The following is a 57,671-nucleotide window of genomic DNA, read 5'->3' as shown; positions in this document are numbered from 1 at the left end:
ACACTAATTCCATTATCAACCACCACACTATTCCATGGCAGAGAATCTGCTACCGCTTTAGAACAACTTACCGCACTATCGTCAAGAAAACGACTAGCCTTATGAGCAGCCTTAGTGATGGGATGAAGACGATCGATGACATTATGTTCTGTATAGATCAAGCGGTATCTAAAGACTAACTTAAGAAGCCTGAAAATCACCGCAGGAACAGGAAGGTGAGCATGAACAACTGTTGGTTTTTTGTTAATTAAAAATTTTATCGCATTTGGAATTACAGAAAGCCACCAAACACCACCATCGAGACACAGACATTCAACATCATGCTTCGTCAAATCACCAACCAACTCGCTCTGGCTTCTAATAAAATATAAAACCGATACATCACACCCTCGTTTTTTTAAAGCGATAGCAAGATCGACTACGTGCTTTTCAGCGCCTCCAAGACCAAGACCTTTAACAACCAAAATAATATTCAATGAATTCACCAGATTGAAAAATTTTCTGCGCTTTTAAAATCTATCTTACTCGAAGCCATATCCAAATAGCTCAATATCTTTAGAATAGATCGTCTCAACGATATCGACCATAGAGGGCTTAACAAACTCACTTCGGAAGTCTGCCTTTAGCCCGTTGGTAGCATTTTCGTTTCGAATAAGGACTTCACGTCCGATTTTCTGTTGTAGCAATTTGGCGGTTCTATCCATTGCCTCTACGCGACCGAGGTGCTCAACCATGACCTCACCCTGGTCATCACAAACGAACATCCACTGAGGGCGAAAAATATAATCCAGTTCCTCAGCTTTCTGCTGGGGCAACCATTCACAAACGAAGCGCTCAAAAGACTCGAACTCCGGAATCTTGTATTGACCAGGATTACGAACGCCCATCGAATCCGTTCTGCCAACGCAGGCAAACCGGTATGCAGAAAGAACTCTGTCCCATGGGTTTCTGACCAGTGAAAACGTATAGGCTCTTTCGTAAAGCTCCGGGAACTTGCTCTGGATCTCCGCCGCACTGTAATGGCCCAATGTTCGACCATAGAGCGCCTTGTTCACACTCGTGCCTGCAGCTTTAGGAACATGCACAAAAATGCACTTTAGTTTTGACCAATGGGGATAACGTCGATAGATATTTATTCTTTCTTTCAGAACACGAATTGACATAAAAGGTCTCATCAAATAAAACTAGCGGCTCAAATCCAAAACCAAAGCTTTCAACGTAGATAAGAGATTAACAAAATAACGTCTTACAACTTCTCTTTTACTCAACAGTTCTTTATTCCACGCTTTCCGAAGGAAACTTCTACTACCAGACAGTGCTTTTCTTTTATTTGCTCTAGTGTGCGAACTAGGGCTAGTAGTACGAATAAACCCTGGCTGACTAACGCCATAAAATTTCCATCCGGCATCAATCATTCTTAGAAGAAGATCAATATCTTCATTAAAATCTAAAGCCTTGTCGAAACATCCCACTTCAACTAAGGCACTTTTCCTTAAAATATAGGATGGCACCCCACCGGGAACCAACCCAATGACTCCAACAGAATCGGTATTCGCAGGCTTACTTGAGACCACAAAGCTCTGAACTTCGCGCGTATGGGACCAGACAAAACCTCCGTAAATCCCACCAAGCAAAGATGAGTCTAAAGCTGAGACTTTGTTAACCTTAGCTTCCAACCCCTCACGAAGCAAAATATCATCAGCATCCAGGAATATTATCCAGTCCCCTACAGCGTTCTCTATTCCAAAGTTTCTTGCGGAAGACGGGCCACCGTTTTTTTTCTTAAGCAGCTTAAGAGGTATACGTGTAGACGACTCTAAGGACAAAGCAACGCGATCAGATACGTCAGTTTCTGAGCCATCATCGACGATTAGAATCTCGCTCAATATTGATGAACAATCTAATGCAGATCGGACAGACCTTGCAAGCACTTCATACGGCTCATTGAAAGTTGTGATAATACAGCTAACTCTATGTTCCAAAAACACCTCAACTTACTCTAGTCAGCATCAAAACTTTAGCAACCAGAAGTTTTTTATAAAAAATCAACCATTTAATGCTTCGCTAAGAAATTCAATAGATTTCAAACGCTGCTTTTCCAAGATAGCATTAATGTCACCATGCCCAACCAACTTGAACATCGGAGTTTTAAGATCGATAGCAAGTTGCTCGAGCTCAATGTCAAACATCCTAAACAGGCTATCCAGCCGCGTTCGCCCTCGTTTCTCATTAGGGCAGAAAATCACTTCCTTCCCGAACCGCAAGGCAAGACAGATGCAATGGAATGAATCAGTGATCACGACTTCGGCGTCAAGAATCATCGTTAACCAATCTGGTACTTCATTGAATGCTAGAACATTCGAATTCTTAAAATAAATATTAACAGCATCACTTCCAAAATCGGAGCTAATCACTTCCAAGTCTTGAACAAATTCGGGTGAGCTATCCAATTTGTAGTATATGAGGTTGGCGCTGGACTTTCTTGAGGACTTTCCAAGAATATTATGAAAAAACTGGCCATCAACCAGAAGCAATGGGTCGAGAACATGCGCAGCCTCAACGCCGAATACATCCTTGCATATCTCCACTCCGGAATCTTCGCGACAAGAGATTGCTTTGAACAGCTTCAGCTCTCTCCGCACCGCCTCTGTTAAAACAGTATTTTCTATCTGCTCCCAAGACGCTGTACCAAAACTAGCTGCATAAGCTATGCGATCTATGCCTTGAGGAACGTACCCAAGGAAAAAAGCAAGGGCGTCGATAGCGAATGCTGGTCTCCACACTTGATCGCTACCAACAATTGCCGCATCAAATTCGCTCGCTATGGCTGAGAATTCCCTCGGCGATTGGATGCGCTGGGTTCTTTTTATAAAGCCATTTCTGAAGCGCTCAAAGGTTTTTTTGTTGGCCACTCGCTGGGCTTTAGGTGTCCTTCTCAGCCCCAACTTACGAAGTAGCTGGCCTACCTCACTCTTTAGTGAGAATCTCGGTTTTCCAATATAGTCCAGATGCCATGCTTCGTGTCCCAGTTTTCGACAAGTATGCTCCAGTGCAGCGGCCTGCAGAACTGCGCCGTAATTTTTCGTTGTATACTGAAAATTCAGAATTGCGACTTTTTTCATATAGCGCCACTTCCGACATTGAAAATTGATCGATCTTGACAATGGATTATTCACAGAGATCACTATTAGAAACCCAATGAGCTCCCAGCTTTTCTACCGATACATTAAAACAAAAAGTGCACGACGTAACTTACTCGGAAAAAACCGAACAAAACATCTCAAATTAAATAGAGTTCGATTAAAAAAATTTAAATAGACAATGGAACCCTCAAACAACCTATCATTTTGACGGGAACTTAGTCGACCAGAGAGGATAAGATTTGAAACCCCTTTGTTCTTTAACTTCTTAAAAAGCGAGCTGTACTTGTAATCAGTCAACTGATTCGCTTTATCAAAGTTATTATTTATATCTAAAATCGAACATAATGCATACTCAGAATCTGACCTAGCCTTTAACGTATATGAAGCATCTGAAAGAACTCTATAAACAGACATAGGCATATCCGAAACATAAACAGCCCCTCCGCTCGTTGAAGACAAGAATTTAATAAAAAATGCAGAACCATAATCTCTTAAAAATCCGATTATCTCCTCACGCATTAAAAATTCAGTTCTAACTAGCAAAGAGCTTGTCGAGATAAACGAAATCCCTTTCTGGAGTACATCTTCCGCCTGAAAAATCGACTTGCCAGCACCAAGGTCACCCACCATTCTGCGAATCACTTTTCTATCTTTCGAATCGACGCTCAATGTCTCGTGAAAACACATGTCACACTCGGGAAACGAGGCAATATTCCGAACCTGCTTGTTCAACTTATTTGTGTCAATCCAAAAATCGTCCCCCTCGCACAACGCCACAAAATCGCCCGCAGCCCTTGGGAAATTAAACTCTGGATTGGGCCTTTTTCCCTTAGAAAACTGATTTTCAACTTGATATATTGCCTTAACAATATTTGGATATCTACGTTCATAGTCTCGAATTATACGGGGAGTTAAATCATTCGATGCGTCGTCGTGAATTAAAATCTCAAAAGGAAAATTAGTCTTTTGATTTAGAAAGCCGTTCAGGGCATCTTCGATATATTTCTCGTGATTAAAGGCGATACAACAAATACTAACAACAGGTTTATCCCAATCCCCCTTCCACCCCGCCATAATCTCCGCTTCCGACCTCGGCTCCGACGGCTTAGGTGCCAAATCACCCGTTTTCAAATGCTCAATCGACATAAAATTCCACTTTTTTCAAATACTTATGCACGCTGAAGCCTGCCAGACACTTTGCCCCACAGCATCAAGGCCCCTTCGGCGCGAATGATAAAGCTGGCGAGTATGTATATTCCCGCCCCTACAAGCCCGGAGAGCATCAACACAATCATCGGTTGAGCTGGTATCGCATGTGCAGTCCACCATGCACCTGCTCCGGCCAAAATCGCGGCACTAATGGGTTTGAATACGTCTTTCACTTGCTCAACGGTGGAGTAGCCAACCAGCGTGGCGGAGAAATATGTGTTTGGTATGAGCGCTAGGAAAGTGGCAATAACCTGAGACACAACAATTCCCAATATGCCGTAGGGTATAGCCAGGAACAGCATGGTGAGGTTGACGCCTTTTTTAAGCAGGCCGACCTTGAAAACCAGATCGGAGCGCCCTTTTACGTTGAGCAGGTTCATGTTCAGGGCGTGGAGAGGGTAAATCATCCCTACCACGCACAGCAGTTGCAGGTATGGCACTGCGCCTTGCCACTTTTCGTCAAATGCCAGGCTAACTAGCAGGGGCGCTAACGCCGCCAGCAGCATCATGATGGGCGCAATCAGAAACATCATCAACTGCATGATCTGGCGATATTTGTACTTCAGGGTTTCGTTGTCGTCTTGCAAGGTGGACAACGCGGGAAACGTTGCCTGCTGAATCGCACCGGTTAGCTGCTGCGAAATCAGGTTGCTGATTTTTTTTGCGAAAAAGTAAAGGCCGGTGAGTTCTGCACTGAAAAACCTGCCTATTACCAGTATATAGGAGTTCTGGTACGCCACGGAAAGCAGCCCTTCCGCCAGCAGGTTTCGCCCAAACGCGAACAGTCTTTTGAACGATTCAGTAGAAAACTGCCAGGTCGGCCGCCAGTTGCTGGTCATCCAGAGCATCAATGCAGAAACTAAAGCCTGGCTGAGCATTTGCACCACCAGGCTCCACACGCCCCACCCCTGGTAAGCCGCTGTCACGGCCAGAATGCCAGACACCACGGTGGCCATGGTGTTGGCCTTCATTTGGGTTTTGAAGTCCATCTTGCGACTTAGCACCGCTGACTGAACAATTTTTGCGGCATTGATGAACACCACAAGGCCCATCACCTGCACCAGTGCCGTCAGCTCCGGCTGACTATAAAAGGCTGCGATGTAAGGCGCCCCAGCGAAAATGGCGGCATACGCAGCGAAGCTTAGTCCGAGGTTGGTGTAAAACACAGTGTTCAGGTCGGCATCAGATACTTCTTTACTGCGGATCAATGCCGCGCCCAGGCCCGAGTTAATGAACGCATTGGCCAGTTCGAACACCACGGCTGCCATGGCCACCAAACCGAAGGCTTCCGGTGCCAGCATGCGGGCCAGAAACAGCATAAAAATGGTGCTGGCACCGCGGGTAAGGAACAAGCTTGCCAGGTTCCACAACACGCCGGCACCGATTTTTCGGTTCATGGCCTTCATTCAACGCAGCCCGGCATCAGGTTTTGTTTTCCCAAGGGAAGTCAGCGTGGGGCGATTCTACACCCAGAAACTCCACAAACTTCCGGTAAGCGCCCTTTTCCGCCACGTTGATCACTAAGAGGTCGTTCGGCCGATCCTTGAAGTATTCGATCACTTCCCGATTGTATCGCTCGTAGTGAGCAATCATTATTTCTTTGTTGTAAGGATCGTCGTCAGTCGTGCCATGCACACGCACAACGTTGTACATAAAACCGGGCCATACGTACTGAGCAGCTTTAAGGTCCGCCACAGTAGGAATCCTGCCATCCTTGCCAAAATTCTTAGCGTGGAAGCGAGTGATTGAGCGATACCATTGATCCGCGTCGTCTCTCACCGTCAGGATAAACTTGCTTCCCGGATAGACTTTGTCCAGATGCTTATAGGTTTCCGGATAGCTGAAGGGCACATCCTGGAACACCTGGGCAGACTTGCAGTAATCCATGATGGGCTGGAAGTTGCCTTCGAAGTAATGGCTACCGGTGAGTACTTCGGCTTTGCGCTGGTTACCAACGGGGTAACCGAGGGCCTCGAAAGCGGCTTTCAGTGAGGTGGTGCCTGTTTTGTTTCTGCCGATGCAAAAGTATTTCTCTTTTCCGGCCGCTTTAATTCGTTTGTTAAGGTCAGATGCGGCCTGCTTTGCTTTCCGCTTTACCTTGCTCATTACAGCTGCTGTCATTGATTTTGGTCCACGATTTTTTGATAAACCCGCTCCGCATCCCCCTGCGAATACTCCTCCAACCGCCAACGGTTAGTATTTGAGAACGCAGCTTCTCCTGAATAGTCAGGCACAGCATCAACGCCGCCCTGCTCGACGAGGCGTCGGGTAATCTCGTTGTAGTAGTGTTCGGGGCGCTGGCAGAAGTCTTCGTACTGCACCACCAGCTTTTGGCTGTCTGGCAGTTCAGCAATACCCTGCTCAACCGAACGGTTAATCGCAGCAATCTGCCCGGCTACGGATTCCAAAGGGTCCAGATTCTTCAATTCGGGGTATTCCTTGATTTTGAAGGAGTACCAGGTATTGATGTCACCATACTGGCGCTTGCGGGCTTCCAGTGCTGACTGAATGTTGAAGATTGGGTCGCGGCGAATCCAGATGAAAAGGGCTTTGTCGAATTGTTCGGCCAGTTCAGGAATGTTCTGGTTCATGATCATGGCTTTCATGGCGAATGGTTTTTCAAAGATATTCGCCAGCGCGTTTAGCTCATCACGGAACCCTGCCAGGTTACCTTTCTCGCGTATTTCCTCGCCGGGCAGGTAGTCAAGTTCATCGAAGGGCAAGAAACGGCGCCAGAAATACCAGAACTCGTTCGGGGCAAGCGCGCCCTTGGTTTTGCCGTTGTCGGAACTGAAATTGACATCGGAATTGAAATCCAGAATTTCGTTACGGAAGTTGTAACGCGGGTCCGTCAACAGTTGTTGAATTTTTGCCCCTACCAACGGCGCTCCGAAAAAGCGGGAGAGCATGTTGGTTGGGTAGGCGGCTAGGCCGGTGTTGGCTAGCCATTGCGTGAACAGGGTGGTGCCAGAACGAAGCGGACCCATCACAAAGATTTTCGAGTGTCGCTCCGATGCATCATGAAGATACTTTTCATTGGCGCCAGCGAGATTAGCATTCAGCTCCCCCAGCAGGGTCTCTAAATTCGATACCCGTGAAAATTTTTCAGTTCTCAGTTCATGTTCTGCCATAAATTACTCTTTAGCGTTAAACCGAATTATGAGCAGTAGTTACTTCGACAATTCATAGCGGGCCAGCAAACCCCGAACCTCTTTGGGAGAACAATGCATCAGCACATCAATAATCGAGAGGTGCGGAACATACTCTCCTGTTCCCTGCTGGTAATGGAGTGGCAAGGTATCAATAAATTTAAGGCTGACACCACTCTTCTCGAAATCATCCTTAATATAAAGAGAGCGTCCACCAGGTGCATTAATGTAGCAATCGGCTTCAAACTTATGACTCAATGCAATCAGTCGGTCTTTAGCGGATGCTGTTCGGTCATAATCAAGCTCGCTTGTTTTTCTGAACCGCTTCTGAATACCAAGATACGTAAAAATCTCTTGGTAACTTTTCATGCATACCGAGGCAATGGATCGGTCTTCGTGCTGAAGAATCCTTTCAACCAGAGGAAAAACGTCTGCAAAATTCGACGCTTTGGAGTAGCTTTGCTCAATCGTCCTTAACACCTTGGTCACATCATTCGAAAAAGATAGCTCTTTTATCAACTTGTTCGAAGAGGCGCCCGGCACTGGAATAGTAAAACGCGCTACACCATTTGGCGACGATATCGTGTTTCGGTTGATGTAACCCTGTTTGATATAGGCGACATCATCATAGAGCAGGAACAAATCTGAAGCATAAATCAGCTGAAAATAGCCAATATACGGAAACAGATAAGGCTGCATTACCGCCAGCTTCATACCTTTAACTCCGCCTCAATCAGATGGATTACGTGATTCTGGGCTTCAGGTGCGAGCTCCGCGTAGAGCGGCAGGCAAAGTATCCTGCTGGCTATGTCCTGAGACACCCGCTGCGGCACCTGCGCATCCAGGCACTCCACCGATTCCAGCGATGGATAAAAATACCGTCTTGCCAGCACACCGTTTTCCTTGAGTGTGGCGGCCACACGCACTGTCTGTTCTTCGCTTTCAAACACTACGGGGAAGTAGGCGTAGTTGTAACCGAGGGCTTCGTGTCGGGCCTGCAGTTGCAGGTTTGCCGGCAGTGCTTTCTGGTAGCGCAGCCAAACTTGTTCGCGGGCTTGCAGGTTTTCTTGCATTTCGTCCAGCACGCACAGGCCCATGGCAGCCTGGATTTCGTTCATCTTGGCGTTGATGCCCAGCTCTTCAATGCTATCCGGCCCGGTGATGCCGAAGTTGATCATTTTCTTTGCCCGCTCTAGGTCTTCCTTGCGTTTGAAGATAATCGCCCCGCCCTCGCCGGTGTGGAACAGTTTGGTGGCGTGGAAGCTCAGGGTGGCTGCGTCGCCGTGTTTAAGCAGGCTTTCGCCTTTGTAGGTTACGCCAAAGGCGTGGGCGGCATCGTAGATGACTTTCAGGTTGTGCTTCTGGGCAATTTCGCCAATGGCTTCTACGTTGCAAGCGTTGCCGAATACGTGCACGGGGACGATGGCACGGCTGTTAGGGGTGATGACAGCTTCAATATTTTCCGGGGCCAGGCACCAGGTGGTTGGGTCTATGTCTGCAAATACCGGTTGCACGCCTTCCCATTTCAGGGAACTGGCGGTGGCCACGAAGCTAAACGGCGTGGTGATCGCTTCAGGTTTCTGGTTACGGTCTGCATCGCTCACGCCCAATGTGCGGTAGGCAATTTGCAGGGCCAGGGTGCCGTTGGATACCAGCAGCAGGTTTTCAACGCCCAGGTAGGCTTCCAGCCGTTGGGTGAGCTCTTGCACCAGTTGGCCGTTGTTGGTTAGCCATTGGCGGTCGTAGATGCCGTCTATATAGGCTTTAAGCTTGTCCCGATTGGGGAGATAGGGCTTGGTTACCGGTATCATTAAGCGTCTCTCGCGATGTCCATCAGGTATTCGCCGTAGCCGTTCTTTTTGAGCTGTTCGGCCTGGGCCAGTAGTTGCTCTTTGCTGAGCCAGTGCTGGTTAAATGCAATTTCTTCCAGACAGGCGATTTTGTAACCCTGGCGTTTTTCGATGGTTTCTACAAACTGCGCTGCTTCCAGCAGGCTTTCGTGGGTGCCGGTGTCAAGCCAGGCAAAGCCACGGCCCAGAAGTTCTACGTTCAGGTTGCCTTGCTCCAGATAGGCGCGGTTTACGCAGGTGATTTCCAGTTCGCCCCGGTGGCTAGGTTCTACCTGTTTGGCGATCTCTACCACGCTGTTGTCGTAGAAGTAGAGACCGGTTACTGCATAATGCGATTTTGGGTGTTCGGGCTTTTCTTCGATGGAGATGGCGCATTTGTTCTCGTCGAATTCCACTACACCGAAGCGTTCCGGGTCTTTTACCTGATAGCCGAATACCGTGGCGCCTTCGGTGCGTTGGGCTGCTTGTTTCAGTTTGGGGGTGAACCCCTGCCCGTAAAAAATATTGTCACCCAGTACCAGGCACACGCTGTCGTTGCCGATAAATTCCTCACCGATGATAAAGGCTTGCGCCAGGCCGTCCGGGCTGGGCTGGATTTCATAACTCAGATTAACCCCAAACTGTTCGCCGGTGCCCAAGGCACGTTTGAAACCGGCCTGATCCTCCGGGGTGGTGATGATAAGGATGTCCCGGATACCCGCCAGCATGAGTACTGAGAGTGGGTAGTAGATCATGGGTTTGTCGTACACCGGCAGGAGTTGTTTGGAGGTGCCGAGTGTTATGGGGTAAAGGCGGGTGCCGGAGCCGCCTGCTAGGATTATTCCTTTCAATTTATATCCTTTAAGTTTGCTGCAGGGGGGCTATCCTCGTAGGGACAGACCCCAATTATCGCTTGTCTATGCCGAGTCGTTCGCGCTGGTAGCTGCCGTCTTGGACTCGTTGGCACCACTCTTGGTTATCTAGGTACCACTGGACGGTTTTTCGGATGCCGGTTTCGAAAGTTTCTTCTGGCACCCAGCCCAGCTCTGTCTCGATTTTGCTCGCGTCTATGGCGTAGCGCATGTCGTGGCCGGGGCGGTCTTTTACGGTGGTGATCAGGTCGCGGTAGTTGGTTTCCTGTGGACGAAGCTTCTGGAGGATGTCGCACAGGGTATGAACCACTTCGATGTTCTGCTTTTCGTTGTGGCCGCCGATGTTGTAGGTTTCGCCTACTTTGCCTTCTTTAACCACTTTATAGAGTGCGCGGGCGTGGTCTTCTACGTAGAGCCAGTCACGGATTTGGTCGCCTTTGCCGTATACCGGGAGGGGCTTGCTTTCCAGGGCGTTCAGGATCATCAGCGGGATGAGCTTTTCCGGGAAGTGGTAGGGGCCGTAGTTGTTGCTGCAGTTGGTGATTAGCGTTGGCAGGCCGTAGGTTCGCAACCAGGCTCGCACTAAGTGGTCTGAGCTGGCTTTGCTGGCGCTGTAGGGGCTGCTTGGGGCGTACGCAGTTTGCTCGGTAAACATATGCTCTTCCGCATCGGCCACTTCGCTTGGATGCGGCAGGTCGCCGTAGACTTCGTCTGTGCTGATGTGGTGGAAGCGAAAGTTGGCTTTTCTATTGGGCTCCAGAGCCTGCCAGTAATGGCGGGTGGCTTCCAGCAGGGTGTAGGTGCCTACGATGTTGGTTTCGATGAACTCGGCCGGGCCGTCTATGGAGCGGTCTACGTGACTTTCTGCAGCCAGGTGCATAATGGCGTCTGGTTGGTGTTGGGCTAGTACGCGGTCTAGCTCGGCGCGGTTGCAAATGTCTACTTGTTCGAAGGTGTAGCGCTCGTTATCGCTGACTTCCGCCAGGCTTTCAAGGTTGCCGGCGTAGGTAAGTTTATCGAGGTTGACCACTTCATCGTTGGTGTTTTTGATGATGTGGCGGATCACGGCGGAGCCAATGAAGCCGGCGCCGCCGGTTACTAAGAGTTTCATTTTGGTGCTTTGCTCAGGTTTTGAGTTTGTCGCTGGCTTTGGTGGGGTCTGACCTCGTAGGGTCAGACCCCTTTGTAGATTGCTAGCTCGGTGTTTGGAGATTGTCGTAGACGCGTGGTGGGATCTGGCCTCGTGGGGTCAGACCTCTTTGTAGATTGCCGGGTTGGTGGTGCTGGCTTTACTCGGATTTGTAGGCGTAGTTGTAGTAGCCGTAATAGCCGTAACTGGTGGCTGCTTTCTTTTCCATGGCGTTTAGAATCACGCCTTTGATAGGCACACCACCGTTCGCTAAGCGGGTATCGGCTATTTGGACTTCTTTGGGCGTGGTTACCCCAAAACGGACGACCATCAGTGTGGTGCCGCACTGTTTGCCGATGATGGCGGCATCTGTTACGGCAAGAATCGGTGGCGTGTCTATGATCACCAAATCAAATTCGCTACTCAGATAATCCATAAACTCAGTAAAACGTGCCTGCATCAGTAGCTCTGACGGATTGGGAGGAGCGCTGCCCCGGCTTACCCAACTGAGGCCGTCCAATTCTGAGGCTCGCACGGCTTGATCGAATTCCAACTTCCCAGAGAGCACATCTGATAAGCCATCTTTTGAATCTTGGCCTAGTTCTTGATGTACATGGCCTTTGCGCATATCGCCGTCTACCACTACCACTCTCTGGCCGGCTTGCGCGCAGATCGCGGCGAGGTTGGTGGACGTGAAACTTTTACCGATACTCGGGCTCGGGCCCGTAATCATCAAGCGGTTGTCTGAACTCTCCATCATGGCGAAGTGCAAGGAGGTACGCAGGCTTCGAATGGCTTCAATGGAAAGATCCGCGGGGTTGCGCACCGCTAACAACCCTCGGTTTGTCCGCTTACCTCGGGAATTCTTCGCTTTCTCGTTGCGGCGTTTTTCTTCTTCAGAAAGCGGCACGGTTGCGTAGACCGGGAGATCCAGCTCCTCCAATTGTTCGGGGGAGACGAGTCCACGGTTAAAGGCGGCGCGGAGCAACACGATGATCATAGCCAGCAGCAGCCCACTCATGCCTGCCACGGCGACAATCAAGTTGCGTTTGGGGGCTACCTGGCCTTGTACTACGGCGTCGTCCAGTATGCGTACATTACCCACGGTACCGGCACGGGCCAGTCTCAACTCTTGCATACGGTTGAGCAGTTGCACGTAGATTTCTTGAGTGACTTTCACATCGCGGCTCAGGCGCAGGATTTGCTGCTGGGTTTCTGGCAGGTTACCCGTGCGCTCTTCCAGGCGCTCTTTTTCCCGCATCAGCTGTTCTTTCTTTTCAAGTAGTGAACGGTAAACAGGATGATTTGGCGTAAAACGGCGAGCCAGTTCAGATTCCTGTAACTGGAGTTCGTTCAGGCTAGCTTCTATAGCAACCAAGCTATTCAAGGCATTCTGGGTTTCAAAACTTAGGTCTATGCTGTCGCTTTGCAGTCGGTATTCGTTTAAGCGGTTTTCCGCTTCGTTTAGTTGCTCTCGAACCTTAGGGGCCTGCTCTTCAAGGAATTCCAGACTTTTATCAGCCTCGGCAGCTTGACGGGCGATGTTTTGAGTCAAGAACACTTCGGTGGTGGCGTTGAGGCTGGTCACCAGTTCACGCTGGTCAGGGCCAGTCAATTCCAATCGAAGCATGCCGGTGTCTTTACCCAAGGTGAGCGTTTCCAAACGATTCAACAAACCTCGAATAGCCGCAAGCCGACTTTTCTTCACAACGGTAAAGGTTGCGCCGGAAGGGGCGCTTAACTCACTGACAGTGAGTTCAATCCAGGGCTGATCTACGGTCAGCTTCTGGCCCACTATGCCCTGCCCCAAGGCATCCCCCTCGTTGGTTAACAAGGTATAGCGGCCATTTCCTTCCGACCGCAGGGTAAATTGCAAAGTTTGGCTATTGTGGCTTGTAACCCATTCACCTATGCGTAGCGTATCACCTGCCCATACATCTGCACTGCCCTCAGAAAAATCGGGCCGTCTGACCCCCTTACGTAATAGCCAATCACCGATGACCGGCCAGGTGTTGGGAATAATAGCGACATCCAGGTCGGTTTGATCGACCACCTGGCCAAGAATCAACCGGGAACGAAGGATTTCCACCTCTGTACTGGTGCTGGATCCCTGTTCTCCAAGCAAGCTACCAACATCCGCTCCGCCAATGGTGCCTGATTTTTTTTCAATCTGCACCAGCGCATCCGCTTTGTATTCAGGCGTTGCCAAAGTGGCGTAGACAAAACCGGCCAGTGCGAGAACAACCGTCAGAATGACGATGAATATTTTATGATCCCACAGGCTGCCCAGTAGAAAACCAATATCAATTTCATCGTTATCTTGTGCGGTTTCGCGGGTACGCGCTGAAGCATTATTTGCTTGAGTCATTCGTCACTCTTGCTGTTATTTCAATCGGGGAAGCCAGGCGTGTACGGCTTCTTCGAGTAGTTGATGTACGTGCACGAAAGCTTCGCGGCTTTTTTTATAGGGGTCAGGAACGTCCGGCTTTCCAGGCAGCCAGTGGCTAAGCAGCATGGTTTTACCAGCGGCCGTTGGGTCCAGCGTGCGAACCTGGGCCCGCTGCCCTTCACTCATAACCAAAATAAGATCGGCCCGCCGCAGGTGATCAGTCGTCACTTGCCTTGCACGGTGCTGGCTGACATCCAGGCCTGCCTGTTCTGCCAGGCCAGCCGCCGTTGCGTCTGCGCCATGATCAACGAGCGCACCCAATCCTGCAGATTCAACGGTTTTTTCTGGCAGGTTCTTTTTTAACAATGCCTCTGCAACCGGGCTACGGCAAATGTTGCCCACGCAAAGTACCAATATATGATTAAACATGACGCGTAGGCTCAGTTACCGAGATTAAGGGCTCGGTCACCCAGAAACAGGGCCGAGAACGATGGCACCAACAACGATACTACACGGTTCCAGCGCGCCAGGGGGGCGGCAGTAACATAGACCATGTCGCGATTTTGCAGATTAAAACTATCGGCCAACACCAAGGCTGTCGCGTCTTTCAAGTTCAACTGATACATGTCGATCAAGTATTCGCTCTCTGGTGAGGCGTTTGCTGAACGTCTTACTACGAACACTCCCGTTGCATCCGACTGGCGCTGATCCAGGCCACCCACATTCGAAATCGCTTCGGCCAGGGTTAGGCCATTTCGCCCCATCGGCAGGGTTTTCGTGGTGCCCACTTCGCCCAACACAAACACTTTCTGATCGTCACCCAGTGGAACGTTGATCACGTCGCCACTTTGTAGCAACACGTTATGCAGCTTATTACCCTGCTCGTACACGGCTTTCAAAGAGAGGCGATAATCCATGCCATCACGGGTAAGGGTTACGTTGCGCCAGTCTGCACCTTCTGACATATCCAACCCGCCCGCCTGGCTGATAGCATCGACGATGCGCGTAGGTACATTAGTGAGAGGGTAAACCCCCGGTTTCTCAACCGCTCCACTAACATAAACCCGCTGGCTGCGAAAACCGGCCACCGACACATCTACCTGGGGCGATTCAATGTAGGTGGATAGGCGATTGGCGATTTCTTCACGGATCTCCAGCGTCGTGAGCCCTGCCACATCCACATAGCCAATGTACGGGTAGTAGATAGTGCCGTTCTCATTCACCACGTTGCCCGATTCTTGTGAGCTACGGTTGGAGCCGGCGGGTATGGTGAGTTCCGGATGGTCCCATACCGTTACCTGCAGAACGTCTCCAATGCCGATGCGGTATTCGTAGTCGCTGTCTTCGCGGATAAGTTCGGCGCGAGGTGCGGGCACTTCAGCCACGATGGCGTGGCGCAGGGTATCGGGGCCAATACGGCTGACGTTCACCAAGCTCGTAAAGTCTTCTTCGGGCGGGCTTTCGTAATCGGCATTCCAGCCACCGGTATTTATGTGTGAGCCAGGCGCGAAGGCACAGCCTTGCAAAGCCAATAAAGCGAAAGGGAGCAAAATCCTTAAAAACATAGTCGTGGTGCCGGGGCAATTTTGATTGTTTGGGAGCCGATAATAACCGGAACTTTACTTTGTTGCATGCCTAGGGTGCTAGAAAGCAAACCCTAGAAGCGATAACGCCAACTCGCGCCGGCAGACCACTGATCAAGTTCGCCCGAAGCCAACTCGATTTTCTTATCGGTGCCACGCAGGTTGAGTTCCAGCCGGCCCCTGAGGAAATCGGTGCTATAACCAAGATTGAGAATGCCGACTTTCTGGTTGTTTGCGGGAATAAAGTACTGCACGTTGGGGTCTGGCGTCACAGTGCGTACAACGCCGTCGCCGTTCAGCTCTGCGTAGCTGATTGTCGCAGAGAGGTTGTCGCCGTTATCGAAAAACTGGAACGCGCCAAGGGAGATAGCTTCGGCGTCGCCTTCGAAAGTGCTAGCAAAGTTTCGGCCGTGGTATCGGTAGCCGGTATTGTAGTTAAAGTGGTTGTACGTAACATTGGGCATGGCGTCGCCAAAGAGGTCGTCCGCCGTGGTGTTGGCATATTCCAAGAACCATTGCTGGTCTGTGTTGAGGAAACCCGTCGTCCAATCCAACCCCAACAACCAAGACTTCCGTGCGGGGAAAGCCCCTGCTTCGTCTTCACCCATCATTTGGGTGTACAGCCCCATACTCTGGTTGCCCACGGAAAAACCGTAGCGTATGTCGATACTGGCAAGCTGGTTGCCCGGGTCGTTTTCGCCACCGTCTTGGCTGTTGTCTCGCCCCGTTAGGGCATTCCACAAAGCGGAGCCGTTCTCAGGCCGACCTTCGCCACCGAACATAATGGCCCGCGAGAGGCCGACATCAAGGCCTTGTATGGGGCGGAATGTAACGCGCATGCCGATGAGCTTTGGATCGTCAATCACTCGCTCATCCTGAAACTGACCGGCAAAGAGGGTGACATTCCAAGGGCCAATCCAGCTCAGCCATGAGGATGCAGGTGCGATGTCTCGCTTTCGATTTAGCCATACAGCCGGAATGGGCCGCGCGTTGATCGAAAGAATCAAGCTAGATTGCCAACCCGGCCCCCACCAACGGTCGATCGCGCCCGCGCCAAACACCCAGTTGCCAAGGGTTGCAGCGAGGTAGCTGCCATCGTAACGGTATTCTTCATCGTCTGTCGGGTTAGCGACAACCGAAGGGGATAGGCCAAGCGCCCAGTATTCGCCCTGCCATTGCAGATCTAGTGTTGCTTGCCCTTCTTCCTGGCGGGTACCCCCAAAGCCCTGTACCAGCGGCTGCTCGGAACTGCCCGCCAGTGTGACCTCGGCGCGTGTACCGCTGGAAAATTGCGCTTGTTGTTCGGCGTTCAAATACGCCATGGCACCGGCTGTTGCGGTGGCATCGGAGGTGACACTGCTGTTGATGCCTTTCGCTACACTGCTCCACATCACCGGCCAGGTAGAAACGGTTCGATCAAAATGACCGCGGTCCGCCAGCTTTTGCAGAGCAAAACGGGCACGAGCATCGCCGGGTTCGATCCAAGGTGAGGCATAGGTGGCCGTGGTGGTAACAAGGCCGATCAGGCACGCTACCGCCCCACCGACCCGAGTCCAGTGCGTTAAGGGCATACGATTTACTTTTTTAGTGCAGGGAAAAAAGCCAAGAAAGGAAGGCCCTAACGTGATCCCTGTCAGGTTTTTGAAAAAATTACTATTCCGAAGCGGTGGGGAATTCTACTAGAAGCTGCGTGACAAACAAGTGACAATTACTTTTGCATGCAAATAATCAACAAGTTACCAACGTAAACTTTTGTAAAAGGCCAATAATGGGGTCAGACCCCAGATACATTTGAGAGATCGAAATGTACCTCGGGCCACGTTTCGCTTACGCCCTGATCGCTGAAACTGGCACACTCACCCGCTGCTGTTTCTGCATGAAGCTGATCAGCACAATAGCGCGCTCTTCGCCATCGTATGCTTGGAAAATGGCACCCAGGCCTTTGAACGGGCCTTCGTCTAGCTCTATTGCCTGCCCCGCTTTAATACCGCCCTGCTCCGCCACCTTGCCCATGCTGGCTTTGATGTGTTCGATTACGTCATCGGCAATGGCTGCAGGCTTATTGGCAAAGCTGACAATGCGCAATACACCACGGGTGGACCGAAGTTTCGCCCACATCGGGTCGGTTTGCTCCAGCTTTACGAAAATATACCCGGGGAACAGCGGCTCAAGCCTCTTGCTCCGCTTACCCGCCTTGATCTTCTCCACCTCGATTTTCGGGCAAAAACAGGCAATCTCCTGATTCTGCAAATGCTGAACCGCCCGATCACCCTGTGCCGGCTTATGCTGAAGCGCGTACCAAGTCATAAATATTCCAATGTGGGGTCTGACCCCGATGCATTTCGTTCAACCAAATGTATTGGGGGTCTGACCTCAATCTTTAAAAGTACCAGTTGCCTGCCGCGATGAAGTGCGGGTTGAGGATATCTTCTTTGCCGTATTGCAGCGGGGTGTTATCCAAGGTTTGCACCTTGCCGCCAGCGGCCAGCAGAACAGCATGGGCTGCAGCGGTATCCCATTCGCAGGTTAAGCCCATGCGGGGGTAGACGTCGGCATGGCCTTCGGCGATGCGGCAGAATTTCAGGGAACTGCCGGCCTGGATGGTTTCGTGATCACCAAGGGTTTCAATGAAGGCGCGGGTGTCGTCGTTTAGGTGGTTTTTGCTGGCGACCACGCGCTTGGTTTCTCTCGGCTCGGCCACACTGATTCGGTGGGTGCGGCCGTTGCGATCACGCTTGAACGCACCTTCGCCCTTGATACCCCAGAAGGCTTCTTTCAACGCCGGGGCGGTGACCACGCCCATGATGGGTTGACCATCCTCAATCAGCGCGATGTTAACCGTGAATTCGCCGGTGCGCTGGGTGAAGTCTTTTGTGCCGTCGATGGGGTCGATCAACCAGAAGCGCCGCCAATGCTTGCGCTCTTCCCAGGGCACCTGCTCGCCCTCTTCCGAGAGAATCGGGATATCCCGGCTTATGCCTCGTAGCCCCTTCACAATAACTTCATGGCTGGCCATATCGGCCGCCGTGATGGGCGAGTGATCTTCTTTGTACTGCACTTTGAAGTCGGATTGGTAGATGTGCAGCACCCGCTCGCTGGCTTCATCTGCCACTTTAATGACATCCGGTAATATTGAACTGTAGTGCATGATCACTCGCTCCCTGCTTGGCCTTTGCGCCATGGTAACAAATTTGAGCCGCGCCACGCGGATTTAGCTAATTGAAATGCATGCGGTTAAATGTCGACTTCTTGGAAAAGCTCCGGCACTTCGGCGGGCCAGCCGAATTTTTCGGTGATGCGTTTGCGCATGATGTCGCTGGCTAAGGCTTCGCCGTGAGTGACATAGACCCTATCCGGCTTTAGGCTGCCCTGCTCCAGCCAGGTGAGGATTTCGTTGTAGTCGCCGTGGGCAGACATGGAGTGCAGGTTGTGAACTTCCGCTTTCACCGGCCAGTATTGGCCGTGGATTTTGACCGATTCGGCACCGTTGACGAGTGAATCCCCGCGAGTACCCGGGGCTTGGAAACCCGCAAATACGATGCTGTTGCGTGGATTAGGTAGCAAGGTTTTCAGGTGATGAAGTACGCGCCCGCCGGAAGCCATGCCGCTGGCTGACACAATTACGCACGGATAGCGTTTGGCATCCAGCTCTATGGACTCGTCGACGGTGCGAACGAATAGGGTTTTATGATCGACCAACGCGCACTCTTCTCGGTTTAACTTGTGTTCTTTGTGGTACTTACAAAAAATTTCGGTAGCCTTGATGGCCATTGGGCTATTCAGATACACCGGCATTTCCGGAATGCGGCCCGCCTCCATCAATTTGTGTATGACGTAGAGCAACATTTGTGCGCGGCCAACGGCACAGGCGGGCAAGAGGGTTATCCCGCCACGGCCGGCAGTTTTGGAGATAATTTCCTGAAGATCACCTTCGGGATCGGAATCAGCGTGGGTACGGTCGCCGTACGTAGACTCGCACACCAACACATCCGCATGTTTTAGCGGCTCCGGCGGGTGCATGATGATGTCGTTCTGCCGCCCAACGTCACCACTGAACACAACCGTGCGATCAGCCCCTTTGTGATGCACATGTACACACGCCGAACCCAAAATGTGGCCGGCGGGCGTAAAAAACACTTCAAAGCCTTTTACGGGCTCGAATGTCTCGTGGTAATCCAGCGATTCGAAGTGTTTCAGTGCTTCGTAAGCGTCTTTCTCTGTGAACAACGGCTCGGGTTTTTCGTGCTTGGAGAATTTCTTTTTGAATGCATAACGCGCATCTTCCTCTTGCAGGAAGCCCGCATCTGGCAGCAGAACCTTGCAGAGCTCGTGGGTGGCTTCGGTGCAGTAGATCTTGCCCTTAAAGCCGTTTTTCACCAGCGCAGGGAGATAACCTGAGTGGTCGATATGGGCGTGAGTGAGCACTACCGCATTGATAGTAGATGGATCGACTGGAAACGGTGCCCAGTTGCGCCGGCGCAGCGTTTTCACGCCTTGGTACATGCCGCAATCCACCAGCAACCGATGATTGTCATCTGAAAGCAGGTAACGAGAGCCCGTTACTGTGCCTGTGCCACCTAGGAAGCGAAGTTTCATAGCATGCCCACCTATCATTAGCCGTCTACTTCAGCTTAGCTCAAGAATCTGCATAAGGTCGTCAACCCCTACATCTTTGACTGGCTGGAATACTCAGGGATATAACCCTTGTTTGCTTTTTATTGATCTTTCTCAATACCGGGCGTTGGAAGCGGAGCTAGGCTTTGCGTTTGTTTGAATCGCGGGGTGCATTATGGTTTTCGGTCATTGGACGAAATGTTTGGTTTTAGCTCTGGGCACTAGCTGCTCTTCGTTCGTTCAGGCGGATATCGACAATGCTATGACCAAACTCAATGCCATAATGGCTGTTGACGAGATTCGCCACGCCGCTTACAAAGCGGGCCACGAACGGATCCGGTTTTGCGGTTATTGCCACGGGGAAGACGGCAACAGCAAACGGGACTACATCCCCAACCTAGCGGCACAACATCCGCAGTACCTATTCAACCAATTTGACAAGTTCGGCAACGGCACTCGCGAGGACTATGTGATGTCCACGCTCGCAAAAACTTTATCGGTCGAAGAGCAGATTAATATTGCCGTTTATTTTAGTCAGCAGACGGCAAAGGCTCGTTCAAGCTCAAACCCCGCACTCATTGAGGCTGGCGAATCGCTATTCAAAACACGTTGCGCTAGCTGCCATGGGCAGGAGGCTCAGGGCTTTCAGAATATGCCGCGACTGGCAGGGCAACCTGCGGAGTATTTGACGATTGCGCTTCGGCGGTTTAAGACGATGGACCCAGCGAAGTACAACTCGCCGATGATCGGGGTTGCTGGTGGGTTGTCTGAGAGGGAGATTGAGGCTTTGGCGGAATATTTAACAGGGAGAGAATAACGGCCAAACTCGGCAATCACGCTAAGTAAATTTTGATCCTCTGCCCTCAAGTTTTGTCGTATATTACGCGCGCCACCTATCAGGAGTAACAGCAATGCTAAACGTAAACGAATATTTCGAAGGAAAAGTGAAGTCCATCGCCTTTCAAACTTCAACCCTCCCTGCCACCGTTGGCGTAATCAGCCCTGGTGAATACGAATTCGGCGCCAGCAAAAAAGAAGTCATGACCGTTGTTAGTGGTGCACTGACTGTTCAGCTGCTGGGCAGTAACAGCTGGGTTCGTTATGGGGCTGGCGATGCCTTTGAAGTGGAAGCGAATACCAGCTTTAAGGTTAAGGCTGAGGTTGATACTGCGTACTTCTGCACCTACGAATAACGTTGCTCGGGGACTGGGGGTTAGTCCCGTGAGGTCTGCCCCCTGCCTGAACAGCGACAAGCGGGATTACCCCCCAATCTGGCAGCACGACACCCGCCATACTTATTCAATTAATTTGAAACGTTTGGCAGCGGCACTTCCGAGGACTCTGTGATGTCTAAGCTCGCGAAAACCCTATCCGCGGAAGAGCAGATCAATATTGCTATCGATTTTAACCAGTAGACGGCAAAGGCTCCCACGGCGGCTAGCGTTGTTACCCGGGAATCAGCCAAACACGATCATGCCCCCGTCGACTACAAAGGCTAAGTCAAGAATCGACAGCAAGCTGATGGGTCTGAGGAACAAATTCGCTGCACTTAAGCACCATGTGTTCAAAATCAATCACATCAACCGGCAGCTCTGCGCCTGTATAGAGCCTCCCTAAGCACTCCGCCACCAACTCCCCTTCCCGGTTCTCCCATTCAGTCAGATAGGTCGAGCTGTAGCAACGCACCGCGTCAGCATTCGGTCTGTGATTATCGCGGGTATTTTCGATTAGCTGTAAAACCTCAGCAACCGATGCAGCTGGCTCACTTAGCCCGCGCTTTACATACCCGTAATAATCCGGGCGGCCTGTAGGTTCGATTTCGTAGTAAATCGGCATAACACCAGCCAAGCCCGCTTCCAGGTGGATACTGCTGTTGCCTGCGATTAGCCACCCTATTTGCTCCATGAAGTCCGAAATGGGTTCCTTGCGAGGGTAGCTCAACATCACTTGCTCGCTGTTGACAAAGGCTCTGCGGTATTGCTCGGTGTCTCGTGGCGCCTGGCCAGGATGCCACCGTAAGCGTACCATTAGCCCGTTGTCAGCTAAGGCATTTACGAATGCGATTCCGGCTTCGGCATTGTCCAAGGCATTAAAAGCCACTCCAACCACTTTTTTATGCGGGCGGTTGGTTCGTCTCAGGTGCTTTTTCTGGCCAGAAAGAATCACCTTTGGAATGGGGACTTCTCGTGCGGTATCCGGTTGATTGAGTTCACACTCCCGATAGGTGTCTAGCGCACACTGTCCATCCAGAAATGCATAATTAACCCTCAGCGCCGGGAATAAAGGGCTGACAGACGCATGCTGCATATACACCGTATTAATGCCCAGATGGTGAGCAACACCGAGCATGCAACGGTTTGGCACATTGTGGTCGTTTGCCGTAATTACAAATTCCGGCTGAACCTGCGAAAGCACACGATAAAAGTACGACAGATACCTATAAACCTGACAAAAATTCGCAAAATACCAACCTACAGAAACAGGATGACTGGCTTTTAACCCACGGTATAAACCAAGACCTCGGGTAGCCAGCAAAAAGAGTGTGCGGGCTATATCGGTGACAGACAATTGGCACGGAGCGTAATTTTTTCCTTTATCCTTATCGCTGAGTAATCGTGGGTCCCCGATACAAACCAGCTCTTCTCCTCTCTCTTTTAGTGACTCGATTGTCTGATCCAACGAATCCATTTGGTTAGCTGTGCCTGCAAATACCAAAAATTTTGCAGATCGGTTAAGCTCCGGAGGTTGCTTTAAGCAAAGATCCCACAACAGGAATACAATAAACTTTGAGACTTGAAGGAAAAAACCACTGTAGCGAGGCTTCTTGCTGGTTAGCAACGGCAAATTATCTATTTGCTGGCCGTGAAGATACGCTAACCAAGTTTCCGGTTCACCCGACAGCACTGCTTTCAAATCACGATACCATCCCATCAGGAAAGGACACTCTCGATAACCGGCGTATTGGCATCAGAGACTACAACGTTTTCCCCAACCACCTCGCCTAAGTGCTTCGGAGTCAAACCAAACCTGGGCCCCACAATTCGAATACAACCTTTAGTAATCATCTCGCTCCGCTTTCATAGCCTTCACAAAATAAAGCGACCGATGAAAGTGACCATTTCCTCGCTCACTTGATTTTCGCCCATAATCTGCTTGGCCCACGACCACCCAAGCCGTTTTACTATCCCGGCACAAAGCAGCCAGATTTCCCGGTTCCAGTAAGAAGCTGTCGTCCGGGTAGCCGCTTACATATTAGAGAACGACAAACTTTTAGCGGCAAACTTCTCGCGCAATGGCGATAGTTTCCTAGATTTCCTTGATGTCTAACGTGCCGGCTGCTAATACTCTTCGCTTCTACCGAAACAAAGTTAAAACAACATCTAAGCAACAATAAACCGAATATCACCAACTAGACGACCATCCAAAACAATCCGGTTACGGCTGAAACGATCTTTAATGTTTTGATAGTTTTCGATCTGTATCTGCCCACTGCACTCAGGCAAACGCTCATTAAGAATAATCTGGCCGAAAACCCATTTACCCTCGGTAAGAGGAAGCTTCTCACTATGAAGCCTCTTAGTAAGTGCCACGATATTCTCAATCATTGAGAACTTTGAATCGAATGGCCGAAGAATCGTGTCTTCGCTAATCTCAGCGCCAGAACAAAGCACCCCTTCATCAAACTCATAACGATCAGACACCGAGGCCCCTTGTTCCACCACCCAAAACTTTACGTCTGAGCCCTCCTCACTGCCGTGCCAACGCCCTTGGCAAATGACCCGGGCATCCGGACTGTCAGGAGCCGAGAACAGGATAGCGCATTGCCTGTCGCCAAAAAGGCGGAACGACATTTCCTTCAAATAGCCACTCTTTCTGGTTTCCAGAAACTGAGTTACCGACTGAAACAGGTCTGTGCCATGAATATAGGTTCGTCCACCTTTGAATCTGAAATCCGGTAACATTGTTAATTCAGACAACTTATACATCCCCGCATCAGAATTTATTCAAAGTCTTCAGGCCGAGCCGGTGTTCCAGCCGATATATCTAATTTTGCGCGCTTACCAATAAACCGACTGATAGAATCAGGCTCTGCGCCATGGCCAGGCCGAACGGAGCGAAGGTCATCCTCGGTCACTGCCTGCCCTTTCGTAAACGACACGCTGGTAAAAAGCGAGCGTCTTCGGAGCTTGTCTTCATCTGCAACGTGGTACGAAACCTCTCCCAAAGTCTCCTCGGCGGCGCGAACCTGACGCACCATTTCCGAGAACTCTGAGGGGTCGAGAGAAAACGCAGCATCCAGCGTTTCCTGCTTTTTATCCAGCACCACATGTTTTTCAATGAGGCTGGCACCCAGTACCACAGAAGCCACGGGCACGATGAAACCGAGGGTATGGTCCGAAACACCAACCGAAACACCAAATCGCTGAACCATATCTGGAATAGTTCTCAGGTTCGCAGCGTTAAGAGGGGCTGGGTAACTGGACGTACATTTCAGGAGAGTCACGTCTGTGTTACCCACTTCAAAGCATGCATCCACAGCCTTCTGGATATCCGAGATGTCACCAAGCCCGGTTGAGATAATGATCGGCTTACCTTGCGAGGCAGCTTTTCTGATCAAAGGTAGGTCATTAATCTCCATAGAGGCGATTTTATACCTGCTCACATTCATGGAGCTCAGAAAATCAACGGCCTCAAGATCGAACGGGGAAGAAAAAAACTCAATTCCTCGTTTTTGGCAGACCTCTTGTATCTTCCAATGCCAATCGTAGGGAAGAGAACCTTCACTGTAGATATCCCAAAGAGTTTTACCTTTCCAGAGCCCGGATTTTCTGGGGCCAAAGTAGTCATTGTCTATGTTCATACACAGGGACTCTGGACGGAATGTCTGCACCTTAATCGCGTCGGCACCCGCCGATGCGAATGCATCGACGGTTTCCAGAGCCAGCCCAAGGTCATTTCCGTGATTGGCGGAAAGTTCCGCCACAATCAGAGCATTTCGCTGCGTCATTTTGCTATCAGCCTGCATAGAACTGGATGATTGCCTCAATAGTGTTCATCTTATCGATATCTTCATCCGGAATTTTCTTTCCACCCACATCCTCGAGCTCAAGGAACAGGTTGAAAAAGTCTAGACTATCAATACCATGATCACCCAAGTTATCTTGGGGCCCGATTGTGCTGACATCCACGTCAATTCCCGCGGCAATGATGGCGTCTTTTACTTGTTGCTCAGTAATCATTGCAATCCTCACTTCAATGAATCAATTTTAGTTTCTGGTAAGCAATCCTGTTCCCCAGGAGAACCCAACTCCAAACCCACTGATGACAATGGTCTTACATTCTGATTTCAGTACGTGCTTTTCTATCAGTAATGGAATGCTGGAAGAAACCGTGTTGCCAGTGTTTTCAATATCCCGAACGAATCTATGCTGGTTTTCCTTAAATCGCCGGGAGATCACATCGACAATGGCATAGCTACCCTGGTGAATGCAGAACGCATCAACCTGGCTTTCATCCATTTCGGCTTTGGCCAGTAGTGCTTTGATATTCGGGGCAACGTTTTTCGCTGCGAAGTCGAAAACCTGCCGACCGTTCATGGTCAGACAGGCCCCACTTGTTTTGAGTGCGTCCTCTCCCTCTCCATCGGTACCGAAGAGGGCGGGGCCTATCAGCCACGAAGGCGACTCTCCTAACCAAGTGGCGGTCGCTGCATCCCCAAAAAGTAGCGAGGTGTTCTTGTCGGCAGGATCAACAATTTTTGAGTAAGGGTCTGCAGTTACCAGTACACCATTCTTTAATCCTGCGGATTCCATGAATCCTTTAAGTACATGCAAACCATAAACGTAACCGGAGCACCCAAGAGACACATCGAAGGCGGCGACGCTTTTAGGCAGCCCCATCTTGGCCTGAACGATAGCGGAAGTGTGTGGCAAGCCTTCACCATCACCGTTCTGCGTCACAACTACCAATGCGTCAATTGAAGACGATGCGAGCCCATCCGAACTCTTAAGCAGCTGCTCGATCGCTTTGACTGCCAAATCAGACGTTTCTTCCGCTTCGCCTTTCCGAGGTAGTTTTAAGGCACCGATTTTCTTTACGATGAAATCTGATGATTCACCGAACTCCTCCACTCTCTGAAGGTTATCCAACGCATCTTCTGGAATAAAGGACGCTACATTCTTGATTCCGATCATTTTACCTATCCTGTCTGATGCAAGAAATTTTTAGAGGTTACTTAACTCTTCTAGCTGGATTTCCCATCCAGACAGTTCTCGGCTCGATATTCTTAAGCGCGACACTCCCAGCACTCAAAACTCCGAACTCGCCCACTGATACGCTATCCCGCACAACAGAATTCGGAGCCAAATGCGCGCCTTTCGCCACGTCGGAGTATCCGCAAAGCGTGCAGTTCGGGCCGATATCAACAAAATCAGCCACCTTGGCGTCATGGCCCAGATTCGCTCCCGCTCTGACAATCGAGTTGTTGCCAATGGAGCTACCAGGCTGACAAGTAACATAGGAACAGATAACGGACCCTTTACCGACCGATACCCCAGAGCCCACCAACGCGGTTGGGTGAACTAGCGTCTCAAGCCTGTCTTCTGGCACCAAAAGCGCCGAGAGCAGGTCACTGCGCTCTTCCATTTTCCCGACACTCAGCAAGGCGAAAACAATCTGCGTGTCTGACTCAAGGTTTTTCCATTCTCTGGGACGACCGATTACTTCGTACTCACCAATGCGACTGCCTATCGGCTCGTGATCGTTAAGAAAACCCGCCACCGCAATGTTATGGCCAACACTAGCCATATCTTCAATGACCTGAGCAACGACAAGGCCATTACCTTTGCCGCCAACAATTGCGATTTTTTTCATCTCACTCATTTTTACAGCCTTTCATTACATTCAGCCAATCATCTGTTTGAGGCCAGTCTGACATGACTTCAAACGCCGCGCTTGACATAGTGCATAAAGCCTCAGGATTCTGGGAAATGTGTCTCAAGGCCTTCTCAACTCCGGATTCATAAACCTCGTCGGGCGACCCAACTGAAATCACAGCTCCCCTTGCTTCAAGCCGTTCTATTGGTTTTTCCTGATTCTCAGCCAGCGGCACGACGATTGCTGGCAACCCTAACAAGCATCGCTCCCACAGCATGATCCCACCACCTCCAATGGCCAGATCTGCCGACAGCATCAAGGACGAGAGATCGTTCAAGCCAACGTGCGTACGACAACGGGAATAGCCCACAACCAGTTCTTCCAACCTCTTAAGAGACGGAAGATCCGATGGCACAGCAATATCGATCTCAACGACGGAAGACCGCGTCTGGTCAGCTCGGGCGACTAGGGTCTGCACCGCCCTGTAAACGAGGTCCTGAATGTCGGTGCCTCCAAAACACACCAGAACCCTTTTAACAGGCCCTGACCGGATTGAAGCTCTTTCCCGCGCTGATTCAAAAGCTTGTGACAACGGCAGGCAGGATGGTCCGCTATAAAAAACACAAGTATCGGGCAACAGGCCAGCCCACTTTTCCGCCGGGTTTTCAGAAATCTGCGGATCAACCAAAACATCTGCGTGGTGGGGCGCATTAGCCTGGCCGTCTATCGCCAGAACCATACACCCCGTTTTAGCAGCAAATCGCGCTTGCCAGGGTTCTCTGATCATCATGTGATCGGATACAACCCATGCTATTTTCACCCCCGGATACTGCCTTGCAAACGCATCTGCGCTCTGCTCGGCGTCCTGCACCATGTTCTCGAAATCGGCTGCGGAAAACGTGGAGCTAAATACGCTGAAAGCAAAACGTTCGTCGTCGGGTAACAGAGCTAGTTCGAAACCGGCTTGTTCAATTATATGAGTGTTCGCTCCAGGGATATCCCGACAGATAAAGACAGGGCTAAAGCCGTTTCTCTTAAGGAAAGCGGCCAGAGACAAACAGCGGCGCACATGGCCAGAACCAATCTTGTGGCCGCTATCTACGCGGATGGCAACCGTAGGTAGACACGTTCTCTCTGAAGGGGCTTGTCTCATCGCTGCTCTAGAGCCCTGAACAAGAGCTCGGCGACAGCCCAGTCTTCCTGGGTATCAATATCGTGGACACGGGTTCCCGGAAGCACGTATGCAACCCCTGCCTCAGACATCGGGTCTCCAAGGTTCAGGAAGGCATTGGTTTTTCCCCAATAGAACTGCCCTGCATCATGATAGGTTTCTTCCAGATCCTGAGACCTTGTATATCGATGCTCTGGCCAGAGCCGTTCAACCCGGCCTGCGCCATTAACCCGAAAGCCCCGCTTTATCGGATACGGAAACCGACCGGCGGAAAAGACAAAATCGGCGTTGCTGTCTCTGAGTTTGGTAAAGGCCTGTTTCAGGTCCTCAGCCAGCATGAATGGTGATGTTGCATAGAGACAACATACGTATTCAGGCATTCCCCAAAGCAGGGAGACTTCCTGAACGGCATGGTTGATCACTGGCCGTGTTGCAGTGTGATCATCGGCCAGTTCCGGAGGCCTGGTAAACGGGACTTTGGCTCCATACTCCTCAGCAACTGCCGCAATCTCCGGGTCATCCGTCGAGACAATGATATGATCAAAACACCCCGACTCGCGGGCAGCTTCAATCGACCAGGCAATCATGGGCTTGCCGCAGAACTCTTTAATATTCTTACGCGGTATGCGTTTACTGCCACCGCGGGCGGGAATAACTGCAAGCCGCATCATACCTTACCTCCAGCGTCCAGCGCCGACGTCAAAGCACTCAGTATTTCATCTTGCTGCTCATCCGTCATGCCCTGAAACATCGGTAAGCTGATAGCCTCACCGTAATAAGCCATCGACTCCGGGAAATCTTCCGCCTTGAAGCCCATCGCCTTGTAATACGGCTGTGTATGCACCGGAATATAATGCAGATTCACTCCAATTCCCTGTTCCCTCAGAATTTCAAAAACCTGCCGGTGACTGACCATAATTTTGTCTAGTTGGAGGCGGATCACGTACAGGTGCAGGCCTGAATAACTATCGGGATGCTGCGAGGGTGTGGTCACGGGCAGATCCTTCAACAACCGGTTGTAACGCCTTGCCAACTCGTGCCGGCGCGCCACGAAAGCGTCCAGTCGATCCATTTGGCTGATACCAAGTGCCGCTTGCAGCTCTGTCATCCGGTAATTAAAGCCCAGATCCACCTGCTGATAGTACCAGGGTCCATCCGGTTCGTGAGTCATCAAGCTCTGATCCCGGGTTACCCCGTGGCTACGCAGGAGGTTCATGCAGCTAGCCAGCTCATCGCTGTTCGTGACAGCCATGCCCCCTTCCGCCGTGGTGACAATTTTCACGGGGTGGAAGCTAAACACCGTTATGTCGCTGTAGCGGCCGCTGCCTACAAACTCATCCTGATACTTGCCGCCGATGGCGTGGGAAGCATCCTCAATGATGCGAAAGCCGTATTGTAGGCTTAGCTTGTGGATGGCTTGCATATCGCAGGGCTGGCCACACAGATGAACCGCCACCAGCACTTTTGGCAGGCGGCCTTCACGCTTAGCCGCTTTAAGCTTTGCCTCTAGCGCTTTGGGGCACAGGTTGTAAGTACGTGGGTCTATATCGACAAAATCTACTTGAGCCCCGCAATACAAGCCGCAGTTAGCAGAGGCCACGAAGGTAATCGGTGTGGTCCACAACCAATCTCCCTTGCCCAACCCTAAAGACAAACACGCAATATGCAATGCAGAGGTGGCGCTATTTACCGCCAGTGCATGCTTTGCACCCACGTAACCGGCAACCTTGGCCTCGAAGGCTGGGACCTGCGGCCCTTGCGTGAGGAAGTCAGACTGCAGCACATCAAGCACTGCATCAATGTCTGCTTGGTTGATGTCCTGCTTACCATAGGGAATCATTGTCAGATCTTACCGATTTCACTGTAATTGCGGTTAATCCAATCTTGTAGCTCTTCTTCTTTCATCCACTCAGCATTGTTGTCGCTGGCGTAAACAAAACCTTCCTGGACCTTCTGGCCGTCTTTAATCCGCTCTTTGCAGGTGCTCCAGCCGTTGATGTTAGGCAAAATCTTATAATGTTCCGGGTATTCGTAGGTAAAGTAGGAATCTTCCGCGCCAATCATCTGCTCGTGAAGCTTCTCGCCTGGGCGAATACCCACCACTTCATGTTTCGCATTGGGCGCAACCACACGGGCCAGATCGGTCACCTTCATGGACGGGATTTTCTTCACATAAATCTCCCCCCCAACCATGTCTTCAAACGCATGCCAAACTAACTCTACGCCTTGCTCCAAACTAATCATGAAGCGGGTCATACGAGGATCGGTGATGGGTAGAACACCTTTATCTTTGATGGACATGAAGAACGGAATAACGGAGCCTCGGGAACCCATCACATTGCCGTAACGCACCACGGAAAACTTAGTGTCATGACCGCCTACGTATGAGTTTCCGGCTACAAACACTTTGTCCGAAGCAAGTTTTGTGGCGCCGTACAAGTTAATAGGGCTGCTGGCCTTATCAGTTGAGAGCGCCACTACGCCTTTAACCTTCTTGTCAATGCAGGCATCAATCAGGTTCATAGCCCCGATGATGTTGGTTTTGATGCACTCAAACGGATTGTACTCCGCGGTAGGTACAATCTTCGTGGCTGCAGCATGGACTACGTAATCGACACCATCCATTGCGCGATAGAGACGTTCTTTGTCGCGGACGTCTCCAATGAAAAACCGCAAGCGGTCATCATTTTGGTACAGCTTGGCCATTTCCCACTGTTTCATCTCGTCCCGAGAGAGAATAATGATTTTCTTGGGGTTGTACTTTTCCAGCGTCATGGGAATGAATTTGTGGCCGAACGAGCCAGTGCCGCCGGTGATGAGGATGGTAGAATTAGAAAGCATGATTTGATCCTGAACTATATTATTTTAGATTCATGACTGATATGACTCTTTTATGTCCAGGGCTCTGTGGAAACCCTCGATGAAAACCACTCTGGTCAGAAATCACAAGCGTTCCCTTCCTGCCGAGGACCGGCACAACATTATCTCTATCTAATATGGGAGTTTCTGTTTTGTTAGGAAGATTAGCACAAAGTTCTTTATTTAACCGGCGGTAAGCACTATCAACATGACTTCCTTTTACATAGGTGTAAGGACCGTCATCCAAGGTCAAGCAATCCGTCAAATAGATAAACGCTTTTAATTGAGGGCTGAAGGAGTCAGCGTGAAAACCACGTGTTTTGGTGATACCTTTATTCAAATAAAGGTTAAGATTCCTAAACTCTACATCTCTGCTGCCATTGTACAGGATTTTTTTTACGATTTCTGACTCGTAACGGGACCGCAAACCGGCAAGTTGAGGAAAAGCTATGTTTACATTAAAAACATCCACCATCCCGTTATCTTGCCCCTCTCGGATCTGCACTACTGTCTTTGAATAGGCAGAGAGCTCAGTGAAACTCGATAGCTTTTCGCTTCCCTTCTGGAAAAGAATTTTGTCAGTTTCTCTCAGCCTAGTTTCGGAGTCGGAAAAATCTGACACCTGCTTTTTTAGCGATGAGATCACAACAGCACATTTGTCAACCATAGTTGAGCTCAAAAACTGTGGCACTATCACAATCCCTTCTTTTTTAAGAATTCCCCTAGCAAGCTCAAGTCCTCCAATTAGGTCATTTACGACTAACCCCTCGAGATTCTTTTGTAATTCTTGAGCTGAGGAGCGTTTTATAAACGATACATGGCTATCATTTATAAAATCGACATCTGCCAATAATGATTTTTTTTGATCTCTTCCTGTTTTTTTTGATAAATTGAATGAGAAAAATCCTAAATCAATCCGCACATTCACGCTCCCCACAGAAAACTAACTCATCACTGAAGAGTAGACACTCGAAAGCACCTCAACATCGAAAGCTCACCCATACTTTCTATAAAGCCCCGAAAATATTCTTTGTTTTATACTTTCCATCTCACCCAACCCCCCATTCACCTCACCAAAACACGCTTAAAATTCACGGTGATTTTCCAAAGCATATATAATCGACTTGCGAGCATTATCGTAATCATCAAATATCACTAAATTTTTTAGAATTGAGAAAGCAATAAACCCGCCCAGCATATCGCACTGCACCACAACCGAGAGACCACGCACCTGAGCTTCTTTGTAGCGCAACACTCACCTGCCTGAATACTTTCGACTGACTGTATAGATAAAAAATAAATTTATAAAAACCCTTGAACCCCTGTATAGGGATGCGCCTTTAATATGGCAAACCTCTAACGTTAATCCGCCGAAAAACCCTCAAAGTAATCACGAAATTTCCGAGTAAAAAGACTCAGTTAGCTCAACTTTTTCAACGTCACAACGACAACAACCTTATACTTACAATCCACATCGAGCACCTTCTTTATTGAAATTATAAAATACAGCATTTTTCTTGTTATCATTACTGGCCACGAAATAATATCAAAACACCTCTCGACGACTTCTCGCCTCATAACCTCGGGAATAAATTGAACCGATGATAGCGGTATTGCAAACGGATCTCATTTAAACTTTATGTACCTAGTTCGCGAAGATGAAAACCATCCAATCTGGAGTGACGACACCCTTCGAAGCCCCCCGCAACATCGACCTATAAAGCACTTATTTACTTTAATAACAGCAACTCTTGGAACCGGAATAAGCCCAAGTGCTTTAAAAAAGACTAACCGAAGTCAAAAATCTAATTTGCTAGAAAAAAAACAAAACAAGCTAGGCTTCTAAAAAACCATTAAACGTTCGGTCATGAATGTTCTACCATTCGTTTAAATATAACATTTCGTGATGCAAGTTCTCCATAGGTTCCCTGATCGGTTACTTCGCCTTTTTCGAGCAAATAAATAGCATCGCACTGACGAACCGTTGCAAGACGATGGGCGATCATGATAATGGTTTTACTTCCAGAGAAGTCATGAATAGCGTCCATAATGAGCTTCTCAGTTATACCATCCAAAGCGCTGGTGGCTTCATCCAGAACCAGCACATCGGCATCGTGGTAAAGAGCTCGGGCAATACCTATACGCTGCCTCTGACCGCCGGAAAGTTGCACGCCTCGCTCACCAACTCTCGTATCCAGACCATTTGGAAGTTCTGCCAGTATCTCGTCCAGATGAGCCATGCTGGCAGCACGGATCACTTTTTCCTCATCTACGGCTTCCGGTGGTAGGCCAAACGCAATATTTTCACGGATGGAACTGTCAGCGAGAAAAATAGACTGAGGCACAAAACCTATACTGTTCTGCCAAGCTCTTACGTTCTTTAGGGTGAGAGGTTGGCCGTCTATCAAAAGATTACCCTCCTGCGGCTCTATAAGACCGAGCAGCAGGTCGATTACAGTAGATTTACCAGAGCCGGATGCACCCACCAAACCCACAACGCCATTTACAGGAATTGTAATATTTAGGTTTTTGAGTGCCGGCTCTTCTTGGCCAGGGTAGCTAAAAACGAGACTCTTTAGCTGAATGCATTTTTGGGGGGCCAGACGCCCGCTAACCGGAACGCCGGATCTCACCTTTTGAACACTACTCGCTCGCATGTCGTCCCGTACTGCATCAAAAGAAGCAAGGTTACCCCTGATCTGGCTCAGTCCTGTGTATATCTGCTGAAAGGCCGGTAACAACTTTAACCCAGCTAAGGCATAAACTGAAAGCACCGGAAGAATGCTACCCAGATCGCCTTTATGGGCTGCAAGTAGGTAAAGCACCAGAAAAATTACGCTGCCAAAGGCAATCAACTCAATGGCATGGCGAGGCACCTGACTTAGAACTTGGGTAGTACCTTGTGCAGTGGCAAACTTTTCACTCGCTGCCTGAAAACGGTCAATGAAATCTTGTTGCCTGCCTAGTAGGAGAACATCTTTAATACCCCCAAAACCTTCACCCATTAGCTTGAAACGTATTTGCTGGGCTTCGCTGATATGGCGACCGTTTAGTACCAGTCGACGACGGATAATTCTGTAGAGCAAAAAATAAGTGCTGGAGAATATTGTCAAGCCAACCAAGGCCACCATTGGATCGTAGACAATCACGGCCATCGCCATAAAGATGGCCATCACTAGCTTGGCGTTCATTTGCATTAAGGGATTAATGATTTGACCAGTTATCCGACCGGATTCCTGCACAATCCGATTGGTCAACTGGCTACTACTACCAGTGACGTGAAACAGCCAGGGCTGGTGCATGTAGTGTTTGAACAGTCGGTTGCCCAGCTCCGAACCAACCCTAGTGCCGTACATGGAAAGTCGCCAGCTAGTGAACATGGAGATGCAGGCTGCAACTCCGAGGACTAGCAGAACACCAATTCCTAGCCAGAACAGAAAATCTCGCGGGCCTTCTAGGCCGGACGCACTGTAAACATCTGCTAGAATGCCTTTACCCTCTAACTGGGAGATGTCTCCTACCAAGGCCATAAAAGGACCGATGGAAACTACAGAGGCGATTTCTGCGAACGACATGAGCACTACTAGAGCTTGCAGGCGCACGAGTTTTTTGCGTTGTTCTTTCGTGAGTAAGGAGTAAAGTTCTTTCAGTTGGCTGAACATAAAGGCCTTATAGAATTTTAAATTTTGGTATGGGACGCAGCGACGGTTAGTCAGCCTTCTGTTTTATCACCCGAACGCAAAAATGCAATCACAATTACCGCCTCCCAAACCATCGCAGATTAGCGCTGGTTTCGACATTGCCCCTCGCCAGCTTCTGATAAAGCGCGTACCAAGTCATAAATATTCCAATATGGGGGGGGGGGGTTACAACTCATAGCATGACCTTGATAACGTCCAGCTTTGAAAATCTGGACGGCCTGCGGATTATTTAGAGGTTGTCCTTCGACGATTTATAGGGATAAGCTTGGCGAAAACAGCTGCCCCTAGGATCGTGCTGGCGGGAAAACTAACGGAGGAAGAGTTGAAGAATTCTGTTGCATTTAACGGTCAATTTACAATAAGAACAAACCCAGAACGCCCCAAATACATTCAAAAGACATAAAACCTTTGACACCAATACCCTACATTCGCTGGAACTACACCTTATCTACGCTCAAACTCCCCACCCAGCCTAATGCGTATCCGCTCGAGATCGTGGACTGCTCGAATAAGTATGGCCACACCAAAAATCATAAAACGACGTATTAGAGGCATCCCTTGTGCAAATAGGATAACCTTAGATTTTTCTAGCACCCCCTTCTTCGGTTGAATTTTATCGACGCCGATGGCCTGCACAATTTCGGCATTTTTTTCTAGGCCCATCCGCCCACCTGAAACTCTTCGCGCTTGAATCAGAGCGCCCCTCAGGGTCTTTCGGGGCTCTGTCCAAACAATAGCATCCTCTGAAAAATCAAGTGACACCCCCAAGCTCCTCGCTCTCCATGACCACTCCCTATCACCACCAGACAGGAGATTCTCATCAAACGGGCCCACCTTCTCAAACACTTCCCGAGTAACGAATATGTTAGCTGTAGCAGAAAACCCTAGTTTTTTAATAGCATGATTTTGCCCAAATCCCATTAAAAGCTGGTAAGACTCAACAACGGTTGGCCGCGGTGATTGTTCGAATAAAACTTCACCACCAAAAATACTATTTCGACCGCTTTTGGATAAAGCTTTTAGCCCAGCTTGAATCCAATATTTATCGGGCCAACAGTCTGCATCCAGGAACGCAAGAACCTTAGCATTCGCTGCCCCCACTCCTGCATTGCGAGCAGCGTAAGCACCCTTTTTTGCACAAGCTAGCAAGTTAGCCGTATACGGGAGCTCTTTCGGCAAAGTCAGCGGAGGTTCAGAGCCATTATCAACCACGATTACCTCAAGTCCATCCACAAGAACACCACTCTGCCTTGAAATCGCCATAAGACATCGCTCCAAGCCAGCTTGATCTTGAAAAACTGGGATAATGATGCTCACTTCAGGATCCATTGACACCTCCAAGCTTCGATTCACAGTGACGCAATTCATCGCCGTACTTCCAGAGATGTGCCGTAAAAAAATGCCAGCCCGGAACTTAATTTAATGAGTGGCTTCCAAGCACGGTAAGGCAAGGCTCTCTTCTCCATCAACGTTTTGACGGCAAACACATTTTTATCAACCAGAAACCACAGAATAGCTAGAGGAATGTTATAGAGGGCAGAGTGTTCCTGGGCATCAAGATACCAGTAACCTGTTTTTCGATAACTGTCTGGAAATCGCCGAGAAAACACCCTAGCACTGAACGCCCCTGATTCCGAAGCCTTTTTCAACACGGATTCTACACTCGTCGGGGCAGAGTGAACTGCATATACATCTGCTAAAAACAGAGGATTAATTTCTACTGAATTAATAAGATTTTGTACTAAGTCTCGATCTTCAAATCCGTATCGTGAATATTCCTCGCTGAACCCCCCTACATGGTTTAGAAGCTCCCGACGGAACATACAAAACGGGGTACCAAAGTCTAAGGACCCTTTCAGATAGGATCTGGCTTTCTTCGCATATAGCTCGTTGAGATACCGAGACCAGTATGATTGCCCCTCAGCCCTCAGGTTGCCAAAAACACAATTTGCGCCTGAATGCACACCCAGAAAAAAACTATCTAACCAGTCGTCTTGGGGTATGCAATCTACATCAAGGAAGATGACGAACTCTGAGCCTCCCGCCCGAATGCCAGTATTGCAAGCAGCGGCTCTCCCACGGTTCTTTGGATGCCTGATTAATGTGGCACGAGCGTGGCTAGAAAAGACTGAAGGTTGCGCATCCACCTGTTCAAATGAGCCATCATCAACAACAAACACTTTTACCAGCGGGTATTTATTTAACCAGCTTTGAATCTCACAAGATAACGCAGACAGCGCAGGCCAATTATTGTAAAAAGGAATAACAATGTCGGCGCTGCAGTTTGCAAATTCCATAGGAGCTCTCAATTCCGTGTCATTGCCCCGCGAAGTATTGCAGCGTAACCTTCCGACACTACATTCCATCCAAATTTAGCGCTCAGCCTAGAATGGGAGCGTCTTGCACCGTTTAACTCTTCATCAAAATTCGAAAACACTTCGGTAACCGCACTTATAATAGCTTTTCTGCTCCTAGCGGGTACCAAGTGAACTTTCCCCGAGTGCTCTATAATATCCGCAAGCGCGGGTATGTCCGAAGCAACTACAGGGCATCCACACCCTAGAGCCTCAATACAAACCAATCCCAACCCTTCCTGTAAGAAGGGAGCAACGAAGACTGAGCTGGAACGGTACAAATCCGGAAGCTCCTTATTTGAGATTTTACCTAAGAACTCACAATGATCTGTCACCCCGAGTTGGACGGCGAGTCGTTCCAACCGGATTCTATCAGGGCCATCCCCCACGATTACGGCTGTTGCGGCAGGAAACCTATGCACTAACTCAGGCATAGCCCCAATCAGATACTCCACCCCTTTACTTTCAACGAGGCGGCCTACGGTTATAATCTGGTAAGTGCAAGGCCTCCCGTTAAACGCGGGGCGGAAACGCTTTTCCAAATCAACGCCCATCGGAGCAATAACAACGTTGTTGATCTGGCCGACCTGATTAGCCAATTCGTCTTCCATGACCTTACTAACAACAGCCATCACGGAAGCTTCGCGCGCGGCCCATCGCTTGATAGGCTCCCAAATACGCCCCCTAAAAGACCAAAGGTCTGTTCCGTGGCAGGTAACGACAAATGGAACCTTTCTTCGCAAGCATAGTGACAAAAATGCAGCCACAAGACCTTGAGGGACCAGCCAGTGTGCATGCATTACATCTGGCCGAGAGCGCAAACACAGCCAAAGCGCCGTAAAAAGCTGAGACAACAAGAATGTGGGTAGAAGAGCTACCTTCCACGGTTTCGACGCAAGATTACCGACGATGCCTCCGTTATGCACCAGTGTTTCCAATGCATTCGGGGCATATCGATATCTAACAACCTTTACGCCGTCCATTCTCTCAAGCCGCTGCGCACCTTTAGCGCTAGGACACAAAACGGTGACATCCATGTCATCGGCAAGCCGTTTGGACAACTCGTGCACAAATGACGGCTCCGAATCATCACTCCAGCGAGGGTAAGTTGAGCTCAGTACGAGAAGCTTGGTGCGTGCAGCTGTCATTTCAAACTTTGAACTAGTCACGATCTTTGTATATCAGGGCCGTTATCTGCTCAGATACAAGCCCCATCAGAAATATCTGCACAGACGCGATCAGCAGAAGCGCGGACATATTGGTGAACGTCCCGTCCAACCAATACGTATAAGCATATCTCGACAATCCAAGCACGAAAGAAACTGCGGCCAAGGGAACAAAAACTTTTAATGGCGAGTATAGCGTCGCAACCTTGAAAATAATTAGCAGAAAACGGATTCCATCTTTTATAGGGCGAATGTGACTCTTACCGTCCCTTTTCTCGACTTCAATCGGCACGAATTTCACTACATAGCCACTTCTAAGAAACGCCATTGTACTGGTTGTGGGGTACGAAAACCCGTTCGGCAATAGATTAAGAAACTGCCTGAACTTTGATGCTTTCACAGCCCTAAAACCGGAGGTCAAGTCCTGAATTTTGAATCCTGTGACAAGTGACCCGAACCAATTGTAGAAATTATTGGCCAACTGCCTTCCTATGCTTGCTTGCCCCTTGGAGTTGCGGGCACCGACAACTAGATCCGCTCCACGATCAATTTGATCGAGCAGAAGTTTTACTTGGGCAGGATCATGTTGGCCATCACCATCCATGAACACAAGCACTTCTCCTTTCGCCGCTCGGGCACCTGTTTTAACTGCAGACCCATTTCCCATACTGTATTCATGATGAATACAAGACACATTAAAACGTTCAACCACATCTGCCGTATCATCCTCTGAGCCGTCATTGACAACAAGCAGCTCTGCATCAGGCAACGCAGCCTTGAGCCGAGGCAATAATTTTTCGAGATTGCGCGCTTCATTCTTTGCAGGAATAACAACCGAAATGCTTAACCTAGTCATTGCGTAGATACTCCAGGGTAAACTTTACCTTCCTTACCGGTGATGGTTGCTCTTACCTTCTCAATTTGTGCCGCATGAACCACCTTGCTTAAAGGTCCGGAACTAAGCGACTCAGCCTCGGACAAAAGAGCCATAGCCTTTTGGTGCTCACCTGCCTGACTATAAAAACGGGCCCCCAACACAAGTTCCTCTACCGTCAATCGATCTCTGCTTATTTGATCAACAGCTTCAGCTGCCTTAATCCATTCGCCCTGATCTGCTAGAACCAAGGATTTCAAAACATGTAAGTCATTCCTATTCCTATACGCTGGATTGCTTAACAGCGCTTCAATTACAGACAGCAAAGTTGCAACACTTACATTTTGACAGGCATCCCGTTTAAATCGCTTCATTCGCCAAATATCTTGTAGGGCGGGCTCTGTACCACGGTCGAATGCAGCTCCCTCAAGAATTGATCGCAATCTTGACTGACTAGGAACCGGAACATCTGCTTCATAACATTTCAGCATTAATAGCTGTGCATACGTGCCAGCAAAAATACCGAATCTAGAATCAATACTATAAAGAACGTTGGCCGCCCCCATATAATCTCCAACACCCATGAGGAATGTTCCAAATTCTTGCCTCGCCCGAAGCGAGTTCGGCCGCTCAGTTAAAGCAGCAACGGCAAATGCTCTCGGATCCCCCCATACTCTGGACTCAATCGCACTGACCACCGCAATCCACCCAATCCACAAGATCACCAACAACAATGCAAACGTGCCTTTCAATCGACTGGACTGCCGCAACCGAAGCAGCCACTCTCCTAGACCTATGGTCAAAGCAATAATCAACCCGACGGCAGGCAGGTAGTTCCGGTGTTCAAAATACAATTCAAGCGGGATTACCGTCGACTCGAGCAAATGCGCCGTCAGAAAAAAAAGAACCCCAAAAGATAGCATCCTCTTCTTTCGCGTCATCGCTATGATAAAAAGCACTATCCAAACTAGGATCGTAAAAAATACAAGCAGATGGTTGCCGGAAACACTCTCAAAGGGATACCCGTCGTTGTATAGATTGATCCGGGCATTCGTAGGAAAGAGTATCTTTCCGAGATAATCGAGAACAATGACGGACTCAGACAAAATTCTCTGAGAAAAAGTAAATGGTCGATAACTGTATTCGCCAAAAATCCTACCAGCCAGCAACAGGTAACCAAAGACTATGCCCAAAGGAAGAACCAAAAAAATCAGTTTCCACGTCTTACTGAGCTGAGCCCTGACTTTGGAGAAGACAGCGTAGTCGATGGCGAGAACCAACAAACCTGTTAGAACCGCGGTCTCTTTGGCGAACACTCCCAAGTACCCAACACCTAATATGAAGGTGGCAATTAGATACTCGCGTCTTGCCCATTTATCATACCGCCCCCTTAGGTAACAAAAACCAATAAGTGCTATAAGAATCATTGACGTCGATAACAATGTCATTCTTTGAACAACATAAAAAACCGTACTCAGACTCATCGGCAAAATAAGCCAGATAAAACCTGCCAACAAACTAATAATAACAAGCTTTGTTGACTTAGCTTCGCCGAAGAACGTAACGCGCCCAATCAAGTATGCCAAAACAGATACAAGCGCGCCGTTCACCAAATGAATGTATAGATTCACCAATTTGAAGGGGTAAGGTTGCGTGGGCCAACTATCCGACTGCAACATAAACGATATATAAGCTATTGGGCGCCCACTACCACCCACGGGAGGGTTCAGAAGATAATTCAGCCAAGATAGACTTACGTCACCTGACCTCGGAAGCCCAGCCAAGTTTGGGTAATCGTCCAGATAAAAACTACCGTGCAAGCCCGGCCATAGTACCAAAAGTGAAATTGCGGAAAGCAATGCAGCAAACAGCAATATTTTGAACAGTTCTAGAGGAGTGATTTTCAAGCAAACACCATTAGAAGACCGCTCTTGGTCGCAAGAGCGGTCTAGTTTAGCTCAGAGTCTAAACTCGCGGTCTATATTAGCAGTTCTTCGGCGCGATTTCAGAGGGCATTGAGCAGCTCCACGTGAACGAACTGTTTGTTGTAACGAATGTCAGTGCCATAGTCTGTGTCGCAAGTTTCGCAGAAACACTACCAGCACCTTTAAATGTCGCTGTGTATGTATCTGTCCCATCGAAACCAATGCTCGCGACATACTCCCCAGTCTCGGTAATAGATCCAAGCTGCGCTTTCGTTGGAACGGCGCCGTTACTCAGATAATATTCTGAAATTGGCGTTTTAAGCCCACCAAGCAGAGTTGCCGCCTCTGTCGCTTGAGAGCGCGCAATGTAATCTTGATAAGCAGGGATGGCCACCGCTGCCAAAATACCGATAATCGCAACAACGATCATCAATTCAATCAGAGTAAAACCGTTCTGCCCTTTCTTCGCTTGAATCTTTTGCATAATTCGACCTCTTTTGTCGTTTTTGGTTCTTAGTAACTCTGGGACGGTGGAGCATTGCCCCATGACCGCGTTGAGCATGTGGTAAGTTAAGCATCGCGCATGCCAAATGCAAGATAACATTTAAAAACAGCGTCGACTCAACAGGTTAAAGTATCCGTGTGACACGCATCACACAAAAAAATCGAGCATTTCTTGAGTCGCAAAGCGACCGGGAGTGACACTTTTTGTCACTTGACCACCACACTGACCTTGGGCAACCTCGACACACTCGCATACAAGCCAAACCAAAAACCAAACCTGAGACCTAGCGACCTTTCCAAATCCGGCCACTACATCTAAACTCTGTGCTCATAAATACGTGATTCAGCCACTTACAAGACTTTCCTCAGAGCACTTATGGCTAGCAGCAAGCAAAACGTAACGCTAACGGGCCTAGCCCGTCGATTTGTCGATGACGGGCTTCTGGACGAAGACATCGCGAAAGATGCATTCATTCAAGCGTCCGAGAACCGCATTCCACTGATCACCTATCTCACTCAAAATGACCTTGCCGACAGTTCGAAACTGGCATTTTCTGCTGCAATGGAGTTCGGCATCTCGGTTTTGGACTTGGACTCCTTCCTGCCAGAGATGATGCCGGAGAAATCTGTTGACGAGAAGCTGATCAGGAAGCACAACGCGCTGCCTTTATATAAAAGGGGCAACCGGCTGTTTATTGCCGTTTCTGACCCCACCAACATTCAGGCGCTGGATGAGATCAAGTTCAATACGGGCCTGAGCACCGACGCAGTTCTCGTCGACGACGCAAAGCTTCGCACTGCCATCGAGAAATATCTTGAATCCCACGATACATCTATGGGCAATCTTGACGACGCGGACCTCGAAGGCGTTGAAACAGAAGGAGGCGAGAGCGAAGACGACAACGCGGCGTCAACCGCAGAAGTTGACGATGCACCAATCGTAAAATACGTCAACAAGATGCTTCTGGATGCAATTCGTGGCGGCGCCTCAGACGTACACTTCGAGCCTTACGAAAAAACCTATCGAGTTCGCTATCGTACGGACGGCATTCTTAAAGAGGTTTCCCGCCCCTCCATTAAACTTGCCCCGAAGATCTCTGCACGCGTCAAGATCATGGCTCAACTGGACATATCTGAACGCAGAGTGCCCCAGGACGGCCGGATTAAAATGAAACTATCGAAAACCAAAGCCATCGATTTCCGAGTCAACACCCTGCCAACACTCTGGGGTGAGAAAATCGTGCTTCGGATTCTTGACCCCAGCCAAGCCAAGTTGGGTATCGACGTTCTTGGTTATGAGGAAGATCAGAAGAAACTGTACCTCGAAGCCCTGGAGCAACCTCAGGGCATGATTCTCGTCACCGGCCCTACCGGCTCTGGCAAAACGGTGTCTCTTTACACTGGCCTGAACATCTTAAACACCAACGAGCGAAACATTTCCACCGCTGAAGATCCTGCCGAAATTAACCTGGAAGGCATCAACCAAGTTAACGTAAACACACGAGTTGGCCTAGGTTTCGCTGAAGCACTTCGCGCTTTCCTCCGGCAGGACCCGGACGTGATCATGGTCGGTGAGATCCGAGACTTGGAAACTGCTAACATTGCGATCAAAGCAGCCCAAACCGGTCACTTGGTTCTCTCTACACTGCACACGAATAGCGCAGCAGAAACCCTCACCCGAATGATGAACATGGGCGTTCCCGCGTTCAACATCGCCACCTCTGTTAGCCTTATTATCGCTCAGCGCCTAGGCCGCCGCCTTTGTAGCTGCAAACAGCCAGCCGATGTGCCAAAAGAGGTGCTTTTAGCGGAAGGGTTCACACAGGAACAAATTGATACAGGGTTCACATTGTTCCGCCCCAAGGGCTGTGATAAATGCAGTGGTGGGTATAAGGGCCGCGTCGGTATTTACGAGGTAGTCAAGGTAACAGACGAGCTGGCCAACATGATTATGGAAGAAGGCAGTTCGATTCAAATCGCTAAACAAGCACAGGCCGAAGGCTTCCGCACTCTAAGACAGTCGGCCCTGATGAAGGTGGTTCAGGGCGTAACCAGTCTCGAGGAAGCCAACCGCGTGACGAAGGATTAAGCATGGCAGAAAAATCACAAAAGCTGGAAGTGTACGTTTGGGAAGGCAAAAACCGTAAAGGTAACAAGACCAAGGGAGAGCTTAGCGGCGTTAGCTTGGCACTGGTGAAAGCCCAACTTCGCAAACAGGGTATTATTCCAGACAAAGTCAAAAAGAAGCCGAAGCCCTTGTTCGGAGGCAGCAAGAAGATTACGCCTTTCGACATCGCCATGCTTACACGCCAGTTGGCGACTATGATGAAAGCGGGCGTGCCTTTGGTGCAGAGTTTTGACATTGTTGCAGACGGCCTTGAGAACAAAGGACTTCAAGAGCTGGTGATGTCTATCCGGAACGACATATCTTCCGGTACTAGCTTTGCAGGAGCATTGCGCAAGCACCCGAAACATTTCAATGAGCTTTACTGCAACTTAGTGGATTCAGGTGAGCAGGCCGGTGCTCTGGAATCTATGCTAGACCGAATTGCAACTTACCTAGAGAAAACCGAGCTGTTGAAGAAAAAAGTCAAAAAAGCTATGACCTACCCCGCGGCCATCGTTGTGGTGGCGGTTATAGTTACCGCAATTCTGCTTATAAAGGTCGTTCCTCAATTTGAAAGTCTGTTCCAGGGTTTCGGCGCAGAACTACCAGTATTTACGCAAATGGTAGTAAGGCTATCCGAGTGGCTTCAAACTTGGTGGTTTGTCGTACTTTTAGGGATCGTCGGATTTATTTTTCTATTTAGAGAAGCCAAGCAACGCTCACAAAAGTTTTCAGACACTATCGACAAGTATGTTCTGAAATTACCTATTATCGGCGAAATTCTCGACAAGTCTGCCGTAGCAAAATTTGGCCGAGTGCTCTCGACGACATTTGCTGCGGGTGTACCTCTGGTTGATGCGTTGGACTCTGTAGCCGGAGCAACAGGCAATGCCGTTTATCGCGACGCCATCATGAACATCAAAAACGATGTATCGAGCGGCACCCAGCTTCAAGCGTCTATGCGCCAACAAGATGTATTCCCAGTTATGGCCGTTCAGCTAACCGCGATTGGCGAAGAGTCCGGTAACTTAGACGAAATGCTGGAAAAGGTCGCCACGCATTATGAAGCCGTGGTCGACGACATGGTCGACAACCTGACGGCATTGATGGAACCAATAATAATGGCGGTACTTGGGGTACTGGTTGGTGGTTTGATTATTGCGATGTATCTGCCAATCTTTCAGATGGGTCAGGTTGTCGGATAACCCCCCCTACCTGGAGCGCTGCCGGCCCGTCCAACCCTCTCCCGGAACGGGAGAGGGAAATATAAAACTGCATTTACACTCCTCCGGGAGTTAAAACGTTCGCCTACGAGTCTCCGATGCCATCACTAGAAACCTTCCTATCAACCCCCTGGCTTCTCTACACCACCGTCACCCTCGTTTCCCTCTGCATTGGCAGCTTCCTAAACGTGGTGATCCTGCGCCTACCCAAGATGATGCACCAAGACTGGCGCTGCCAGTGTGAGGAGTTTCTTGAGGTTCCGGATGAGAAACGCACCACCGATACTCCCATCACACTCTCGAAACCGGCCTCTACCTGCCCGTCCTGTAGCCACAAGATCCGCGCTTGGGAGAACATCCCAGTAGTTAGCTGGCTGATCCTGGGAGGTAAATGTTCTTCCTGTAAAACCCGAATTTCAGCCCGCTATCCTTTGATTGAAGCGTTTACCGCTGCCGCCTCGGTGATCACAGTTTGCTTGCTAGGCCCTACGGAAGCAGCACTTTGGGCGTTGCTGTTAATCTGGGCACTGGTTGCGCTGACGGTGATTGATTTTGATACTCAACTGCTGCCAGACAGCATTACGCTACCGCTGATGTGGCTAGGCTTGGTACTGAATTACTTTGGCACACTGACAGACTTCGAGAGCGCGTTCTGGGGCGCGATAACGGGCTATCTATCGCTCTGGTCAGTGTACTGGCTGTTCAAGCTGCTAACCGGCAAGGAAGGTATGGGGCATGGTGATTTCAAGTTGCTTGCAGCCCTTGGTGCCTGGCTGGGCTGGCAGGTGTTGCCGGCGGTGATTTTGATTTCGTCTCTGGTTGGTGCAGTTGTTGGCATTAGTTTGATGGTGTTCCGCAAGCATGGACGGGAGGTGCCGATTCCGTTTGGGCCTTATTTGGCGGTGGCCGGGGTGATTTGTTTGTGGTTTGGTGCGGAGATTGTTTCGGCTTGGTATGGGTTTCTTGGGGTTTGATGGCTGGGAGTGAGTGAATTGGCGATTGTTGGATTAACAGGCGGGATTGGTTCCGGGAAGTCTACGGTAGTGCGGCTATTTGGGGAGTTGGGCGTGCACTGGGTGGATGCGGATGATGTGGCTCGGGAGGTGGTTGAGCCGGGTTCGCCTGCGTTAAAGGCGATTGCTGAGCACTTTGGCGATGAAGTGCTGTTGGCAGACGGTGCGCTTGATCGAGCGTGGTTGCGGCACCGGGTATTTGCGGAGCCAGAGGAGCGGGCTTGGCTTGAGGGTCTGTTACATCCGATTATTCGCGAAGAACTTATCCGCCAGCTGCAGCCAGCGGATTACACCCTGCCGTATACTCTACTGGTTTCGCCGTTATTACTGGAGACGGACCAACACGAACTCGTAAATAAGATTCTCGTCATCGACGTGCCAGAATCCGTTCAGCTAGAGCGCACCATGGCTCGGGATGACAATTCCCGCGAGCAGGTCGAGCGTATTATGGCGGCTCAGATGGCTCGGGAAGATCGCCGTTCGAAAGCAGACGCGATCATTGATAACAACCAGCCTTTGGTTGAGGTTGAGCAGCAAGTAGCGGAACTGCATAATCAGTGGTTGCTTGAATTCAGTTAAGGGGCTCTTTCTGCGTTACCTCTCATGTTTTGCTCTTCTCTTGCCGCTGCTATTGGCCGTATCTCCGGATGCTCGCAGTGCAGGCCCGATTACCGTCGAAGAAGAGTCCTTAGCGGATAAGCTCTCTCCCTACCGCTTACCAGCTTCGTTTTATACCGTTGAACCAGACGAATACTGGGCTGAGCCGGTGGATTCCTGGTGGTTGAGCGCCAGTAACTGGGTCATTCATCAGGAACGCCTGCATGGCAGCAAGGTTCAGGGGATTGGAAACTGGGCAGACCGAACCTTGTCAGGCTCTGAACATGCCTTGCCGAACAATGAGAGTTACCTTCGGCTCGGCTTTGCGGCGGAGTCCGAATACAGCGACCCAGCGCAATTTAAGCCAGAAGTGCGCTTTCGCCTTGATCTGCCCACCACGAAAAAGAAGCTCCGCCTGGTCATCGAAAGTGACAGCGACGAACTGGTCCCGTTGGGTGAACGAGAGCGGGATCGGCAGCTGACTGAACCGGAGCGAACCGATACCGAGCCCACCGGTGCCCTACGGTATTTAACCGACGTGGGCGATGCCATCAATCTGTCGATGGATGTCGGTGGCAGGCTTAGGCTTCCACCCGAGATGTTCTGGCGCTTAGAAGCCGACAAGCGTTGGCTGGCTGCAGACAACTGGCGAATCGGTGTAAAGCAACGAGTTTATTATTACCACACCTCCGGCTGGGGCTCCCGCTCTTGGTTCGGCGCGGATCGGCCGGCATGGAACGGCTGGCACTTCTTCACATCGTCTGAGTTAGAGTGGGTGCACAGCGACCGAAAATTCGAGGCGGCGCAGCTGTTCAGCCTTCGTAAACGTTTGAGCTCGCGATCCGTTGTTTCGCCCCGAATCGGTGTTCTTGGTGAAAGCCAGCCTTCGTGGCGAACCACCTCCTACTTCGCGGATGTGACCTGGCGCTACCGGGTGTACGAGGACTGGCTATTTGCTGAGCTCATTCCAGCCCTGGAATTCCCCCGTGAGGAAAGCTTTAAAGATCAGGCTTCCGTGATTTTTCGTATCGAGATGTACTTTGCCGGCACCATTGATAGAGACTGACATGACCCGACCCAGACACAAAAGTAAACCGGCAACAGAAGCCTTAACCCTTACTCCCATCGCCTACACCCGCTCCTGCTTCAAAGATAAATTTGGCGTGCCACGCCAGCCGGGGCTCACCCGCCACGCCCATGCGGATTTGGTGATAGAACCACCGTTTGATCGTGAAGACGCTTTTCGGGGCTTGGAAACCGCCAGCCATCTGTGGCTCACCTTTCAGTTCCACGAAGCGGTGCGTGCCGAATGGCGGCCGGTGGTGCGCCCTCCACGCTTGGGCGGCAACAAGAAAGTCGGTGTATTCGCCAGCCGCTCGCCTTTTCGCCCCAACAGTCTCGGATTGTCAGTGGTGCGTAACGAGGGGATTGAGCGGAAGAATGGCCGGCTGGTGTTGAAGATTCGGGATCATGATCTGATTGACGGAACACCGATTCTCGACATTAAACCTTACCTGCCTTTTGCCGATGCCATTCCAGACGCCTCCTTGGGCTGGGCGGACACGCCGCCTGTGGAGCGAGTTGAGGTAGCGTTCACGCAAGAGGCCGAAGCAGAACTGGCACCATTGTCCCCGATTGACTACCCGGATCTTCGGGGCTTGATTGAAGATGTCGTCAGCTACGACCCCCGCCCATCGTTCCGCCGCGGGCGGGATGAAGATCGCATTTACGGCGCACATTTGTATGATCTGAACGTGCGTTTCCGCTTTATTACCGAGGCCGGAAAGGTGCGTGTGGAAGTAGTATCCATCTGTTAAACTGCCGGTGGTTAACTTGCTGTCAACACAGGGAATTCGTGACTTGCCTTCGAACCGGTTTTTAAAGCGCTGGGGTGTTCGCCCATTGGCCCTGAGATTGCTCGGGTGGGTGCTGTTTTACAGCCTCGTTTTATCGCTGGTCGCCACCGGCGTTCAGATGATTGGCGAATTCGAGCGCCAGAAATCACGGCTAGAAGCCAATCAAAGCCGGGCCGTTGAGCTTATCTCCAGCACAATAAGCTCAAACCTTTGGGTTTTGAACTACAGCGAAGTGGCGGCCAATCTCGACGACTTGCGCAACGTTCCCTATATCCAATATACCCGCGCAGTCACGTCTACCGACCAGGAATTCAGCGCCGGCACTTACCCGGCCGGCCGAACCATCGCGCAAACCTTTCCATTAGATTTTCGAAGCAGCCACTTAAAAGAACCACAACGAGTAGGCCAGCTCACCGTGGTTTCTTCGGTTGAAAGTATTTATCAGGAAATTATAGCCAGCGCTCTGACCAACCTGCTGTACCAGTCGATCATCGTAATGCTCGGTACCTTGGGCCTGCTGTTGATCGTGCGCGTAGCGCTGTCCCGCCACTTGGAAACCATGGCCGACTACGCCGCTAAGCTCAACCTGGATGCACTGGTAGCCCCGCTGGAGCTGCGCCGCAAAAAACCCGCCCAACCGGATGAGCTTTCAGAACTGGAGCAGGCGTTGAACAAAATGCGCCTGCAGATTCTGGAAGATACTCGCTTCCTGCGCCAAACCTCTGTGAAGACGCGCGGCGAGCGGGACGAAGCGGTGCGGGCGAATCAGGCCAAAAACCAATTCCTCGCTAACGTCAGCCACGAGCTGCGCATACCCCTGCAATCGGTTTTAGGTTACGCGCACTTGCTGGCCGATACGCCGCTGGATCAGGAACAAACGGAGTACGTCAGCACACTGATCAATGCGTCGGAAAACCTGTCATCCATTCTCAATGACCTACTCGACATCTCCAGCATGGAAGCAGGCAAGCTTGAGCTGGAAGAAATTCCGTTCGACCTTCGTGAAACCCTGAACGACCTGGTTCATATGCTGGGTGCAAGAGCTCGGGAAAAAGGCCTGGCGCTGGAAATGCGGGTGGACGAGAGCCTGCCCTGGGCAGTTACCGGTGATCCGGTTCGTATTCGCCAGGTGCTGATCAATCTTCTGGCTAACGCCATCAAGTTTACGGATTCCGGCCACGTTCTGGTGAGTGTAGAGGTACTTGGCCGCAAGGACGGCAAGGTTCGTTTGCGGCTGGCCGTGGAAGACACCGGCGAAGGCATTAACCCTGAAGAGCTGCCACTGGTGTACGAACCCTACATACAACTTGGCCAACGATTCACACGACAGTTGCCCGGAGCAGGCTTGGGCTTGACCATCTGCCGGCAATTAGTTGATCGGATGGGCGGTGTTCTGGACGTAGAAAGCCGGCTTGGTGAAGGCTCCACCTTCTGGATTGAGCTAAATCTGGAAGAAGTCAGCGACAGTGCCACTCGCATCCGGCCTGATTCCAGCATGGTGCGTGGCCGGCGTATTCTGGTAGTGGATTCTTACGAGCTATCGCGCAAGATTACCTTGGAGATGCTGTCACGATTTGACCTGCAGATTGAAGCTGTTAAATCTGCCGGCGAAGCCCTCACCTCTCTGCGACAAGCGTGTGATGCCGGAGACCCTTACCACGCGATAATTCTGGACGGGTTCGTGCCCGATATGGACTGCGACCTTCTGTGCCGACAGATTCGCAGCAACGCACTGTGGAGCGACACTCGGCTGCTGATTCTGTCCTCCAATCCCCAACGCGGTGATGCCGAGCATTTCCGCCAAGCCGGTGCCGATGCATTTCTAAGCAAAGCCTTGAGGGAATCTTACCTGATCCCGATTCTCAATCACTTGTTCAGCGATATCGAACAGCAGGAGCGGCGTTTTCTCACCCGTTTCTCTCTAAAAGGCTTAACCGACTCAAGCGCCACCCGCTATGAACTGCCTTGCGGGCGCATGCGCGTACTACTGGTTGAGGATAACCCGGTAAACCGCATTCTCACCCAGCGACTTCTTGAAAAGCTGGGCTGTGAGGTAACCGCAGCCAACGACGGCCAAGCAGCCATGTCGCTCTGGCAACAACAAACGTTCGACCTGATTTTCATGGATTGTTTGATGCCCCAAATGGACGGGTTTGAAGCCACGCGAAGGCTGCGTGCCTGGGAGCTCAAAAACAATCGTTTGCGTGTGCCGGTCGTGGCGTTGACCGCCAATGCCATGGAAAAAGACGAAGAGCTGTGCCGCGCGGCAGGCATGGATGTGTTTGTTGCCAAGCCTGTCAACCTTGAAATGTTACGGGCAGTGCTGGAACAATACTGTTACGCGCCTGCCGAGAATTGATAACCGGCAGCTCACCCACTCAGCCCGGACTGATTCCCATGAACGTTGAATGCCCTACCTGCAAAAAGCCCGTTGAATGGATTGAAGCCAACGCCTGGCGGCCGTTTTGCTCCGAGCGTTGCAAACTGATTGATCTTGGGGCCTGGGCCAACGAAGAATACCGCGTGCCTGCCGAGAATGTATCGCCCGAAGATCTGGATCAGGGACACGACGGCCAGCTTCACTAACCTCCTGCCTTTCTACCGGCTTACGGGCTTTTAAGTTGTACTGCGCAGAGTAGGTGTTACCATCCTGCTCCGTCAGAATCATCGCCGATGCGAGCAACCATCACCCGCTCTGCATCCAATAACGACAGCTACAAAGGTGTATACATGAAGATTACCCGCATCTCTGCTTTGGCACTTTCTTTGGCCGCGGCCCCTGTTATGGCCTCTGATCTGGACCTGAGCCTGACATCCGACTCAGTTAAAGGCCAGGTTAACTTCTTTGGTTCTCAGGAAGAATTGCAAGTAGGTGCCGGCTATACCTACCACGAAGGCGGTCGTCACATTGCCAACGTGGATTTTCATGCCCAAGGCCGTACCGCACTCGGCAACCTGCCCACCACTGCTGGCATTGGCCTGCGCGGTCTCGGTTGGGACGGTGACGACCTTGATGGCGGCGCCGTTGGTGTAGGCGGCTTTGCGACCGTTAATGTTCCTGATGTTCCCGGCCTGTCTTTCGGTGGCAGCCTGCATTACGCCCCCAGCATTCTGTCGTTCGGTGATTCCGACGAAATGACCAGCGTTGAGGTTCGCGCCAGCTATCGTTTGATCCGAAACGCCGAAGTCTTTGCGGGTTACCGCTACCTGAACACCGAACTGGATTTCGCCGGCAGCCCGGATGTTAATCTGGACGAAGGCATTCTGGCTGGCATGAAGATCTTCTTCTAAGCCTGCCGTTTTTGATATTGGGTTACCTGTGCAGCATGCGGGTAACCCAATCGTGCTCCCTTTCACGCCCTTCCCCGAATTTACCTGTTAGGCTCTTTCCATACTTTGTATTTGGATAGGCCTTGGCATGAGATTCAAGCTCGCTTCCCTGCTTTCTACCTCTTTACTGATCGCTGCCTGTGGCGGCGGTGACCGTGCAATTGATGGCGCGCGAAACATCCCCAACCGGTTTGGCAGCACGATCAACGCGCTGGATGATTTCAGTACAGGAAGCACTGGCGATTCCAGCAACGCTAAAGGCCTGAAAGCGAACGAAGTGCGCGTGACCATGGAAGTACCGGTCAACTTTGCGCCCAATGGAGAGCCCACTCGGCGCAACCTGAGAATCGTGGTTCCAGACCGTATTCAGGTATACAGAACCAACCATTCGCTCCAAAAGTTAAATGACGTAGAGCACACGATAGACACCGGTGAAGACGGGCATTTCATCGTGGATTTCAAGAACGGGCTGCCTATTGGCCCTGACGTTGTCATTGAAGCAACTTGGAATGGCAATGGCGGCATCACCATGAAGGCGCTGGCCGCGGATTCCGATCGGGATGTGAAGGTGAATCCCTTCTCTCATTATGTGGTTGAAGAAGTGCTCGGCAACAAATATCAGGCCAACGACTTTCAAACCGTGATGGATTGTGTGAACGACACCGGCGGCGGTTTGTGTTTGAACAAGTACGTTTGGTCTACCCTTGCCGATCAGGTGCACGATTTCGAGATTGATATTCCAAGCGGCGCCAACTTAGCCACGGCGCTGGACAGCCTAAAAAATCGCGCCGACTTCGCTACCTATGTCGATGACCTCGCCGATTACGCCCTGCTCAATGAAAGTGCTGCGGGCAGCATCAAAGCCAGCTCGGCGGACTATAACTCGGTGTATTTTGGGCTGGAACTTGGGGAGACTCTGCAGAGTGACGGCGCGCCTTCCGCCGGTCAGTGGGGCTTGCGCACCACGCAGGAAGAAGATCTGACCGACAACGGAAAAGCGTTTCTTTATCCAGCATTAACTCTAACCACCTTCGATGCCTTTGGCTTAAGCGTAACCTCATTGGCCACCGATATGCCCTATGATCGGCAAACCGTTACTCACACGCCGGATAATCGCTTTATTACCGAAATTTGGTTACCTAACAGCCATTCGAGTTCGCCTGGAGCCGCGACGCTGACACCGAAATCATCCGCTGATGATCTCAAACCGGCTCGGTTGCTGGCTGGCCGTGCCCTTTATCAAACCATTACCTACCCCTCCGACAGCCAGACTGTTGGTTGGACTCGAAACCCGTACTATTTCGATGCCTTCACAACCAAGCCGATCAATACAAAAACCGGCCCCGACCGGGTGCTTGCAAGTTACTTCACCGCAGGTAAAGCGATTTCTCTGAGTACTCAGGGTAATCAATTGAAGCGGAGTAATACGTTGGAAAACCACTACCTTTCGGCGTTTGAGCTGCATTTGTTGCGGAGCGATAACTTTGATTTGGCCAAGGTGGAAGGTGACTTTAATGTTGTGTATCTGGCGGGTAGCTTTGGTGGCGACACTCCGGTTGCCTTTGAAACGGGTACGGGAACACTAAACGCTGGAAGTGCCAGCGACAACGAGCTTTCCGCAGGCATCACCGCTAGTACGTTTACGATATCTCGCTCCAGCAGCGGGACCACCTCTACCGCCCCAGGCACCGAAATAAGGTCTTTGAGTATTGCCAATCGCCGCTCAAAACTGAGCACGGGATCCCGATTTATGGGCCGATTGAGCCTGTGTTCGACCTGCCCCGACACCGACTACACCAAACCTGACTTTGGCCAAGGCGCAGCCTCCCCTGACGGCTCCTTGCTGGCCTTCAACCTGGACGACAGCAGTTGGGGAGACGGCCTTTTGATTGCAGGTAAAGCACCGTTAGCCAGCCTTCAAAGCGATAACCGTTATCGTGTTCAAGGAGCGCTCTTGTCGATGTCCGGCAGCGCCAATGAACTTCAACAACTGAATGGCGGCGCTCTCACGTTCACCAGCAATACCACGGCGCAGCTCACAGCTAAGCAATTTAACGTGAGTCATAGCGTGAGCGATGCTCAGGTTAACGGCCCAGAAGGCTCAGAAATAACAGAAACCTTCACCTATACCACCACCCCCAACGGCCAGCTTTCCCTGATGTCCACCACGTCCGGGCTGGAGCTGGACGGTTTTTACACCGGAGAGGCCGACCAGATCTTCTTAACGGTTAAAGATTCCTCCGCCTCCACCCCTCGCACAGGCCTGCTTATCGCCACGTTGATTCCCGAATAGGCCAAGGCAACCCATAAGCCGGAAAAAAGCCCATAACCTGTTATAATTCCCGCCATATCGATTGTAGAGAGGGATTTATGACGGCTGTTTATCGCGCACTGTTACTCTGCGTTCCGCTGATTTTGTTTGCCGGCGCAGGCGCGCTTTACACGCCGATCAGCGGTCAGTTTGATGACGAAGGCGACATTGCCCTCAGCTCTCTGCCCAAACTCCCCTCTTGGGCCGCAGCACCCCTCCCAGACTTTTCCGTTATTCGAGACACCACTGAGCGCAAAGCGGCGTTCTTTTCCTTTTTGTATCCGCGTATTGTATTGGCCAACAGCCGTATTCTGATTGAGCGACAGTATCTTGAGTTTCTGCGCAGCAAACCCGAACTTTCCAACACAGAACTGAAGTGGCTGGCCGATCACGCCAAGAGGCTTCGTATTGATGAGCCCAATGGCAGCGATGCCCAGTTCACTCTATTGGAGAAACGCTTGGGGGTGATACCTCCGTCGCTCATTCTTGCCCAAGCCGCGAACGAATCCGCTTGGGGCACTTCTCGCTTTGCCACTAAAGGGAATAACCTGTTTGGGCAATGGTGCTTTTCCAAGGGCTGTGGTCTGGTACCCCTTAGCCGCGCTGCCGGCGCCAGCCACGAGGTTGCTAAGTTTGCTTCCCCGTACGGCTCGATCCGTTCCTATATACAAAACCTGAACCGTCACCCGAGCTATCAGCGTGTAAGGGAGGTTCGCCTGCGAGCCCAAGACAACAATGAAGCGCTGTCTGGCGTTGCGATGGCGGCGGGGTTGCTGGACTACTCCGAACGGGGCGAAGACTACGTCAAAGAAATCCGGGCGATGATTCACTACAACAACCTCGGGTTCTACGACAAACAGTTTCGAGCGTTACTTGCAGACCGGTCTGCCGGCCGCCTCCTGGAATTGACCACGACCGCCAACGCAGAAGCACTTTTGCCTGGCAAAGGCGACACCGCCTCACTCGAACACTAACCCTGTAACCTGGATCAACAGAGACGTTGCGATATGCTTAACTTCCTGCCCGCCCCTCTAAAAGGGGCTCTGGTACTGCTGCTCATCGTTCTGAACACGGTCACCTTCCTGCCGTTCCTGCTGCTGTTTGCTGTCGTTAAACTGATTATCCCCGTCATTAGCATTCGCAAAGGCTGCACCATCGTTATCAACGGTATCGCTTGGTATTGGATTGGCTTCAACAACACCTTAATGCGGATTTTCCACAAAGTGGAATGGGATGTACGCGGAGCGCAAACTCTGAGCAAAGAGCACTGGTACTTCGTAACCTGTAACCACCAAAGCTGGGCCGACATCACCGCCATTCAGTATGTCCTGAACAGCAAGATTCCTCTGCTGAAGTTCTTCCTGAAAAAAGAACTGATTTGGGTGCCCCTTCTCGGCATTGCCTGGTGGGCGTTGGACTTCCCGTTCATGCATCGCCACACCAAAGAGCAGTTGGCCAAACGTCCGGAGCTCAAAGGGAAGGATATTGCAGCCACCAAAGCGGCCTGCGAGAAGTTCCGCTACACGCCCGTGACCATATTCAATTTCATGGAAGGCACCCGCTTCACCCCTGAAAAACACCAGCGCCAGAACTCGCCCTACAAAAACCTGCTGAAACCTAAAGCCGGAGGCACGGCTTTTGTGTTTGGTGCTATGGGCGAGATGATTCACACCATGCTCGATGTGACGATTGTTTATCCCGAGGGCCAGCCGGGCATGTGGGATTACCTTTCCGGGCGCGTGAAAAAGATTATCGTGGACATTCGCACCCGTGAGATACCGGAGCAGTTCCTGGGCATGGACTATGAAGGCAATCGGGAAAAACGAGTGGAATTCCAACGCTGGGTCAGCGGTATTTGGGCAGAGAAAGACGCCCTGATCGACCAGCTAAAGAGCGAAGCTTAAGAGAATTCCTTCTGAGAGTTGGGGCTTAGAGCAACCCCAACTCTCTAGCCCGCACGATAGCCTGAGTTCTGGATTTTACATCCAGCTTGGCATTGATCCGGCGGGCATGGGTCTTCACCGTATGCAGTGAGATATGCAATTTGTCGGCGATAGCCTGATTCGACAACCCGGTGGCAATCAATTCCAGCACGCTTTGCTCTCGCTCACTGATGGGTTCAGCCAGTTGTTCATTCTTGCTTTCAGCCTCGCAACCAAATAGCTCACCTAGCGCCTTCGTAAACTCGCTGTTTGGCAAGAAGGAGAAAGCTTTCTGCATTAACGGTGTCAGCTCTTTCGCCAGCTCGAGGAATGGACTGATGAAGTGTTCTGGCGAAGCTTTAATCACCACCACTTCCAACTGCTTTCTAGCGGCCTGACCCCCCTTCTCAGACAGCAACAACACCGAGTTCAGCAAACTAACGTGAAGCTGCAATCCCCATGGAAGCGCATCTCCGTAGCGCTGATAAATGCTTTCAAGATTTTCTCTTGCCCGCACAAGATCACCCGACGCGATCGCCTCGCGCACGTGCAGGCAATCCATAAGCCCCGGCATGGTGGGAAACAGTTCTGGTACGCAGCCATCTTGACGATAGGGTTCTAGCTTCGCGATCGCCTGCTTGGCACTGTCTGTCTGGTTACAGGCCAGCCAACAACTGGCCTTGAGCGCCTCTAACACAGGCACATAAAGCGCATCATCGACTTGCCAGGCATGCATGGTGCGCTCCGCCCGACCAATCCAGACAAACGCTTCGTCAAGCATGCCTTGGCTTCGGCACATAAAGACCCTGAGTGCCATAGCAAGCAACAAGCCTAAATCCCGCGCTTGCTCCGCGTGCCGGGTACAATGCACCAGTAAACGATCCGCCTCTTTCAACCGGCCTTGATGCCACAGCACCAGTACCAGACTTAACTCTAGCCGGGTCTCGCCGATGCGAGCGGGGCGGCTAAGCTCCTGCAAGGAGGTGTCCAAACCGGTACGCAGCAGGTTTTCTGCGTGGCCCAATGCCCCTTTGCTCAATTCAATCCGCGCGTGCGAATACACGGCAAGCGCCTCTGACCCCGAGTCTCCCGCTTCCCTCGCCAGCTTTGACGCATGACGGTTGGCTTCCCGAGCCTCCTGATAACGGCCTGCGGCACATAACGCGTTGGATCGAACGATGTGCGTGACCAACTGTCCCTGCGCGGACAACCCCCCTGCGTTGAGTGCCTTGTCCGCCATCGCCAGTGCCGGTTGCACAAACCCTTCGCCTCTCAAAATAAATGCTTTGAGAGCGAAAATACGTGACTCGTGGTCTCTCCAACCTTCGGGAGCAAATCCCTCCAATAACTGCCGAGCCTGCCTGAATTGCCCACCGATTGCATGAACCCAGCCGTACACAATTCGCAACCTGGCGCTGCGCTCGAGCAGATGTTCCGGCAAGTTTTTTCGGAGGGTGAGCAGCGAGGCGGTGTCCTGCCCCAGCAAAAGCGCTTCCGTGCCTTCCGATGCAATGCGCACAACTTCATCATTATCACCCGCCAACACCGCGCACTTCAGCGCTTCAGGGAATTGCTCGCGCTGGCCAAACCACTGACTGGCTAGAAGCATCCGTGTAGCGCGCCCAGGGACAGGAGGGCTTTGTAAAAAGGTCTGCAATAATGGGTTCAAACGGAACCAACGACCGCGCCCCGGCACCTGTTTGAGCGGCAGGCCAAGTTCCACCGCCTGCGAGGGCGTTAAGCTGGAGTTGTCATCGGTACCGCCGATTGCATAAAAAAGCTCATCGCAACAACTATCAAGTTCTGCATGGGTTTTCAGAGACTTGATCTGCGCCGTTGTCAGAGGCTGGCACACAGAATCTTTCAGAAAGCGCTCGACGTAGGGGCTTTCCTGAATAGGGCGCCGGTCCTCCGCCGTTTCCAGCTCACGTCGATACAACGCCAACGGCGTTAGCCAACCTTCGG

53 protein-coding genes (2 of these 53 cut by a window edge) are annotated in these 57,671 nt (G+C 50.7%); 14 read left to right on the top strand and 39 right to left on the bottom strand.

Annotated elements, in window-relative coordinates:
* The 19 genes from ACNQ6O_RS04905 to ACNQ6O_RS04815 form a co-directional block, all read right to left on the bottom strand.
* On the bottom strand, nucleotides 1-476 hold the start of the coding sequence (locus ACNQ6O_RS04905) for a glycosyltransferase family 4 protein (protein ID WP_418052114.1). 613 nt of this gene lie to the left of the window's left edge; 476 of the gene's 1,089 nt are visible here — the first part of the coding sequence; the start codon lies at nucleotides 474-476; its stop codon lies off the left edge, out of view.
* Between the two features lie 45 nt (nucleotides 477-521).
* Nucleotides 522-1,163, bottom strand: a complete 642-nt coding sequence (locus ACNQ6O_RS04900; protein ID WP_418052113.1) for a sulfotransferase family 2 domain-containing protein — start codon at nucleotides 1,161-1,163, stop codon at nucleotides 522-524.
* Between the two features lie 21 nt (nucleotides 1,164-1,184).
* A complete protein-coding gene (locus ACNQ6O_RS04895) occupies nucleotides 1,185-1,988 on the bottom strand; it encodes a glycosyltransferase family 2 protein (protein WP_418052112.1) in 804 nt (267 codons plus the stop codon).
* A gap of 57 nt (nucleotides 1,989-2,045) precedes the next feature.
* Nucleotides 2,046-3,122, bottom strand: a complete 1,077-nt coding sequence (locus ACNQ6O_RS04890) for a polysaccharide pyruvyl transferase family protein (RefSeq protein ID WP_418052111.1) — start codon at nucleotides 3,120-3,122, stop codon at nucleotides 2,046-2,048.
* A 93-nt stretch (nucleotides 3,123-3,215) separates the two neighbouring features.
* Nucleotides 3,216-4,289 carry a glycosyltransferase family 2 protein gene (locus ACNQ6O_RS04885; RefSeq protein WP_418052110.1) on the bottom strand — a complete coding sequence of 358 codons (1,074 nt, stop codon included), beginning with the start codon at nucleotides 4,287-4,289 and terminating at the stop codon, nucleotides 3,216-3,218.
* A gap of 23 nt (nucleotides 4,290-4,312) precedes the next feature.
* A complete protein-coding gene (locus tag ACNQ6O_RS04880) occupies nucleotides 4,313-5,758 on the bottom strand; it encodes a lipopolysaccharide biosynthesis protein (protein WP_418052109.1) in 1,446 nt (481 codons plus the stop codon).
* 16 nt (nucleotides 5,759-5,774) lie between these two features.
* Nucleotides 5,775-6,458, bottom strand: coding sequence for a sulfotransferase (locus ACNQ6O_RS04875; protein ID WP_418052108.1), 684 nt, complete (start codon nucleotides 6,456-6,458; stop codon nucleotides 5,775-5,777).
* Between the two features lie 11 nt (nucleotides 6,459-6,469).
* Entirely contained in the window at nucleotides 6,470-7,483 is a 1,014-nt protein-coding gene (locus tag ACNQ6O_RS04870; protein WP_418052107.1) for a sulfotransferase, read from the bottom strand.
* Between the two features lie 39 nt (nucleotides 7,484-7,522).
* Nucleotides 7,523-8,215 (bottom strand): WbqC family protein, encoded by a 693-nt coding sequence (locus tag ACNQ6O_RS04865; RefSeq protein WP_418052106.1) that lies wholly within the window; start codon nucleotides 8,213-8,215, stop codon nucleotides 7,523-7,525.
* On the bottom strand, nucleotides 8,212-9,312 hold the full coding sequence (locus tag ACNQ6O_RS04860) for a DegT/DnrJ/EryC1/StrS family aminotransferase (RefSeq protein WP_418052105.1): 1,101 nt from the start codon (nucleotides 9,310-9,312) through the stop codon (nucleotides 8,212-8,214). Before ACNQ6O_RS04860 ends, ACNQ6O_RS04865 begins: the two co-directional genes overlap by 4 nt.
* Nucleotides 9,312-10,181: a glucose-1-phosphate thymidylyltransferase RfbA gene (rfbA, locus tag ACNQ6O_RS04855; protein ID WP_418052104.1), complete on the bottom strand. Its 870-nt coding sequence runs from the start codon at nucleotides 10,179-10,181 to the stop codon at nucleotides 9,312-9,314. The genes ACNQ6O_RS04860 and rfbA overlap by 1 nt, the downstream gene beginning before the upstream one ends.
* Nucleotides 10,182-10,236: 55 nt before the next feature.
* On the bottom strand, nucleotides 10,237-11,313 hold the full coding sequence (rfbB, locus tag ACNQ6O_RS04850; protein WP_418052103.1) for a dTDP-glucose 4,6-dehydratase: 1,077 nt from the start codon (nucleotides 11,311-11,313) through the stop codon (nucleotides 10,237-10,239).
* Nucleotides 11,314-11,491: 178 nt separating this feature from the next.
* Nucleotides 11,492-13,699, bottom strand: a complete 2,208-nt coding sequence (locus ACNQ6O_RS04845) for a polysaccharide biosynthesis tyrosine autokinase (protein WP_418052102.1) — start codon at nucleotides 13,697-13,699, stop codon at nucleotides 11,492-11,494.
* Nucleotides 13,700-13,714: 15 nt separating this feature from the next.
* On the bottom strand, nucleotides 13,715-14,149 hold the full coding sequence (locus ACNQ6O_RS04840; RefSeq protein ID WP_418052101.1) for a low molecular weight protein-tyrosine-phosphatase: 435 nt from the start codon (nucleotides 14,147-14,149) through the stop codon (nucleotides 13,715-13,717).
* Nucleotides 14,150-14,160: 11 nt separating this feature from the next.
* A complete protein-coding gene (locus tag ACNQ6O_RS04835) occupies nucleotides 14,161-15,285 on the bottom strand; it encodes a polysaccharide export protein (protein WP_418052100.1) in 1,125 nt (374 codons plus the stop codon).
* A 92-nt stretch (nucleotides 15,286-15,377) separates the two neighbouring features.
* The gene (locus tag ACNQ6O_RS04830; protein ID WP_418052099.1) at nucleotides 15,378-16,874 is read right to left on the bottom strand and encodes a capsule assembly Wzi family protein; all 1,497 of its coding nucleotides are present in this window, start codon (nucleotides 16,872-16,874) and stop codon (nucleotides 15,378-15,380) included.
* 256 nt (nucleotides 16,875-17,130) lie between these two features.
* A complete protein-coding gene (gene rfaH / locus ACNQ6O_RS04825) occupies nucleotides 17,131-17,610 on the bottom strand; it encodes a transcription/translation regulatory transformer protein RfaH (RefSeq protein ID WP_418052098.1) in 480 nt (159 codons plus the stop codon).
* A 73-nt stretch (nucleotides 17,611-17,683) separates the two neighbouring features.
* Nucleotides 17,684-18,451 carry a 3'(2'),5'-bisphosphate nucleotidase CysQ gene (gene cysQ / locus ACNQ6O_RS04820; protein ID WP_418052097.1) on the bottom strand — a complete coding sequence of 256 codons (768 nt, stop codon included), beginning with the start codon at nucleotides 18,449-18,451 and terminating at the stop codon, nucleotides 17,684-17,686.
* An 86-nt stretch (nucleotides 18,452-18,537) separates the two neighbouring features.
* Nucleotides 18,538-19,899, bottom strand: coding sequence for an MBL fold metallo-hydrolase (locus ACNQ6O_RS04815; RefSeq protein WP_418052096.1), 1,362 nt, complete (start codon nucleotides 19,897-19,899; stop codon nucleotides 18,538-18,540).
* Nucleotides 19,900-20,179: 280 nt separating this feature from the next.
* Here ACNQ6O_RS04815 and ACNQ6O_RS04810 point away from each other — a divergent pair, with 280 nt between their 5' ends.
* Nucleotides 20,180-20,734, top strand: a complete 555-nt coding sequence (locus ACNQ6O_RS04810) for a c-type cytochrome (protein WP_418052095.1) — start codon at nucleotides 20,180-20,182, stop codon at nucleotides 20,732-20,734.
* Nucleotides 20,735-20,828: 94 nt separating this feature from the next.
* Entirely contained in the window at nucleotides 20,829-21,110 is a 282-nt protein-coding gene (locus ACNQ6O_RS04805; protein WP_418052094.1) for a pyrimidine/purine nucleoside phosphorylase, read from the top strand.
* Nucleotides 21,111-21,417: 307 nt separating this feature from the next.
* Here the strand turns inward: ACNQ6O_RS04805 and ACNQ6O_RS04800 are convergent, their stop codons facing one another.
* The 19 genes from ACNQ6O_RS04800 to ACNQ6O_RS04710 form a co-directional block, all read right to left on the bottom strand.
* Nucleotides 21,418-22,821, bottom strand: coding sequence for a hypothetical protein (locus ACNQ6O_RS04800; protein WP_418052272.1), 1,404 nt, complete (start codon nucleotides 22,819-22,821; stop codon nucleotides 21,418-21,420).
* A 476-nt stretch (nucleotides 22,822-23,297) separates the two neighbouring features.
* Nucleotides 23,298-23,903, bottom strand: coding sequence for a hypothetical protein (locus ACNQ6O_RS04795; RefSeq protein ID WP_418052093.1), 606 nt, complete (start codon nucleotides 23,901-23,903; stop codon nucleotides 23,298-23,300).
* 14 nt (nucleotides 23,904-23,917) lie between these two features.
* Nucleotides 23,918-24,925: a pseudaminic acid synthase gene (gene pseI / locus ACNQ6O_RS04790; protein WP_418052092.1), complete on the bottom strand. Its 1,008-nt coding sequence runs from the start codon at nucleotides 24,923-24,925 to the stop codon at nucleotides 23,918-23,920.
* A gap of 7 nt (nucleotides 24,926-24,932) precedes the next feature.
* Entirely contained in the window at nucleotides 24,933-25,157 is a 225-nt protein-coding gene (locus tag ACNQ6O_RS04785; RefSeq protein ID WP_418052091.1) for an acyl carrier protein, read from the bottom strand.
* 27 nt (nucleotides 25,158-25,184) lie between these two features.
* On the bottom strand, nucleotides 25,185-26,111 hold the full coding sequence (locus ACNQ6O_RS04780) for a ketoacyl-ACP synthase III (RefSeq protein WP_418052090.1): 927 nt from the start codon (nucleotides 26,109-26,111) through the stop codon (nucleotides 25,185-25,187).
* 37 nt (nucleotides 26,112-26,148) lie between these two features.
* Entirely contained in the window at nucleotides 26,149-26,799 is a 651-nt protein-coding gene (locus tag ACNQ6O_RS04775) for a hypothetical protein (RefSeq protein ID WP_418052089.1), read from the bottom strand.
* On the bottom strand, nucleotides 26,792-27,946 hold the full coding sequence (pseG, locus tag ACNQ6O_RS04770) for a UDP-2,4-diacetamido-2,4,6-trideoxy-beta-L-altropyranose hydrolase (protein ID WP_418052088.1): 1,155 nt from the start codon (nucleotides 27,944-27,946) through the stop codon (nucleotides 26,792-26,794). Before pseG ends, ACNQ6O_RS04775 begins: the two co-directional genes overlap by 8 nt.
* Nucleotides 27,943-28,635, bottom strand: a complete 693-nt coding sequence (gene pseF, locus ACNQ6O_RS04765) for a pseudaminic acid cytidylyltransferase (protein WP_418052087.1) — start codon at nucleotides 28,633-28,635, stop codon at nucleotides 27,943-27,945. Before pseF ends, pseG begins: the two co-directional genes overlap by 4 nt.
* Nucleotides 28,632-29,804 carry a UDP-4-amino-4,6-dideoxy-N-acetyl-beta-L-altrosamine transaminase gene (pseC, locus tag ACNQ6O_RS04760; RefSeq protein WP_418052086.1) on the bottom strand — a complete coding sequence of 391 codons (1,173 nt, stop codon included), beginning with the start codon at nucleotides 29,802-29,804 and terminating at the stop codon, nucleotides 28,632-28,634. Before pseC ends, pseF begins: the two co-directional genes overlap by 4 nt.
* A 2-nt stretch (nucleotides 29,805-29,806) precedes the next feature.
* The gene (gene pseB, locus ACNQ6O_RS04755) at nucleotides 29,807-30,805 is read right to left on the bottom strand and encodes a UDP-N-acetylglucosamine 4,6-dehydratase (inverting) (protein WP_418052085.1); all 999 of its coding nucleotides are present in this window, start codon (nucleotides 30,803-30,805) and stop codon (nucleotides 29,807-29,809) included.
* Nucleotides 30,806-30,824: 19 nt separating this feature from the next.
* Nucleotides 30,825-31,745: a phytanoyl-CoA dioxygenase family protein gene (locus tag ACNQ6O_RS04750; RefSeq protein WP_418052084.1), complete on the bottom strand. Its 921-nt coding sequence runs from the start codon at nucleotides 31,743-31,745 to the stop codon at nucleotides 30,825-30,827.
* Nucleotides 31,746-31,907: 162 nt separating this feature from the next.
* Nucleotides 31,908-32,078: a hypothetical protein gene (locus ACNQ6O_RS04745; protein WP_418052083.1), complete on the bottom strand. Its 171-nt coding sequence runs from the start codon at nucleotides 32,076-32,078 to the stop codon at nucleotides 31,908-31,910.
* A gap of 610 nt (nucleotides 32,079-32,688) precedes the next feature.
* Nucleotides 32,689-34,485 carry an ABC transporter ATP-binding protein gene (locus ACNQ6O_RS04740; RefSeq protein ID WP_418052082.1) on the bottom strand — a complete coding sequence of 599 codons (1,797 nt, stop codon included), beginning with the start codon at nucleotides 34,483-34,485 and terminating at the stop codon, nucleotides 32,689-32,691.
* A gap of 483 nt (nucleotides 34,486-34,968) precedes the next feature.
* Nucleotides 34,969-35,853, bottom strand: a complete 885-nt coding sequence (locus ACNQ6O_RS04735) for a glycosyltransferase family 2 protein (RefSeq protein WP_418052081.1) — start codon at nucleotides 35,851-35,853, stop codon at nucleotides 34,969-34,971.
* Between the two features lie 35 nt (nucleotides 35,854-35,888).
* Entirely contained in the window at nucleotides 35,889-36,821 is a 933-nt protein-coding gene (locus ACNQ6O_RS04730; RefSeq protein WP_418052080.1) for a glycosyltransferase family 2 protein, read from the bottom strand.
* 8 nt (nucleotides 36,822-36,829) lie between these two features.
* Nucleotides 36,830-38,026 (bottom strand): glycosyltransferase, encoded by a 1,197-nt coding sequence (locus ACNQ6O_RS04725; RefSeq protein WP_418052271.1) that lies wholly within the window; start codon nucleotides 38,024-38,026, stop codon nucleotides 36,830-36,832.
* A 13-nt stretch (nucleotides 38,027-38,039) separates the two neighbouring features.
* On the bottom strand, nucleotides 38,040-38,900 hold the full coding sequence (locus ACNQ6O_RS04720; RefSeq protein ID WP_418052079.1) for a glycosyltransferase family 2 protein: 861 nt from the start codon (nucleotides 38,898-38,900) through the stop codon (nucleotides 38,040-38,042).
* On the bottom strand, nucleotides 38,897-40,825 hold the full coding sequence (locus ACNQ6O_RS04715) for a hypothetical protein (RefSeq protein ID WP_418052078.1): 1,929 nt from the start codon (nucleotides 40,823-40,825) through the stop codon (nucleotides 38,897-38,899). Before ACNQ6O_RS04715 ends, ACNQ6O_RS04720 begins: the two co-directional genes overlap by 4 nt.
* 76 nt (nucleotides 40,826-40,901) lie before the next feature.
* Entirely contained in the window at nucleotides 40,902-41,327 is a 426-nt protein-coding gene (locus tag ACNQ6O_RS04710; RefSeq protein WP_418052077.1) for a pilin, read from the bottom strand.
* A 396-nt stretch (nucleotides 41,328-41,723) separates the two neighbouring features.
* On the opposite strand from ACNQ6O_RS04710, the gene pilB reads away from it, so the two are divergent.
* The 12 genes from pilB to ACNQ6O_RS04650 all read left to right on the top strand — a co-directional run bounded on the left by pilB (nucleotide 41,724) and on the right by ACNQ6O_RS04650 (nucleotide 55,688).
* Nucleotides 41,724-43,436, top strand: coding sequence for a type IV-A pilus assembly ATPase PilB (gene pilB / locus ACNQ6O_RS04705; protein WP_418052076.1), 1,713 nt, complete (start codon nucleotides 41,724-41,726; stop codon nucleotides 43,434-43,436).
* Nucleotides 43,437-43,438: 2 nt separating this feature from the next.
* A complete protein-coding gene (locus ACNQ6O_RS04700; protein WP_418052075.1) occupies nucleotides 43,439-44,659 on the top strand; it encodes a type II secretion system F family protein in 1,221 nt (406 codons plus the stop codon).
* Between the two features lie 116 nt (nucleotides 44,660-44,775).
* Nucleotides 44,776-45,651 carry a prepilin peptidase gene (locus ACNQ6O_RS04695; protein ID WP_418052074.1) on the top strand — a complete coding sequence of 292 codons (876 nt, stop codon included), beginning with the start codon at nucleotides 44,776-44,778 and terminating at the stop codon, nucleotides 45,649-45,651.
* An 18-nt stretch (nucleotides 45,652-45,669) separates the two neighbouring features.
* On the top strand, nucleotides 45,670-46,269 hold the full coding sequence (coaE, locus tag ACNQ6O_RS04690) for a dephospho-CoA kinase (protein ID WP_418052073.1): 600 nt from the start codon (nucleotides 45,670-45,672) through the stop codon (nucleotides 46,267-46,269).
* On the top strand, nucleotides 46,256-47,353 hold the full coding sequence (locus tag ACNQ6O_RS04685) for a hypothetical protein (protein ID WP_418052072.1): 1,098 nt from the start codon (nucleotides 46,256-46,258) through the stop codon (nucleotides 47,351-47,353). The genes coaE and ACNQ6O_RS04685 overlap by 14 nt, the downstream gene beginning before the upstream one ends.
* A 1-nt stretch (nucleotide 47,354) precedes the next feature.
* Entirely contained in the window at nucleotides 47,355-48,104 is a 750-nt protein-coding gene (tsaA, locus tag ACNQ6O_RS04680) for a tRNA (N6-threonylcarbamoyladenosine(37)-N6)-methyltransferase TrmO (protein WP_418052071.1), read from the top strand.
* Between the two features lie 16 nt (nucleotides 48,105-48,120).
* The gene (locus ACNQ6O_RS04675; RefSeq protein WP_418052070.1) at nucleotides 48,121-50,502 is read left to right on the top strand and encodes a response regulator; all 2,382 of its coding nucleotides are present in this window, start codon (nucleotides 48,121-48,123) and stop codon (nucleotides 50,500-50,502) included.
* A gap of 38 nt (nucleotides 50,503-50,540) precedes the next feature.
* Nucleotides 50,541-50,729, top strand: coding sequence for a DNA gyrase inhibitor YacG (yacG, locus tag ACNQ6O_RS04670; protein WP_418052069.1), 189 nt, complete (start codon nucleotides 50,541-50,543; stop codon nucleotides 50,727-50,729).
* 144 nt (nucleotides 50,730-50,873) lie between these two features.
* A complete protein-coding gene (locus ACNQ6O_RS04665; RefSeq protein WP_418052270.1) occupies nucleotides 50,874-51,434 on the top strand; it encodes a YfaZ family outer membrane protein in 561 nt (186 codons plus the stop codon).
* A gap of 127 nt (nucleotides 51,435-51,561) precedes the next feature.
* Nucleotides 51,562-53,766, top strand: coding sequence for a hypothetical protein (locus ACNQ6O_RS04660; protein WP_418052068.1), 2,205 nt, complete (start codon nucleotides 51,562-51,564; stop codon nucleotides 53,764-53,766).
* A 77-nt stretch (nucleotides 53,767-53,843) separates the two neighbouring features.
* A complete protein-coding gene (locus ACNQ6O_RS04655; RefSeq protein WP_418052067.1) occupies nucleotides 53,844-54,758 on the top strand; it encodes a glucosaminidase domain-containing protein in 915 nt (304 codons plus the stop codon).
* Nucleotides 54,759-54,791: 33 nt separating this feature from the next.
* Nucleotides 54,792-55,688, top strand: a complete 897-nt coding sequence (locus ACNQ6O_RS04650; protein WP_418052066.1) for an acyltransferase — start codon at nucleotides 54,792-54,794, stop codon at nucleotides 55,686-55,688.
* Nucleotides 55,689-55,713: 25 nt separating this feature from the next.
* On the opposite strand, the gene ACNQ6O_RS04645 is transcribed toward ACNQ6O_RS04650, so the two are convergent.
* Nucleotides 55,714-57,671, bottom strand: the 3' portion of a protein-coding gene (locus ACNQ6O_RS04645; RefSeq protein WP_418052065.1) for a LuxR C-terminal-related transcriptional regulator. Its footprint extends 727 nt past the window's final position; only the last 1,958 of its 2,685 coding nucleotides appear in the window; the start codon falls outside the window, past its right edge; the stop codon is at nucleotides 55,714-55,716.

This window comes from Marinobacter sp. SBS5 (assembly GCF_048285575.1).
GTDB lineage: Bacteria > Pseudomonadota > Gammaproteobacteria > Pseudomonadales > Oleiphilaceae > Marinobacter.
Note: the sequence above shows the minus strand (reverse complement) of the source record. Positions and strands in the feature narration are given on the sequence as shown.

Excerpts from the sequence above, each read along its gene's own strand:
- ACNQ6O_RS04900 (WP_418052113.1), bottom strand. The coding sequence starts at position 1,163 with ATGTCAATTCGTGTTCTGAAAGAAAGAATAAATATCTATCGACGTTAT.
- ACNQ6O_RS04890 (WP_418052111.1), bottom strand. The coding sequence starts at position 3,122 with ATGAAAAAAGTCGCAATTCTGAATTTTCAGTATACAACGAAAAATTAC.
- ACNQ6O_RS04885 (WP_418052110.1), bottom strand. The coding sequence starts at position 4,289 with ATGTCGATTGAGCATTTGAAAACGGGTGATTTGGCACCTAAGCCGTCG.
- ACNQ6O_RS04880 (WP_418052109.1), bottom strand. The coding sequence starts at position 5,758 with ATGAAGGCCATGAACCGAAAAATCGGTGCCGGCGTGTTGTGGAACCTG.
- ACNQ6O_RS04875 (WP_418052108.1), bottom strand. The coding sequence starts at position 6,458 with ATGAGCAAGGTAAAGCGGAAAGCAAAGCAGGCCGCATCTGACCTTAAC.
- ACNQ6O_RS04870 (WP_418052107.1), bottom strand. The coding sequence starts at position 7,483 with ATGGCAGAACATGAACTGAGAACTGAAAAATTTTCACGGGTATCGAAT.
- ACNQ6O_RS04865 (WP_418052106.1), bottom strand. The coding sequence starts at position 8,215 with ATGAAGCTGGCGGTAATGCAGCCTTATCTGTTTCCGTATATTGGCTAT.
- ACNQ6O_RS04860 (WP_418052105.1), bottom strand. The coding sequence starts at position 9,312 with ATGATACCGGTAACCAAGCCCTATCTCCCCAATCGGGACAAGCTTAAA.
- rfbB (WP_418052103.1), bottom strand. The coding sequence starts at position 11,313 with ATGAAACTCTTAGTAACCGGCGGCGCCGGCTTCATTGGCTCCGCCGTG.
- ACNQ6O_RS04845 (WP_418052102.1), bottom strand. The coding sequence starts at position 13,699 with ATGACTCAAGCAAATAATGCTTCAGCGCGTACCCGCGAAACCGCACAA.
- ACNQ6O_RS04840 (WP_418052101.1), bottom strand. The coding sequence starts at position 14,149 with ATGTTTAATCATATATTGGTACTTTGCGTGGGCAACATTTGCCGTAGC.
- ACNQ6O_RS04835 (WP_418052100.1), bottom strand. The coding sequence starts at position 15,285 with ATGTTTTTAAGGATTTTGCTCCCTTTCGCTTTATTGGCTTTGCAAGGC.
- ACNQ6O_RS04830 (WP_418052099.1), bottom strand. The coding sequence starts at position 16,874 with ATGCCCTTAACGCACTGGACTCGGGTCGGTGGGGCGGTAGCGTGCCTG.
- rfaH (WP_418052098.1), bottom strand. The coding sequence starts at position 17,610 with ATGACTTGGTACGCGCTTCAGCATAAGCCGGCACAGGGTGATCGGGCG.
- cysQ (WP_418052097.1), bottom strand. The coding sequence starts at position 18,451 with ATGCACTACAGTTCAATATTACCGGATGTCATTAAAGTGGCAGATGAA.
- ACNQ6O_RS04815 (WP_418052096.1), bottom strand. The coding sequence starts at position 19,899 with ATGAAACTTCGCTTCCTAGGTGGCACAGGCACAGTAACGGGCTCTCGT.
- ACNQ6O_RS04810 (WP_418052095.1), top strand. The coding sequence starts at position 20,180 with ATGACCAAACTCAATGCCATAATGGCTGTTGACGAGATTCGCCACGCC.
- ACNQ6O_RS04805 (WP_418052094.1), top strand. The coding sequence starts at position 20,829 with ATGCTAAACGTAAACGAATATTTCGAAGGAAAAGTGAAGTCCATCGCC.
- ACNQ6O_RS04795 (WP_418052093.1), bottom strand. The coding sequence starts at position 23,903 with ATGTATAAGTTGTCTGAATTAACAATGTTACCGGATTTCAGATTCAAA.
- pseI (WP_418052092.1), bottom strand. The coding sequence starts at position 24,925 with ATGACGCAGCGAAATGCTCTGATTGTGGCGGAACTTTCCGCCAATCAC.
- ACNQ6O_RS04785 (WP_418052091.1), bottom strand. The coding sequence starts at position 25,157 with ATGATTACTGAGCAACAAGTAAAAGACGCCATCATTGCCGCGGGAATT.
- ACNQ6O_RS04780 (WP_418052090.1), bottom strand. The coding sequence starts at position 26,111 with ATGATCGGAATCAAGAATGTAGCGTCCTTTATTCCAGAAGATGCGTTG.
- ACNQ6O_RS04775 (WP_418052089.1), bottom strand. The coding sequence starts at position 26,799 with ATGAGTGAGATGAAAAAAATCGCAATTGTTGGCGGCAAAGGTAATGGC.
- pseG (WP_418052088.1), bottom strand. The coding sequence starts at position 27,946 with ATGAGACAAGCCCCTTCAGAGAGAACGTGTCTACCTACGGTTGCCATC.
- pseF (WP_418052087.1), bottom strand. The coding sequence starts at position 28,635 with ATGATGCGGCTTGCAGTTATTCCCGCCCGCGGTGGCAGTAAACGCATA.
- pseC (WP_418052086.1), bottom strand. The coding sequence starts at position 29,804 with ATGATTCCCTATGGTAAGCAGGACATCAACCAAGCAGACATTGATGCA.
- pseB (WP_418052085.1), bottom strand. The coding sequence starts at position 30,805 with ATGCTTTCTAATTCTACCATCCTCATCACCGGCGGCACTGGCTCGTTC.
- ACNQ6O_RS04740 (WP_418052082.1), bottom strand. The coding sequence starts at position 34,485 with ATGTTCAGCCAACTGAAAGAACTTTACTCCTTACTCACGAAAGAACAA.
- ACNQ6O_RS04735 (WP_418052081.1), bottom strand. The coding sequence starts at position 35,853 with ATGGATCCTGAAGTGAGCATCATTATCCCAGTTTTTCAAGATCAAGCT.
- ACNQ6O_RS04730 (WP_418052080.1), bottom strand. The coding sequence starts at position 36,821 with ATGGAATTTGCAAACTGCAGCGCCGACATTGTTATTCCTTTTTACAAT.
- ACNQ6O_RS04725 (WP_418052271.1), bottom strand. The coding sequence starts at position 38,026 with ATGACAGCTGCACGCACCAAGCTTCTCGTACTGAGCTCAACTTACCCT.
- ACNQ6O_RS04720 (WP_418052079.1), bottom strand. The coding sequence starts at position 38,900 with ATGACTAGGTTAAGCATTTCGGTTGTTATTCCTGCAAAGAATGAAGCG.
- ACNQ6O_RS04710 (WP_418052077.1), bottom strand. The coding sequence starts at position 41,327 with ATGCAAAAGATTCAAGCGAAGAAAGGGCAGAACGGTTTTACTCTGATT.
- pilB (WP_418052076.1), top strand. The coding sequence starts at position 41,724 with ATGGCTAGCAGCAAGCAAAACGTAACGCTAACGGGCCTAGCCCGTCGA.
- ACNQ6O_RS04700 (WP_418052075.1), top strand. The coding sequence starts at position 43,439 with ATGGCAGAAAAATCACAAAAGCTGGAAGTGTACGTTTGGGAAGGCAAA.
- ACNQ6O_RS04695 (WP_418052074.1), top strand. The coding sequence starts at position 44,776 with ATGCCATCACTAGAAACCTTCCTATCAACCCCCTGGCTTCTCTACACC.
- tsaA (WP_418052071.1), top strand. The coding sequence starts at position 47,355 with ATGACCCGACCCAGACACAAAAGTAAACCGGCAACAGAAGCCTTAACC.
- yacG (WP_418052069.1), top strand. The coding sequence starts at position 50,541 with ATGAACGTTGAATGCCCTACCTGCAAAAAGCCCGTTGAATGGATTGAA.
- ACNQ6O_RS04665 (WP_418052270.1), top strand. The coding sequence starts at position 50,874 with ATGAAGATTACCCGCATCTCTGCTTTGGCACTTTCTTTGGCCGCGGCC.
- ACNQ6O_RS04660 (WP_418052068.1), top strand. The coding sequence starts at position 51,562 with ATGAGATTCAAGCTCGCTTCCCTGCTTTCTACCTCTTTACTGATCGCT.
- ACNQ6O_RS04655 (WP_418052067.1), top strand. The coding sequence starts at position 53,844 with ATGACGGCTGTTTATCGCGCACTGTTACTCTGCGTTCCGCTGATTTTG.
- ACNQ6O_RS04650 (WP_418052066.1), top strand. The coding sequence starts at position 54,792 with ATGCTTAACTTCCTGCCCGCCCCTCTAAAAGGGGCTCTGGTACTGCTG.